The 57671-nt window shown below is 56.5% G+C and carries 49 protein-coding genes (1 of these 49 running past the window's edge); 36 read left to right on the forward strand and 13 right to left on the reverse strand.

Annotation, left to right across the window (positions count from 1 at the left end; genetic code table 11):
- Nucleotides 1-53: 53 nt before the first annotated feature.
- Nucleotides 54-206, reverse strand: coding sequence for a DUF3309 family protein (locus VC35_RS29130; protein WP_046042572.1), 153 nt, complete (start codon nucleotides 204-206; stop codon nucleotides 54-56).
- 284 nt (nucleotides 207-490) lie between these two features.
- Between VC35_RS29130 and VC35_RS22025 the strand changes: the two genes are divergently transcribed.
- The 3 genes from VC35_RS22025 to csrA all read left to right on the forward strand — a co-directional run bounded on the left by VC35_RS22025 (nucleotide 491) and on the right by csrA (nucleotide 2043).
- On the forward strand, nucleotides 491-1306 hold the full coding sequence (locus VC35_RS22025; RefSeq protein WP_046042573.1) for an SDR family oxidoreductase: 816 nt from the start codon (nucleotides 491-493) through the stop codon (nucleotides 1304-1306).
- A gap of 64 nt (nucleotides 1307-1370) precedes the next feature.
- On the forward strand, nucleotides 1371-1703 hold the full coding sequence (locus VC35_RS22030; RefSeq protein WP_008004345.1) for a YnfA family protein: 333 nt from the start codon (nucleotides 1371-1373) through the stop codon (nucleotides 1701-1703).
- Between the two features lie 154 nt (nucleotides 1704-1857).
- The gene (gene csrA / locus VC35_RS22035) at nucleotides 1858-2043 is read left to right on the forward strand and encodes a carbon storage regulator CsrA (protein ID WP_046042574.1); all 186 of its coding nucleotides are present in this window, start codon (nucleotides 1858-1860) and stop codon (nucleotides 2041-2043) included.
- A 5-nt stretch (nucleotides 2044-2048) separates the two neighbouring features.
- Here the strand turns inward: csrA and VC35_RS22040 are convergent, their stop codons facing one another.
- The 5 genes from VC35_RS22040 to mnmC all read right to left on the reverse strand — a co-directional run bounded on the left by VC35_RS22040 (nucleotide 2049) and on the right by mnmC (nucleotide 9510).
- Nucleotides 2049-2276 carry a YheU family protein gene (locus VC35_RS22040; RefSeq protein WP_008017754.1) on the reverse strand — a complete coding sequence of 76 codons (228 nt, stop codon included), beginning with the start codon at nucleotides 2274-2276 and terminating at the stop codon, nucleotides 2049-2051.
- 243 nt (nucleotides 2277-2519) lie between these two features.
- Nucleotides 2520-3710 carry an osmoprotectant NAGGN system M42 family peptidase gene (locus tag VC35_RS22045; protein WP_046042575.1) on the reverse strand — a complete coding sequence of 397 codons (1191 nt, stop codon included), beginning with the start codon at nucleotides 3708-3710 and terminating at the stop codon, nucleotides 2520-2522.
- 125 nt (nucleotides 3711-3835) lie between these two features.
- A complete protein-coding gene (gene ngg, locus VC35_RS22050; RefSeq protein ID WP_046042576.1) occupies nucleotides 3836-5584 on the reverse strand; it encodes an N-acetylglutaminylglutamine synthetase in 1749 nt (582 codons plus the stop codon).
- A 3-nt stretch (nucleotides 5585-5587) separates the two neighbouring features.
- Nucleotides 5588-7360 (reverse strand): N-acetylglutaminylglutamine amidotransferase, encoded by a 1773-nt coding sequence (locus VC35_RS22055; protein WP_046042577.1) that lies wholly within the window; start codon nucleotides 7358-7360, stop codon nucleotides 5588-5590.
- A 170-nt stretch (nucleotides 7361-7530) separates the two neighbouring features.
- The gene (gene mnmC, locus VC35_RS22060; protein ID WP_046042578.1) at nucleotides 7531-9510 is read right to left on the reverse strand and encodes a bifunctional tRNA (5-methylaminomethyl-2-thiouridine)(34)-methyltransferase MnmC2/FAD-dependent 5-carboxymethylaminomethyl-2-thiouridine(34) oxidoreductase MnmC1; all 1980 of its coding nucleotides are present in this window, start codon (nucleotides 9508-9510) and stop codon (nucleotides 7531-7533) included.
- Nucleotides 9511-9663: 153 nt separating this feature from the next.
- On the opposite strand from mnmC, the gene pap reads away from it, so the two are divergent.
- The 3 genes from pap to VC35_RS22075 all read left to right on the forward strand — a co-directional run bounded on the left by pap (nucleotide 9664) and on the right by VC35_RS22075 (nucleotide 13699).
- Nucleotides 9664-11187: a polyphosphate:AMP phosphotransferase gene (pap, locus tag VC35_RS22065; protein WP_046042579.1), complete on the forward strand. Its 1524-nt coding sequence runs from the start codon at nucleotides 9664-9666 to the stop codon at nucleotides 11185-11187.
- Between the two features lie 102 nt (nucleotides 11188-11289).
- Complete coding sequence (locus VC35_RS22070) at nucleotides 11290-12474, forward strand: thiolase family protein (RefSeq protein ID WP_046042580.1); 1185 nt, start codon at nucleotides 11290-11292, stop codon at nucleotides 12472-12474.
- 265 nt (nucleotides 12475-12739) lie between these two features.
- Nucleotides 12740-13699: a DMT family transporter gene (locus VC35_RS22075; RefSeq protein WP_046042582.1), complete on the forward strand. Its 960-nt coding sequence runs from the start codon at nucleotides 12740-12742 to the stop codon at nucleotides 13697-13699.
- A 115-nt stretch (nucleotides 13700-13814) separates the two neighbouring features.
- On the opposite strand, the gene VC35_RS22080 is transcribed toward VC35_RS22075, so the two are convergent.
- Complete coding sequence (locus tag VC35_RS22080) at nucleotides 13815-15209, reverse strand: class II fumarate hydratase (protein WP_046042583.1); 1395 nt, start codon at nucleotides 15207-15209, stop codon at nucleotides 13815-13817.
- A 191-nt stretch (nucleotides 15210-15400) separates the two neighbouring features.
- On the opposite strand from VC35_RS22080, the gene VC35_RS22085 reads away from it, so the two are divergent.
- The 7 genes from VC35_RS22085 to VC35_RS22115 all read left to right on the forward strand — a co-directional run bounded on the left by VC35_RS22085 (nucleotide 15401) and on the right by VC35_RS22115 (nucleotide 23289).
- Nucleotides 15401-15925, forward strand: a complete 525-nt coding sequence (locus VC35_RS22085) for a DUF2059 domain-containing protein (RefSeq protein ID WP_046042584.1) — start codon at nucleotides 15401-15403, stop codon at nucleotides 15923-15925.
- A gap of 12 nt (nucleotides 15926-15937) precedes the next feature.
- Nucleotides 15938-16249, forward strand: a complete 312-nt coding sequence (locus VC35_RS22090) for a BolA family protein (protein ID WP_046042585.1) — start codon at nucleotides 15938-15940, stop codon at nucleotides 16247-16249.
- A gap of 163 nt (nucleotides 16250-16412) precedes the next feature.
- Nucleotides 16413-17354 carry an oxygen-dependent tRNA uridine(34) hydroxylase TrhO gene (gene trhO, locus VC35_RS22095; protein ID WP_046042587.1) on the forward strand — a complete coding sequence of 314 codons (942 nt, stop codon included), beginning with the start codon at nucleotides 16413-16415 and terminating at the stop codon, nucleotides 17352-17354.
- A gap of 36 nt (nucleotides 17355-17390) precedes the next feature.
- Nucleotides 17391-17993 (forward strand): DsbA family protein, encoded by a 603-nt coding sequence (locus VC35_RS22100; protein ID WP_185754836.1) that lies wholly within the window; start codon nucleotides 17391-17393, stop codon nucleotides 17991-17993.
- Nucleotides 17986-19803: an ABC transporter ATP-binding protein gene (locus VC35_RS22105; RefSeq protein ID WP_046042590.1), complete on the forward strand. Its 1818-nt coding sequence runs from the start codon at nucleotides 17986-17988 to the stop codon at nucleotides 19801-19803. The genes VC35_RS22100 and VC35_RS22105 overlap by 8 nt, the downstream gene beginning before the upstream one ends.
- Nucleotides 19804-19991: 188 nt before the next feature.
- Nucleotides 19992-22451: an EAL domain-containing protein gene (locus tag VC35_RS22110; RefSeq protein WP_046042591.1), complete on the forward strand. Its 2460-nt coding sequence runs from the start codon at nucleotides 19992-19994 to the stop codon at nucleotides 22449-22451.
- Between the two features lie 76 nt (nucleotides 22452-22527).
- Complete coding sequence (locus VC35_RS22115; RefSeq protein WP_263290451.1) at nucleotides 22528-23289, forward strand: iron-containing redox enzyme family protein; 762 nt, start codon at nucleotides 22528-22530, stop codon at nucleotides 23287-23289.
- Between the two features lie 136 nt (nucleotides 23290-23425).
- On the opposite strand, the gene VC35_RS22120 is transcribed toward VC35_RS22115, so the two are convergent.
- The 5 genes from VC35_RS22120 to VC35_RS22140 form a co-directional block, all read right to left on the reverse strand.
- The gene (locus VC35_RS22120) at nucleotides 23426-24352 is read right to left on the reverse strand and encodes a GGDEF domain-containing protein (protein ID WP_046042594.1); all 927 of its coding nucleotides are present in this window, start codon (nucleotides 24350-24352) and stop codon (nucleotides 23426-23428) included.
- A 379-nt stretch (nucleotides 24353-24731) separates the two neighbouring features.
- Nucleotides 24732-25472: a YciK family oxidoreductase gene (locus tag VC35_RS22125; RefSeq protein WP_007999919.1), complete on the reverse strand. Its 741-nt coding sequence runs from the start codon at nucleotides 25470-25472 to the stop codon at nucleotides 24732-24734.
- A gap of 191 nt (nucleotides 25473-25663) precedes the next feature.
- Complete coding sequence (gene mupP / locus VC35_RS22130) at nucleotides 25664-26335, reverse strand: N-acetylmuramic acid 6-phosphate phosphatase MupP (protein ID WP_046042597.1); 672 nt, start codon at nucleotides 26333-26335, stop codon at nucleotides 25664-25666.
- A 4-nt stretch (nucleotides 26336-26339) separates the two neighbouring features.
- On the reverse strand, nucleotides 26340-27038 hold the full coding sequence (ubiG, locus tag VC35_RS22135; protein WP_046042598.1) for a bifunctional 2-polyprenyl-6-hydroxyphenol methylase/3-demethylubiquinol 3-O-methyltransferase UbiG: 699 nt from the start codon (nucleotides 27036-27038) through the stop codon (nucleotides 26340-26342).
- A 58-nt stretch (nucleotides 27039-27096) separates the two neighbouring features.
- Nucleotides 27097-28431: a TRZ/ATZ family hydrolase gene (locus VC35_RS22140; RefSeq protein WP_046042599.1), complete on the reverse strand. Its 1335-nt coding sequence runs from the start codon at nucleotides 28429-28431 to the stop codon at nucleotides 27097-27099.
- 108 nt (nucleotides 28432-28539) lie between these two features.
- Here VC35_RS22140 and mtnA point away from each other — a divergent pair, with 108 nt between their 5' ends.
- The 23 genes from mtnA to VC35_RS22245 all read left to right on the forward strand — a co-directional run bounded on the left by mtnA (nucleotide 28540) and on the right by VC35_RS22245 (nucleotide 56865).
- Nucleotides 28540-29616 (forward strand): S-methyl-5-thioribose-1-phosphate isomerase, encoded by a 1077-nt coding sequence (gene mtnA, locus VC35_RS22145; RefSeq protein ID WP_046042600.1) that lies wholly within the window; start codon nucleotides 28540-28542, stop codon nucleotides 29614-29616.
- A gap of 416 nt (nucleotides 29617-30032) precedes the next feature.
- Nucleotides 30033-32687 (forward strand): DNA gyrase subunit A, encoded by a 2655-nt coding sequence (gene gyrA, locus VC35_RS22150; protein ID WP_046042601.1) that lies wholly within the window; start codon nucleotides 30033-30035, stop codon nucleotides 32685-32687.
- 230 nt (nucleotides 32688-32917) lie between these two features.
- A complete protein-coding gene (gene serC / locus VC35_RS22155; protein WP_046042602.1) occupies nucleotides 32918-34003 on the forward strand; it encodes a 3-phosphoserine/phosphohydroxythreonine transaminase in 1086 nt (361 codons plus the stop codon).
- Complete coding sequence (pheA, locus tag VC35_RS22160) at nucleotides 34003-35097, forward strand: prephenate dehydratase (protein ID WP_007939916.1); 1095 nt, start codon at nucleotides 34003-34005, stop codon at nucleotides 35095-35097. The genes serC and pheA overlap by 1 nt, the downstream gene beginning before the upstream one ends.
- Before the next feature lie 13 nt (nucleotides 35098-35110).
- On the forward strand, nucleotides 35111-36223 hold the full coding sequence (hisC, locus tag VC35_RS22165; RefSeq protein ID WP_046042603.1) for a histidinol-phosphate transaminase: 1113 nt from the start codon (nucleotides 35111-35113) through the stop codon (nucleotides 36221-36223).
- A 28-nt stretch (nucleotides 36224-36251) separates the two neighbouring features.
- Nucleotides 36252-38459: a bifunctional prephenate dehydrogenase/3-phosphoshikimate 1-carboxyvinyltransferase gene (locus VC35_RS22170; RefSeq protein WP_046042604.1), complete on the forward strand. Its 2208-nt coding sequence runs from the start codon at nucleotides 36252-36254 to the stop codon at nucleotides 38457-38459.
- Complete coding sequence (gene cmk / locus VC35_RS22175) at nucleotides 38456-39145, forward strand: (d)CMP kinase (protein WP_007985391.1); 690 nt, start codon at nucleotides 38456-38458, stop codon at nucleotides 39143-39145. The genes VC35_RS22170 and cmk overlap by 4 nt, the downstream gene beginning before the upstream one ends.
- 120 nt (nucleotides 39146-39265) lie before the next feature.
- Entirely contained in the window at nucleotides 39266-40957 is a 1692-nt protein-coding gene (rpsA, locus tag VC35_RS22180) for a 30S ribosomal protein S1 (RefSeq protein ID WP_007973639.1), read from the forward strand.
- A 214-nt stretch (nucleotides 40958-41171) separates the two neighbouring features.
- Nucleotides 41172-41450: a hypothetical protein gene (locus tag VC35_RS22185; RefSeq protein ID WP_046042605.1), complete on the forward strand. Its 279-nt coding sequence runs from the start codon at nucleotides 41172-41174 to the stop codon at nucleotides 41448-41450.
- A gap of 149 nt (nucleotides 41451-41599) precedes the next feature.
- Nucleotides 41600-41896: an integration host factor subunit beta gene (gene ihfB / locus VC35_RS22190; RefSeq protein WP_046042607.1), complete on the forward strand. Its 297-nt coding sequence runs from the start codon at nucleotides 41600-41602 to the stop codon at nucleotides 41894-41896.
- A gap of 59 nt (nucleotides 41897-41955) precedes the next feature.
- Nucleotides 41956-42135, forward strand: a complete 180-nt coding sequence (locus VC35_RS29135; RefSeq protein WP_259674444.1) for a LapA family protein — start codon at nucleotides 41956-41958, stop codon at nucleotides 42133-42135.
- A 119-nt stretch (nucleotides 42136-42254) separates the two neighbouring features.
- Nucleotides 42255-43325, forward strand: coding sequence for an LPS O-antigen chain length determinant protein WzzB (locus tag VC35_RS22195; RefSeq protein ID WP_046042608.1), 1071 nt, complete (start codon nucleotides 42255-42257; stop codon nucleotides 43323-43325).
- 426 nt (nucleotides 43326-43751) lie between these two features.
- On the forward strand, nucleotides 43752-45011 hold the full coding sequence (locus VC35_RS22200) for an oligosaccharide flippase family protein (RefSeq protein ID WP_185754833.1): 1260 nt from the start codon (nucleotides 43752-43754) through the stop codon (nucleotides 45009-45011).
- Nucleotides 44998-46170 (forward strand): EpsG family protein, encoded by a 1173-nt coding sequence (locus VC35_RS22205; RefSeq protein WP_046042610.1) that lies wholly within the window; start codon nucleotides 44998-45000, stop codon nucleotides 46168-46170. Before VC35_RS22200 ends, VC35_RS22205 begins: the two co-directional genes overlap by 14 nt.
- Complete coding sequence (locus VC35_RS22210; RefSeq protein ID WP_185754834.1) at nucleotides 46170-47372, forward strand: glycosyltransferase family 4 protein; 1203 nt, start codon at nucleotides 46170-46172, stop codon at nucleotides 47370-47372. The genes VC35_RS22205 and VC35_RS22210 overlap by 1 nt, the downstream gene beginning before the upstream one ends.
- Nucleotides 47373-47385: 13 nt before the next feature.
- A complete protein-coding gene (locus tag VC35_RS22215; RefSeq protein WP_046042611.1) occupies nucleotides 47386-48423 on the forward strand; it encodes a polysaccharide biosynthesis protein in 1038 nt (345 codons plus the stop codon).
- 3 nt (nucleotides 48424-48426) lie between these two features.
- Nucleotides 48427-49545 (forward strand): UDP-2-acetamido-2,6-beta-L-arabino-hexul-4-ose reductase, encoded by a 1119-nt coding sequence (gene wbjC, locus VC35_RS22220; protein WP_046042612.1) that lies wholly within the window; start codon nucleotides 48427-48429, stop codon nucleotides 49543-49545.
- A 414-nt stretch (nucleotides 49546-49959) separates the two neighbouring features.
- On the forward strand, nucleotides 49960-51090 hold the full coding sequence (gene wecB / locus VC35_RS22225) for a non-hydrolyzing UDP-N-acetylglucosamine 2-epimerase (RefSeq protein WP_046042613.1): 1131 nt from the start codon (nucleotides 49960-49962) through the stop codon (nucleotides 51088-51090).
- A gap of 18 nt (nucleotides 51091-51108) precedes the next feature.
- Entirely contained in the window at nucleotides 51109-52311 is a 1203-nt protein-coding gene (locus VC35_RS22230) for a glycosyltransferase family 4 protein (RefSeq protein ID WP_046042614.1), read from the forward strand.
- Nucleotides 52308-53240 (forward strand): NAD-dependent epimerase/dehydratase family protein, encoded by a 933-nt coding sequence (locus VC35_RS29140; RefSeq protein WP_080925369.1) that lies wholly within the window; start codon nucleotides 52308-52310, stop codon nucleotides 53238-53240. The genes VC35_RS22230 and VC35_RS29140 overlap by 4 nt, the downstream gene beginning before the upstream one ends.
- Before the next feature lie 27 nt (nucleotides 53241-53267).
- Complete coding sequence (locus tag VC35_RS22235) at nucleotides 53268-54311, forward strand: MraY family glycosyltransferase (RefSeq protein WP_046042616.1); 1044 nt, start codon at nucleotides 53268-53270, stop codon at nucleotides 54309-54311.
- 111 nt (nucleotides 54312-54422) lie between these two features.
- Complete coding sequence (locus VC35_RS22240) at nucleotides 54423-56417, forward strand: polysaccharide biosynthesis protein (RefSeq protein ID WP_046042618.1); 1995 nt, start codon at nucleotides 54423-54425, stop codon at nucleotides 56415-56417.
- 112 nt (nucleotides 56418-56529) lie between these two features.
- Entirely contained in the window at nucleotides 56530-56865 is a 336-nt protein-coding gene (locus VC35_RS22245) for a ComEA family DNA-binding protein (protein WP_046042619.1), read from the forward strand.
- A 91-nt stretch (nucleotides 56866-56956) separates the two neighbouring features.
- On the opposite strand, the gene VC35_RS22250 is transcribed toward VC35_RS22245, so the two are convergent.
- On the reverse strand, nucleotides 56957-57671 hold the 3' portion of the coding sequence (locus tag VC35_RS22250) for a Wzz/FepE/Etk N-terminal domain-containing protein (protein WP_046042621.1). It continues 560 nt past the right edge of the window; 715 of the gene's 1275 nt are visible here — the last part of the coding sequence; the start codon falls outside the window, past its right edge; its stop codon occupies nucleotides 56957-56959.

Here is a 57671-nt window from a genome sequence, read left to right on the forward strand (position 1 = left end):
CTTAACTGATCGGCATTACCCTTCAAGGGCCTCTTTTTTTGCCTGGCAGATATTTAAATTCGGCCGAGCAAGAGCAGGATCAACAGCACCACCAATACGACGCCGATGATTCCGGACGGGCCGTAACCCCAACTTCTGGAGTGCGGGAAGACCGGTAAACCACCGACCAGTAACAGGATCAGAATGATGATCAGTATTGTGCCCATGTCTGTTTCCTTGTCGAAAATGCAGTGGATTGACCATGCCAATCAAGGTCAGTGGGACTGAAGTAAATTCGAGCTGCTTAAAAATCCGACTCTTGCGCTTGCAGGAAAATTCCAAGTTTTTTTGAAGTATTTCGGACGGGTTCTTATTTCTTTTGTAGTTGCCTTAATTGCGTCAGACGCTCCCGCAGTTTGCTCGGGCCATTCAGCAATCTGATGGAGCGTGGGTCGGGCAATTTCCTTCGCTACACTCGGTGCATCTTCCGAGAACAACAAGGCTGTTTGCTATGCAAAATCGCATGATGATCACTGGTGCAGGCTCTGGCCTGGGTCGCGAAATCGCGCTGCGCTGGGCGCGTGAAGGCTGGCAACTGGCCTTGTCGGACGTCAGCGAGCCCGGCTTGCAGGAAACCCTCAAGTTGGTCCGCGAAGCGGGCGGCGACGGTTTCATCCAGCGCTGCGACGTGCGCGATTACAGCCAGTTGACAGCGTTCGCCCAAGCCTGCGAAGTCAAACTCGGTGGCATCGATGTCATCGTCAACAACGCGGGTGTAGCGTCTGGCGGGTTCTTCAGTGAGTTGTCCCTGGAGGACTGGGACTGGCAGATTGCGATCAACCTGATGGGCGTAGTCAAGGGCTGCAAGGCGTTCCTGCCACTGCTGGAAAAAAGCAAAGGCAAGATCATCAACATCGCGTCCATGGCCGCGCTGATGCAAGGCCCGGCGATGAGCAACTACAACGTGGCCAAGGCGGGCGTGGTGGCGTTGTCCGAAAGCCTGCTGATCGAGTTGGCGCATCAGGAAGTCGGCGTGCATGTGGTGTGTCCGTCGTTCTTCCAGACCAACCTGCTGGACTCTTTTCGTGGCCCGACCCCGGCCATGAAAGCCCAGGTCGGCAAGTTGCTGGAAAGCTCGCCCATCAGCGCCGCCGACATCGCCGACTACATCTATCGGCAGGTCGCCGCCGGCGAGTTCATGATCCTGCCCCACGAGCAGGGGCGCATGGCCTGGGCGATCAAGCAGAAGAACCCGCAATTGCTCTACAACGAAATGACCGTCATGGCCGACAAAATGCGCGTCAAGGCCAGGCAATCCGCAAGCTGATCTTGCCCGCAGGCAACGCTGTGGTTAGGGTGGCCGCCATCGGCCATCCTCGCGAGACGCTTGCATGCTCAATTACCTGTGGTTTTTCCTCGCCGCGCTGTTCGAAATTGCCGGTTGCTTTGCCTTCTGGATGTGGCTGCGCCAGGGTAAAAGCATGTGGTGGGTGGTGCCGGCGCTCCTGAGCCTGACCCTGTTCGCCCTGCTGCTGACCCGGATCGAAGCCACCTACGCCGGCCGCGCCTACGCCGCTTACGGTGGCATCTACATCATTGCCTCAATCGGCTGGTTGGCCGTGGTCGAGCGGATTCGTCCGCTGGGTTCGGACTGGCTCGGTGTGGCGCTGTGTGTGATCGGCGCGAGCATCATTCTGTTCGGGCCGCGATTCTCCGCGTCCTGACAGATCGGCCCTACATTCAACCGGCCTGTCAGACCTTTCCGTAAGTGGTGTGCGCCAAGGGCTGTCAGTCCGGTCTGGTTTGCTGTCGGAGCATTGTAGGCGTACGGCGGGCCGGGCATCTTCAAGGGCCAGAAACCCCTGAAGGACACTCTTCATGCTCGTACTCACTCGCGTTGTGGGCGAAACCATTTCCATCGGTGACAACATTACCGTGCGCGTTCTCGCGATCAACGGAAACAACATTCGCTTTGGCGTCGAAGCGCCTCAGGACGTCAATGTGCACCGCTGCGAAATCTACGAACGCATCCAGAACAAACTGGCGAAGACCAAGGGACGCTGAAGACTTCAGTCAAACAGGTGCTTGGGTACGTCGTGCTTGAGCATCAGTTGGCATTGCTCGCTTTCCGGGTCGAAGACAATCAGTGCCTGGCCCTTGGTCAGCGCTTGGCGCACGCGCAGTACGCGGGTTTCCAGGGGGGTGTCGTCACCATTGTCCGTGCCGTCGCGGGTCACGAAATCCTCGATCAGGCGGGTGAGGGTGTCGACTTGAAGTTGGTCGTAGGGGATCAGCATAGGCACCTCGGTTGGATCAATGGCGCGATGCTACGGCGAATGCGAGATTGCCGCTAGTTTGGTCGTTTTATGTTGTCCGATCCGCCGCCATCGTCGGAACGCCGCCCGGAGCAAGCTCGCTCCCACAGGGTTCAGCGGCGGACCGGATATTAGTGTTCACCACCGATCAACTGTGGGAGCGAGCTTGCTCGCGATAGCGGTATACCTGGCGATAGCGGTATACCTGGCGATGAAGATCCTGGATCAGTTCTCCGACCGTTGCCCCACCAGGCTGTCCACCGACGGCACTCGCGTATCGCTTTCCATCTGTGTGTCATGTTCGAGCTGATGGCTGAAGCGGTCCAGTGAGCCCTTGGCCGGTTGTGCATCGCTGGCAAACACGGGCGGGCTGAGGATATACGCACCGAGCAGGCGGCTCAGGGCGGCGAGGCTGTCGATGTGGGTGCGCTCGTAACCGTGGGTGGCGTCGCAGCCGAAGGCGAGCAGGGCGGTGCGAATGTCGTGGCCGGCGGTCACCGCCGAATGGGCGTCGCTGAAGTAGTAGCGGAACAGGTCCCGGCGTGCCGGCAACTCGTTGTCGCTGGCCAGGCGCAAGAGGTGGCGCGACAGGTGATAGTCATAGGGGCCGCCGGAATCCTGCATCGCGATGCTCACCGCGTGCTCGTTGGAGTGTTGGCCAGGCGCGACCGGTGCGATGTCGATGCCGACGAATTCACTGACGTCCCAGGGCAAAGCCGCCGCCGCGCCGCTGCCAGTTTCCTCGGTGATGGTGAACAGCGGATGGCAGTCGATCATCAGCTCTTCGCCACTGTCGACAATGGCTTTGAGCGCGGCCAGCAGCGCGGCCACCCCGGCCTTGTCGTCGAGGTGACGGGCGCTGATGTGGCCGCTTTCGGTGAACTCCGGTAGCGGGTCGAAGGCGACGAAATCGCCGACGCTGATGCCCAGCGATTCGCAGTCGGCACGGGTGGCGCAGTAAGCGTCCAGGCGCAATTCGATGTGATCCCAACTGATCGGCATTTCATCCACGGCGGTATTGAACGCGTGCCCGGAAGCCATCAGCGGCAGGACGCTGCCGCGGATCACGCCATTGTCAGTAAACAGGCTGACCCGGCTGCCTTCGGCAAAACGGCTGGACCAGCAGCCGACGGGCGCGAGGCTCAGGCGGCCGTTGTCCTTTACCGCACGCACCGCCGCGCCGATGGTGTCCAGGTGGGCGGAAACGGCGCGGTCGGGGCTGTTCTTCTTGCCCTTGAGCGTGGCACGGATGGTGCCGCGACGGGTCAGCTCGAAGGGAATGCCCAGTTCTTCAAGACGTTCGGCGACGTAGCGCACGATGGTGTCGGTGAACCCGGTGGGGCTGGGAATGGCGAGCATTTCCAGCAGCACTTTTTGCAGGTAACCGAGGTCCGGTTCGGGGATTTTGCTGGTCATGGAAACTCCTGATTGGTTATCGCCTATACGGCCGCCTTCGCGAGCAGGCTCGCTCCTACAGGGGGAACGCGATCAAAGGTGGGAGCGAGCCTGCGCGCGATAGCATCAGTCCAGACAACACATGGCTAAGAGACCACCGGCTGACTGTATGGAAACAACAGATCCACAAACCGCTCCGCCGTTGGCTGCGGTTCATGGTTGGCCAGCCCGGCCCGTTCATTGGCTTCGATAAATGCATAGTCCGGCTGGTCAGCGGCGGACACCATCAGGTCGAGACCGACCATGGGAATGTCCAGGGCCCGCGCGGCCCGTACCGCTGCATCCACCAGCGTCGGGTGCAGGATCGCCGTGACATCCTCAAGCACGCCGCCGGTATGAAGATTCGCCGTGCGCCGTACGAACAGGTGCTCACCGGCCGGCAGAATGCTGTCGTAGCCGTATCCGGCTGCACGCAAGGTGCGCAGGGTTTCCTGGTCCTGCGGGATCTTGCTTTCGCCGCCCGTGGCCGCTTGTCGCCGGCGGCTCTGGGCTTCGATCAATGCACCGATGGAGTGCTGGCCGTCGCCGACCACTTCGGCCGGCCGGCGAATGGCGGCGGCGACCACTTCAAAGCCGATCACCACAATGCGCAGGTCCAGGCCTTCGTGGAAACTTTCCAGCAGTACGCGGCTGTCGAAGTGGCGAGCGGCTTCCATGGCTTGCTGCACTTCCTCGATGGTGCGCAAATCCACCGCCACCCCTTGGCCCTGTTCACCATCCAGTGGCTTGACCACCACGCGCTGGTGTTCATCGAGGAAGGCCAGGTTGTCATCGGCGTTACCCGCCAGTTGCTGCGCCGGCAGGTTCAATCCGGCAGCCTTGAGCACTTTGTGGGTCAGGCTTTTGTCCTGGCACAGGGTCATGCTGACGGCGCTGGTCAAGTCGCTCAGGGATTCGCGGCAGCGTACCCGGCGCCCGCCATGGCTGAGGGTGAACATCCCGGCGTCGGCGTCATCGACGTGCACATCGATGCCACGACGGTGTGCTTCCTCGACAATGATCCGAGCGTAGGGGTTGAACGCGGCTTCCGGGCCGGGCCCGAGAAACAGCGGCTGATTGATGCCGTTCTTGCGCTTGATGGCGAAGGTCGTCAGGTTGCGAAAACCGAGCTTGGCGTAGAGGCTTTTCGCCTGGCGGTTGTCGTGCAGCACCGACAGGTCGAGGCAGGCGAGCCCGCGACTCATGAAGTGTTCGATCAAATGCCGCACCAGCACTTCACCGACACCCGGCCGCGCACAATGCGGGTCGACCGCCAGGCACCACAGGCTGCTGCCGTTTTCCGGATCGTTGAAGGCCTTGTGGTGGTTGAGGCCCATGACGCTGCCGATGACCGCGCCGCTGTCCTCGTCTTCGGCCAGCCAGTACACCGGGCCGCCCAGATGACGCGGCGTCAGCAGGGTGGCATCGATCGGCAACATGCCGCGGGCCTGGTACAGCTGGTTGATTGCCTGCCAGTCGGCATCGCTTTGCGCGCGTCGAATGCGAAAACCGCGAAACACCCGGGTCGCCTGACGGTAGTCGCTGAACCACAGGCGCAAGGTATCGGACGGGTCGAGGAACAGTTGCGTCGGCTCCAGCCCCAGTACTTGCTGGGGCGCGGCGACGTACAGGGCTATGTCCCGCTCGCCGGGCTGCTCGTTGAGCAACTCCTCGGCGAGGCTCGCGGCATCGGCGAAGGTGTGGCCGATCAGCAAGCGGCCCCAGCCGCAATGCACGGCAATCGGTGCCGCGCCGAGCGCACTGCCGTCTTCGGCCAGGCGTGCCTGCAGGCGTTCGTAGGAGGGCGACTGGCCGCGCAACAGGCGTTGGCTGATGGCCGTGGCGTGAGGTTTCATCGGTCAGATTCCTTGTTCGCTGAGCCACAGGTTGAGGGCCGCCAATTGCCACAGCTTGGAGCCGCGCAACGGTGTCAGTTGCCCCTGTGGATCAGTCAGCAGACGGTCGAGCATCGCGGGGTTGAACAGGCCGCGATCCTGGCTGGGATCGAGCAGCAACTCGCGCACCCATTCCAGCGTATCGCCCTGCAAATGCTTGAGGCCCGGCACCGGGAAGTAACCTTTCTTGCGGTCGATCACTTCACTGGGAATCACTTGTCGCGCAGCTTCTTTCAAGACTTGCTTGCCACCGTCCGGGAGTTTGAAACGCCCCGGAATCCGTGCCGACAGCTCCACCAGGCGATAGTCGAGAAACGGCGTGCGCGCTTCCAGGCCCCAAGCCATGGTCATGTTGTCGACCCGTTTGACCGGGTCGTCCACCAGCATCACCGTGCTGTCCAGACGCAAGGCCTTGTCCACCGCCGCATCGGCACCGGGCTGGGCAAAATGGGCTTTGACGAAGTCACCGGCGGCGTCATTCGCGGTCAGCCATTTCGGTTGCACAGTGGCGGCGTAGTCGTCATAACTGCGGTCGAAAAACGCTTCGCGGTACGCGGCATACGGATCACTCGCGCCGTCCACTTGCGGATACCAGTGGTAACCGGCGAACAGTTCATCGGCGCCCTGGCCGCTCTGGACGACTTTGCAGTGTTTGGCCACTTCCCGGGACAACAGGTAGAAGGCGATGCAGTCATGGCTGACCATCGGTTCGCTCATGGCGCGGAACGCGGCGGGCAGTTGTTCGATGATTTCCTTTTCTTCGATACGCAGTTGGTGATGCTGCGTGCCGTAGTGCCGGGCGATCAGGTCCGAATACTGGAACTCGTCCCCACGCTCGCCACCGGCATCCTGAAAGCCGATGGAGAAGGTCGACAGATTGTCCACGCCGACTTCCCGCAACAAGCCCACCAGCAAACTCGAGTCGACACCCCCGGACAGCAGCACGCCGACATCGACCGCTGCACGCTGACGAATCGCTACCGCTTCGCGGGTGCTGTCGAGCACACGGTCTCGCCAGTCTTCGAGGCTCAGGTTCTGCTCATCGGCGTGAGGGCCATAGGGCAGGGTCCACCAGGTTTTCTGCTCGGTGCGGCCAGCGGCTTCGATGCGCATCCAGGTGGCCGGCGGCAGTTTTTCAATGCCCGCCAGCAAGGTGCGAGGTGCCGGGACCACGGAGTGGAAATTCAGATAGTGATTGAGCGCCACGGGATCGAGGATCGGGTTGATGTCGCCACCCTTGAGCAATGCCGGCAGCGCTGAGGCGAAGCGCAGGCGCTGGCCGGTGCGCGACAGGTACAGTGGTTTCACGCCGAGACGGTCGCGGGCGATGAACAGGCGTTGGGCATCGCGCTCCCAGATGGCAAAGGCAAACATGCCATTGAGTTTCGGCAGCAGTGCTTCGCCCCAGGCGTGATAGCCCTTGAGCAACACTTCGGTGTCGCCACCGGAATAGAAGGCGTAACCCAGGCTTTCAAGTTCCGCGCGCAGTTCCGGAAAGTTGTAGATTGCCCCGTTGAAGGCCAGGGACAAGCCCAATTGCGGGTCGATCATCGGCTGCGCCGAGCCGTCCGACAGGTCCATGATTTTCAGGCGTCGATGGCCCAGGGCAACCGGCCCCTGGCTATGAAATCCCCAGGCGTCGGGGCCGCGAGGGGCCAGGTGATGGGTGATTCGTTCAACGGCTGCAAGGTCTGCAGGTTGATGATCAAAACGTAACTCGCCAGCTAATCCGCACATAAATTCCTTACCGGTTTTTCCGTTGGGGAGGGTCGATCAATACCGCGCCGGAACAGCGGGTACTCAGAAACTGACCCACCTCGGTAAGGGGAGTTTTAGATCGATGAGTTATATGCGCGCCAGACCACGGCCGAAGCGCCCCGTGAGGGCGACTTCGGCTGGTGTTTCGACTACTTGCCTCGGATCAGGCGCCGCAGGGCAAACCGGTTGGGGTGACAGGCTTCGGCCACGCTTCTGGGCAATGGCAGGGGTTCGTTGTCCAGCCACGCCGCCAGCAGTTCTCCGGACAGCGGCGCGGTGATCAGGCCGCGCGAGCCGTGACCGCTGTTGATGTACAAACCGTCAAGCCATGGGCATTCGATGTCCGGCACCTGCCGGGCATCCTTGCCCAGCGCTGCATAGGCCTGGGTGAATGCCTGGGTGTCGGCCAGCGGGCCGACGATTGGCAAGTAGTCGGGGCTGGTGCAGCGAAACGCGGCGCGACCCTGGAGACTTTCAGGCGCCAGTTTATCGGCCTGTAAGCGCTCGACCAGATCGTGGGAAATCTCTTCGAGCATGGCCAGGTTGCCCAGGTGTTCTACTGTGGTCGGCGTCAGGTCATCGCTCTTGAAATCGAAACTGGCCCCCAGGGTGTGTTCGCCCAAACGGGCAGGGGCGACATAGCCTTCGGCACACACCACGGTGCTCAGGGCCTGGCTTTGCGGTGTTTGCGCCAGGCGGGTGATTTGTCCGCGAATGCGTTTGAGCGGCAACTCGGCGCTCTCGGGGAAACGCTGGATTTCAGCCGCACCGGCGAGCACCACCACGGGGGCGTCGGCAAGCAATCGCTCGCCGTCCCAGGCTTGCCACCGGCCCTCAACCTTGTGCAGCTCCAGCGCATCGTGATGGGTGAGCAATTGAATCTGTGGATGTGCAGCCTGCCACTGGCACAGCGCAGGTGGGTGGACCCAGCCGCCTTCGGGATAGAACAGTCCCCCCTGTGCCAGCCCGATACCGGCCACGGCCTGTGCCTCGGGTTGATCCAGCAGGTGCAGCAAGTCCGCTGGAAACGCCGCGGCCAATTGCGCCTGGCGTTCGGCTTCCTTGGCATTGAAGGCCAGTTGCAACACGCCGCAATCGTCCCAGTCACGGCCCCGTTGCAAGTGTTCGAGCAGTCGTCGGGTGTAGCCGAATCCGCTGACGATCATTTGCGACAGTGCCGTGCCGTGGGCGGATAACTTCAGGTAGAGCACACCCTGCGGGTTGCCCGAGGCTTCCTGGGCGATGTCGTCGTGGCGCTCCAGGACCGTCACTTGCCAGCCCCGCGCGGCAAGGCTGGCGGCGCTGGCACAACCGGCCAGGCCGGCACCGATCACCAGTGCCTGGCGCTCGCCGGTCAGCGGAGCCGGGCGGGCAAACCAGGGTTTGTCCAGGGCCGGGGCCGGCGTTTCCTGAGGCCAGCCGAGGAACTCGCCGCGCAGGATTTCCCATTTGTGGCCGATGCCTGGGGTGCGTTTCATCTTGAAGCCGGCGGCGTTGAGCAGGCGCCGCACCCAGCCGGTGCTGGTGAAGGTGCTGATGGATGCACCGGGAGCGGCCAGGCGTGCGAGCTCGGCAAACAGTTCGGCGGTCCACATGTCGGGGTTTTTCGCCGGAGCGAAACCGTCGAGGAACCAGGCGTCGATTCGGGCATCGAGTTGCGGCAGTTGCTCCAGTGCATCGCCGATCAGCAGCGTCAGGGTCACGCGACCGTGGTCCAGCGTCAGGCGCTGAAAACCCTGATGGATGGCTACGTATTGCTCAAGCAGTTGATCGGCAAACACCTTGAGTTCCGGCCACAGCGCCAGGGCCCGCTGCAAGTCGTCGGGACTTAACGGGTACTTCTCGACGCTGACAAAATGCAGCCGCGCACCGGCCGCGGCGTGTTGCTCGAACACCTGCCAGGCACACAGAAAATTCAGCCCGGTGCCGAACCCCGTTTCACCGATGACCAGCCGCCCGCCCTCGGGTAAGGCAGCAAAACGTTCCGCCAAACGGTTCTGTTCGATAAAGACATATCGGGTTTCGTCCAGCCCCGACTGGTCGGAGAAATACACATCGTCGAACACTCGCGAATAGGGGCGACCTTGGTCGTCCCAGTCGAGCTGGGCGTGGGGCAATACAGGTTTCATGGCAGGCTCGGCAACGGCAAGGCCGCCATTCTAGCCGATCGACGGCGTGGTGCTTGATCCGTGGCAAGGTATGCATTGGCCGAGACCGGGAGAATCTCTGCTGGCCTTCAGTTCAATCCGCTAGTCTTGCTCACATCTGGAAGGGAGCCACCCATGTTTGAATCCGCCGAAATCGATCACGCCATCGACAAAGAAACCTACGACGCCGAAATCCCGGCCCTGCGCGAAGCGTTGCTCGAAGCGCAATTCGAATTGCAGCAGCAACGCCGCTTCCCGGTGATCATTTTGATCAATGGCATTGAAGGTGCCGGCAAGGGTGAGACGATCAAGGTGCTCAACGAGTGGATGGACCCGCGCTTGATCGAGGTCCGCACGTTCGATCAGCAAACCGACGAGGAACTGGCGCGGCCGCCGGCATGGCGGTACTGGCGGATGCTCCCGGCCAAGGGGCGCATGGGGATTTTCTTCGGCAACTGGTACAGCCAGATGCTGCAGGGGCGGGTCCATGGCGAGTTCAAGGATCCGCGACTGGACCAGGCGATCAATGCCGCCGAGCGCCTGGAAAAGATGCTCTGCGATGAAGGCGCGCTGATCTTCAAGTTCTGGTTTCACCTCTCCAAGAAGCAAATGAAGGCACGCCTCAAGGCATTGGCCGACGACCCGCTGCACAGCTGGCGCATCAGCCCGCTGGACTGGCAGCAGTCGCAAACCTACGACAGGTTCGTGAAGTATGGCGAGCGGGTGCTGCGCCGCACCAGCCGCGACTATGCACCCTGGCATGTGATCGCCGGGGCGGATGCCCATTATCGCAGCCTGGCCGTGGGGCGGATTCTGCTGGCGGGCCTGCAGGGCGCATTGACGCGGCCGACGATCCATCCGGAAAAGGTCAGTGCCGCGCCAGTGTTCCCCAGTGTCGATCAAGTGAACCTGATCGACAGCCTGGACCTGACCCTGCACCTGGACAAGGATGATTACGAGGAACAGCTGATCACCGAGCAGGCGCGGTTTTCCGGGTTGATGCGTGACAAACGCATGCGCCGCCACGCCCTGGTGGCGGTGTTCGAAGGCAACGACGCGGCCGGCAAGGGCGGGGCGATCCGCCGAGTAGCGGCAGCGCTTGATCCACGCCAGTACAGCATCGTGCCGATTGCCGCGCCCACCGAGGAAGAACGGGCGCAGCCATATCTGTGGCGCTTCTGGCGGCACCTGCCGGCCCGGGGCAAGTTCACTGTGTTCGACCGCTCCTGGTATGGCCGGGTGTTGGTGGAGCGCATCGAAGGGTTTTGCAGCCCGGCAGACTGGCTGCGTGCCTACGGTGAAATCAACGATTTCGAAGAACAGCTCACCGACGCCGGTGTGATCGTGGTCAAATTCTGGCTGTCTATCGACAAACAGACGCAACTGGAGCGCTTCGAGGAGCGCGAGAAGATTCCCTTCAAGCGCTTCAAGATCACTGAAGACGACTGGCGCAACCGTGAAAAATGGGATGACTATCGCGGGGCGGTCGGCGACATGGTCGACCGTACCAGCACCGAGATTGCGCCATGGACCCTGGTGGAAGCCAACGACAAGCGCTGGGCACGGGTCAAAGTCTTGCGCACCATCAACCGGGCATTGGAGGAGGCTTTCGAAAAATCCGACCGGCAAGAAGACAAAAAGCGTAAGGACAAGGATTGAGGCGATGGTTACGCATATGCGAGGTGAATGATTGTCGCGGTCGGTGAAGCGCTGGACTTATGCTCGGTCCACTCTCAACCGATAACAACAATGAGGTATGTCATGCGTGAAGTGGTGATCGTCGACAGCGTGCGGACCGGCCTGGCCAAATCCTTTCGCGGTAAATTCAACATGACCCGCCCGGACGACATGGCGGCACACTGTGTCGATGCACTGTTGGCGCGCACCGGTATCGATCCGGCGAGCGTCGAGGACTGCATCGTTGGCGCCGGCTCCAACGAAGGCGCCCAGGGTTTCAATATCGGTCGCAACGTCGCGGTGCTCTCGCGCCTGGGTATCGGCACGGCCGGCATGACCCTCAACCGGTTCTGTTCCTCGGGCTTGCAGGCGATCGCCATTGCCGCCAACCAGATCGCTTCGGGTTGCAGCGACATCATCGTCGCCGGCGGCGTCGAGTCCATCAGCCTGACCATGAATAGCGTCAATAACGACAACCTGATCAACCCGCTGCTCAAGGAGCAGGTGCCGGGCATCTACTTCCCGATGGGCCAGACTGCTGAAGTCGTCGCGCGTCGGTACAGTGTCAGCCGTGAAGAGCAGGACCTGTACGCGCTGCAAAGCCAGCAGCGTACCGCAGAGGCTCAGGCCGGCGGGCTGTTCACCGATGAAATCGTGCCGATGGCGGTGAAGTATCGCGTCGAAGACAAGGCCACAGGTCAAGCACAGACCCTCGACGGCATCGTCGACCGCGATGACTGCAACCGCCCGGACACCACCCTGGAAAGTCTGGCCGGGTTGAAACCGGTGTTCGCCGAAGATGGCTCGGTCACGGCGGGCAACTCTTCGCAGCTGTCTGACGGCGCGTCCATGACCCTGGTGATGAGCCTGGAGAAAGCGCTGGAGCTGGGGCTCAAGCCGAAAGCGTTCTTCCGCGGCTTTACCGTGGCCGGTTGCGCGCCGGACGAAATGGGCATCGGCCCGGTGTTTTCGGTACCGAAACTGCTCAAGGCCAAAGGCTTGCGGATTGACGACATCGACCTGTGGGAGCTCAACGAAGCGTTCGCCTCGCAATGCCTGTACAGCCGCAACCGCCTGGAAATCGACAACGCCCGGTACAACGTCAACGGCGGTTCGATTTCCATCGGTCACCCGTTCGGCATGACCGGTTCGCGCCAGGTCGGGCATCTGGTTCGTGAATTGCAGCGACGCAACCTGCGTTACGGCATCGTCACCATGTGCGTGGGTGGCGGGATGGGGGCAACCGGGCTGTTTGAAGCGGTGCGGTAAGCCTCTATATTTCTCGTTGTCAGTCAAATAGCCATCGCGAGCAAGCTCGCTCCCACAGTGTTCAGCTGCGATCACAAATCTTGTGTACGCCACAAAACCTGTGGGAACGAGCTTGCTCGCGATGGGCGCAACTCGGTTGTAAAAAATCCCCCTCAAAGATTACGACCCGCACAGTTTCATTCGCGGCCAGTCCGAAACTGTCCCTGTGTACGCCACCGCTGCGGGCCTAGAATGACGACTCCTGTCAGTTGGCGTTGGGGTTCACATGCACATTTCATCGGGTCGCTGGGGTTACGGTCTGTTCCTGGCCTTGTTGACCGCGTTGTTGTGGGGAATCCTGCCGATCAAACTCAAGCAGGTATTGCTGGTGATGGACCCGGTAACGGTGACCTGGTTTCGCCTGCTGGTGTCCGGCGGTTGCCTGTTCATTTACCTGACGGCCACCAGGCGCCTGCCCAGCCGCAAGGTGCTCGGTCCTCGTGGTGGCTGGCTGGTGCTGATGGCGGTGCTCGGCTTGGTCGGTAACTATGTGTTGTATTTGATGGGCCTGAACCTGCTCAGCCCCGGCACGGCGCAACTGGTGGTGCAGATGGGCCCGATCATGCTGCTGATCGCCAGTCTGTTTGTGTTCAAGGAGCGTTTCAGCCTGGGACAGGGGATTGGCTTGCTGGTGCTGCTGATCGGCTTTGCGCTGTTTTTCAACCAGCGCTTGAGCGAGTTGCTCACGTCGCTGACCGACTACACCGCCGGCGTGCTGCTGGTGCTGCTGGCGTCCACGGTCTGGACCTTCTATGCCCTGGGGCAGAAGCAATTGCTGACGGTGTGGAATTCGCTGCAGGTGATGATGGTGATCTACCTGTTTTGCGCGGCGCTATTGACGCCGTGGGTGCATCCGCTCGAAGCGTTGCAATTGAACCCGTTGCAGGGTTGGTTGCTGCTGGCGTGCTGTCTCAACACCCTGATTGCCTATGGCGCGTTTGCCGAGGCCCTGGCCCATTGGGAAGCCTCCCGGGTCAGCGCGACGCTGGCCATCACGCCGTTGGTGACCTTTGCCGCGGTTGCCATGGCTGCGTGGCTGTGGCCCGAGTATGTGCACGCCGAAACGATCAATGGTCTGGGATATGGCGGTGCGGTGCTAGTGGTGCTGGGGTCGGCGTTGGTGGCGTTGGGGCCATCGTTGATTGCCGGGCTGAAGGCGCGGAAGGTGCGGATGGCCGCCAGTTAGACCGCGTTATCGTTCATCGCGGGCAAGCCCGCTCCCACAGGGATCTGATGTGCGACAAAGATCCAATGTGGGAGTGGGCTTGCTCGCGAAGACGGACTATCAGGCGCTACAGCACTCAGCCCTTGGCCCCAGCCTCCAGCATATTCTCCGGCCTCACCCACGCATCGAACTCTTCGTCAGTCAGATACCCGAGCTGCAACGCCGCCTCGCGCAAGGTAAGGCCTTCGCTGTAGGCCTTCTTGGCGATTTCCGCCGATTTGTCATAGCCGATGTGCGGGTTGAGCGCCGTCACCAGCATCAGGCCACGCTCCAGGTGTTCAGCCATTTTTTCCGCATCCGGTTCCAGACCGGCCACGCAGTGCTGCTGGAAGTTACTGCAGCCATCAGCCAGCAAACGGATCGATTGCAGCAGGTTATGGATGATCACCGGTTTGAACACGTTCAGCTGCAAGTGGCCTTGACTGGCGGCAAAGCCGATGGCGACGTCGTTACCCAATACCTGGCAGGCTAGCATCGACAGCGCTTCGCACTGGGTCGGATTGACCTTGCCCGGCATGATCGAACTGCCCGGTTCGTTGGCCGGCAGCCTGACTTCGGCGAAGCCGGCGCGCGGGCCGGAACCCAGCAGGCGCAGATCGTTGGCGATTTTCATCAGCGTCACGGCGAGAGTTTTCAGCGCGCCGGACAGCGTGGTCAGCGGCTCATGGCCGGCCAGTGCGGCGAACTTGTTCGGCGCGGTGATAAACGGCAAACCGGAGAGGGCGGCCAATTCTGCGGCGATGGCCTCACCGAAGCCGTGGGGTGAATTCAGCCCGGTGCCGACAGCCGTTCCGCCCTGGGCCAGCTCGCAGACCGCGGGCAGCGCGCTGCGGATCGCCCGCTCGGCGTAATCGAGTTGCGCGATGTAGGCCGAGATTTCCTGACCGAAGCTGATCGGTGTCGCATCCATCATGTGCGTACGGCCGGTCTTGACCAGTTTCATGTGGCGGGCGGCCAGTTCGGCCAGCCCGCCGGACAGTTCACTGATCGCCGGCAGCAAGTGCTGTTGCACCGCCTGGACGGCCGCAATGTGCATGGCGGTGGGGAAACAGTCGTTGGAACTCTGGGAGCGATTGACGTGATCGTTGGGGTGCACCGGAGACTTGCCGCCACGGGGGTTGCCGGCCAGCTCGTTGGCGCGCCCGGCGATCACTTCGTTGACGTTCATGTTGCTCTGGGTGCCGCTGCCGGTTTGCCAGACCACTAGCGGAAACTGGTCGTCGTGGTCGCCAGCCAGCACTTCATCGGCCGCCTGCTCGATCAGGCGCGCGATATCGGCGGGTACATCGCCGTTGCGATCATTGACCCGTGCCGCGGCTTTCTTGATCAGCGCCAGGGCATGCAACACGGCCAGCGGCATGCGTTCGTTGCCAATGGCGAAGTTGATCAGCGAGCGTTGTGTCTGAGCGCCCCAGTAGGCTTCATCCGGGACTTCAACCTGGCCGAGGCTGTCGGTTTCGATACGGCTCATCTTGCTCACTCCTGTAGGTCCGATTGCGCAGTTTAGGCCGTGATCGACGGCCGTGGTTCCATCAGTCTGAATTTGACCATTCAACCCCTCTAAATCAGGTGCGACAAGGCTTGGGGTTGAGCGGCACACTTTTTTAGGCGCAGAATGGACGCCCTTGGGGTCTTACCTCGCCAGTTAGAAAAGGAAACTCGATGACTCGTCTTCGTGCCATCTGTACCGCCGTTGCTTTGGTCTGCGCCAGCGGCCAGGTTTTTGCCGACACCGCTAGCCATAACGCCAGTGCCGAGGCTTTCCTGACCATGGCGCACGCTGACAAACTGGGCACCCCGGTGTACATGCAAGTACAGCAGATGTTTGCCCAGCGTTTCGAACAGACCAAAGCCCCTGAGTCGAAAAAGGCCGTGCTGGAAACCTACCAGGCCAAGGCCAACGCCGCTCTGGACCAGGCCATTGGCTGGAACAAGCTGAAGCCGGACATGGTCAAGCTCTACACCACCAACTTCACCGAATCCGAGCTCAAGGACCTGGTTGCGTTCTACCAGTCGCCACTGGGCAAGAAAGTCCTGGAAAAAATGCCTCAGCTGACCCAGCAATCGGCCCAGATGACCCAGGCCAAGCTGGAAAGCGCGGTGCCGGTGGTCAACAAGCTGCTGGCTGACATGACCGCCGAGCTGACGCCGAAAGACGCAGCCGCGCCAGCCAAGAAAAAGCCTTAAACGGAGTTCGGTATGACCATGCAACAACGCATCGAATCGACGCTGGGCCTGCTTCAGCCCGAGCATCTGCAAGTGCTGGATGAGAGCCATATGCACAGCCGTGGGCTGCAAACCCATTTCAAGGCCGTGGTGGTCAGCGCGCAGTTCGAAGGCCTGAGTCGGGTCAAGCGTCACCAAAGCGTCTACGGCACGCTCGGCGCGCTGATGGAAGAGTTCCATGCGTTGGCGCTGCATACCTACACGCCAGAGGAATGGGCACAGATCGACGCGGCTCCGGCCTCGCCGACCTGTGCTGGCGGAGAGAAGCAGCCAAAACAGCTATAAGCTACAAGCTGCAAGCTCAAGGCGCCGTGCTCCAAACTTGCGGCTTGAAGCTTGCCGCTTGAAGCTGTCTTTTTGTTAGAATGCCCAACGCGCCGATAACCCGGCGCGTTTTTTTTCGCATCCGGTTCACCCCTTACGAGGGTAGCCACCTGGAGATTTACCCATGACACAACAGATTGTCGTGGCGGCACTGTATAAGTTCGTCACCCTGGAAGATTACGTCGCCCTGCGCGAGCCCCTGCTGCAAGCGATGGTCGACAACGGCATCAAAGGCACCCTGCTGATTGCCGAAGAAGGCATCAACGGCACCGTGTCCGGCAGCCGCGAAGGCATCGACGGGCTGATGGCCTGGCTCAAGAACGACCCGCGCATGGACGACATCGACCATAAAGAGTCGTACTGCGACGATCAGCCGTTCTACCGCACCAAAGTCAAACTCAAGAAAGAAATCGTCACCCTTGGCGTGGAAGGCGTGGACCCGAACAAAAAGGTCGGCACCTATGTCGATCCGCAGGACTGGAACGCCCTGATCAGCGACCCGGAAGTGCTGTTGATCGACACCCGTAACGATTACGAAGTCTCGATCGGTACCTTCGAAGGCGCCATTGACCCGAAAACCACCAGTTTTCGCGAATTTCCCGATTACATCAAAGCCAACTTCGACCCGGCCGTGCACAAGAAGGTCGCGATGTTCTGCACCGGTGGCATCCGCTGCGAGAAGGCCTCGAGCTACATGCTCAGCGAGGGCTACGGTGAGGTTTTTCACCTCAAGGGCGGCATCCTGAAGTACCTCGAAGAGGTGCCGCAGGAAGAAACCAAGTGGCAGGGCGACTGCTTCGTGTTCGACAACCGCGTGACCGTTCGTCACGACCTGAGCGAAGGCGACTACGATCAATGTCATGCCTGCCGCACGCCGGTGAGCGTGGAAGACCGCGCGTCCGAGCATTACGTGGCCGGCATCAGTTGCCCGCATTGCTGGGATAAGCTGAGTGAGAAGACCCGTCGCAGCGCGATCGACCGGCAGAAGCAGATCGAACTGGCCAAGGCTCGTAACCAGCCTCACCCGATCGGCTTCAACTACAAGCAAGCATCCTCCGAGGCCTGAATCATGTCTGCGCGCCTGCTCTATGTGATGGACCCGATGTGTTCCTGGTGCTGGGGGTTTGCTCCGGTTGCAAACGCATTGGTAGAGCAGGCGGCGGCTGCCGGTGTGGACGTGCATCTGGTGGTGGGTGGTTTGCGCACCGGTAGCGGTGCCGCGCTGGAACCGACCACCCGGCGCTACATACTTGAACACTGGCAGGCGGTCACCGAGGCTACCGGCCAGCCGTTCAAGCGCGAAGGCGCGTTGCCTGACGGTTTTGTCTATGACACCGAACCTGCCTGCCGGGCGCTGGTGACTGCGCGCAACCTGGCGCCGGATTGTGCGTGGAAACTGCTCGGGCTGATTCAGCACGCCTTTTACGCTGAAGGTCGCGATGTCACGCGCGCCAGTGTCCTGGTGGAGCTGGCAGAGCAGGCCGGTCTGCCGCGAATTGAATTCGCCGCCGCGTTCGACCGTGCCGATACGCACGCCGCGACATCTGCCGATTTCACTTGGGTCCAGGACCTGGGCATCGCCGGTTTTCCTACGTTGCTGGCTGAGCGAAATGGACAGTTGGCGTTGTTGACCAATGGCTATCAGCCGTTGAGCGAGTTGTCCCCGCTGCTCGGCCGCTGGCTGGAGCGCGCTGCCTGTGCATGACCTGCCCGATGATGTTGCTACCGCTAAACGTGTCGACCGTCTGAGCTGGGCGGAAATCCGCCGCCTGGCCCTGCATCACAAGAAATCCCTGTGGATCGCCAACGGCGTGGCCGTGCTGGCGACCTTGTGCAGCGTGCCGATTCCCTTGCTCCTGCCGTTGCTGGTGGACGAGGTGTTGCTGGGGCATGGTGATGCCGCGCTGAAGATCATGAACCACGTGCTGCCCGACGGCTGGCAGAAAGCTGCTGGCTACATCGGCCTGATGCTGGTGGTGACCTTGACCCTGCGTTGCTCGGCGTTGCTGTTCAACGTGGTGCAGGCGAAATTGTTCGCCGGGTTGGCCAAGGACATCGTCTACCGCATTCGTATACGCCTGATCGAGCGTCTCAAGCGTATCTCCCTGGGCGAATACGAAAGCCTGGGCAGCGGCACGGTGACCACGCACCTTGTGACTGACCTGGACACGCTGGACAAATTCGTCGGCGAAACCCTCAGCCGTTTCCTCGTGGCCATGCTGACCCTGGTTGGCACGGCGGGCATTCTGATGTGGATGCACTGGAAGCTGGCATTGCTGATTCTGCTGTTCAACCCGCTGGTGATCTACGCCACGGTGCAGTTGGGCAAGCGGGTCAAGCACCTGAAGAAACTCGAGAACGACAGCACTTCGCGCTTTACCCAGGCACTGACCGAAACACTGGACGCCATCCAGGAAGTTCGCGCCGGCAACCGCCAGGGTTTTTTCCTCGGCCGCCTGGGGCATCGCGCCCGGGACGTGCGTGACTATGCGGTGAATTCGCAATGGAAAACCGATGCGTCGAACCGGGCCAGCGGTTTGCTGTTCCAGTTCGGCATCGATATTTTCCGCGCCGCGGCGATGCTCACGGTGCTGTTTTCCGACCTTTCAATCGGCCAGATGCTCGCGGTGTTCAGCTACCTGTGGTTCATGATCGGTCCGGTTGAACAGCTGCTGAACCTGCAATATGCCTACTACGCTGCCGGCGGTGCGCTGTCGCGGATCAACGAGCTGCTGTCCCGAGCCGATGAGCCCGAATACCCGGGCGGCGTCGACCCTTTCGTCGGTCGCGAGACGGTCGGGCTGGAAGTTCAAGGGCTGAGCTTCGGTTATGGCGATGAACTGGTCCTGAACCAGATGAACCTGTCCATTGCCCCCGGCGAAAAGGTCGCGATCGTCGGCGCCAGTGGCGGTGGCAAGAGCACACTGGTGCAACTGCTGCTGGGCTTGTACACGCCGCTGGCCGGAACCATTCGCTTCGGCGGTTCGACCCAGCAGGAGATCGGCCTGGAAACCGTGCGAGAAAATGTTGCCGTAGTCCTACAGCATCCGGCGCTGTTCAACGACACCATCCGGGCCAACCTGACCATGGGCCGCGAGCGCAGTGACGAGGCCTGCTGGCAGGCACTGGAAATCGCCCAGTTGCACGGCACGGTCCGGGGTTTGCCCAATGGCCTGGACAGCGTCGTCGGGCGCTCCGGGGTGCGCTTGTCCGGCGGGCAACGTCAACGCCTGGCCATCGCCCGGATGGTACTGGCCGAACCCAAGGTGGTGATCCTCGACGAAGCCACCTCCGCGCTGGACGCCGCCACCGAATACAACCTGCATCAGGCACTGGCGCGCTTCCTGAGCAACCGCACCACGTTGATCATCGCCCACCGACTTTCGGCGGTAAAACAGGCTGATCGTGTGCTGGTGTTCGACGGCGGGCAAGTTGCCGAGGATGGCGACCATCAGCAACTGATCGCCGACGGTGGGTTGTACGCCAAGCTTTATGGGCATTTGCAGCGGTTGTAGGGAGATGACACCGAGGTTGCAGGGCGCCACTTCAATACTATAAAAAACATCATCGCGACCGGATGTCGGTGGCCGCGATACTCCCTCCGGGCAAAGCTTGTCGCTTGCCGGGATCGGAATCGCAACCTAGTCTAGCTATAGCGATTTCGTCCGGAAGACGAACAAGCAGTGCTAATGCAAGGGACCTCATGAATCAAACGCGGACTCTCGGAACGCCACGGTTGTTGGGCATCGTCTGGCCATTTATCGCCGTTGTGGTGTTTCAAGCCTTGCTGGGCGGCGTTAGCCTTTATGTGCTGTCGGCGGTTCGCGGCTATGTTGCCGGCGAAAGCCTCTGGTCCAAGGGCCAGAAAGACGCCATCTATTACCTCAACCTCTACGCCGACAGCGGCGACGAAGCGATTTTTCGTAAATACCAGCAGGCCATTTCCGTGCCTCAGGGCGGGCATGAGTTGCGCGTGGCGCTGGATCATCAACCGCCGAATATCGAGGCGGCACGTGTGGCGATTCTCAAGGGCGGCAACCACCCGGACGACGTTTCCAGCCTGATTTGGCTGTACCTCAACTTTCGTCACTTCAGCTATCTCGAAAAAGCCATCAACCTCTGGACCGTGGGTGATGCCTATCTGGTCCAACTCGATGACGTTGCGCGGGACATGCATCAGCACATCGCTGCCGGCCCGGTCTCCGGTGTGGATGTACAGCGCTGGAAGGAGCAGATCTTCGCCATCAACGACGGCGTGACGCCAGCGGCAAAGGCGTTCAGCGATGCCTTGGGCGAAGGTTCGCGGGTGATTCTGCGCTTGTTGCTGGTGACGAATCTGGCCACCGCCCTGGGTTTGATTGCGTTGGCCTTGATGCGTACCCATAAACTGCTCAAGCAGCGCCATGCCTTTGCCGATGCGCTGCAGGTGGAGAAAGAACGGGCGCAGATCACCCTGCAATCAATTGGTGATGGAGTGATCACCACGGATGTTTCCGGTGCGATCGCCTACATGAATCCGGCGGCCGAGGCGTTGACCCACTGGAAGGCCGAGCAGGCGACGGGATTGCCGCTGGCGGCGCTGTTCAACCTGCTGGACGAAAATGCCCAGACCGATGGTTTCACCCTGATCGAGCATATTCTGAGCGGTCAGCTCAGTGGTGGCAGTGAGCACTCCAAACTGATTCAACGCCTGGACGGCAGCACGGTGTCGGTCACGCTGGTGGGCGCGCCAATCCGCAATGCCGGCAAAGTCAGCGGGACGGTACTGGTGCTGCATGACATGACCCAGGAGCGGCAATACATCGCCAATCTGTCGTGGCAGGCGACCCACGATGCCTTGACCGGGCTTGCCAACCGTCGCGAGTTCGAATATCGCCTGGAACAGGCGCTGCACAACCTGACCCGCTATGCAGGTCGCCATGCACTGATGTTCCTCGATCTGGACCAGTTCAAGCTGGTCAACGATACCTGCGGCCACGCGGCGGGCGATGAACTGTTGCGGCACATCTGCGCGCTGTTGCAATCCGGGCTGCGCGAAGGCGACACCCTGGCGCGCCTGGGTGGCGACGAGTTTGGCATCCTGCTGGAAAACTGCGCACCGGAAGCGGCGGAGAAAATTGCCGAGAGCCTGCGCCAGACTGTGCAGAATCTGCATTTTGTCTGGAAGGGCCGGCCTTTCGTGACCACTGTCAGTATCGGGCTGGTCCATGTCGCGCAGAATCCGACGACGCTCGAAGCCTCGCTGCGTGCTGCCGACATGGCGTGCTACATGGCCAAGGAAAAGGGCCGCAACCGGGTCCAGGTCTATCATCCGGATGACTCGGAATTGTCCCTGCGCTTCGGCGAAATGGCCTGGGTGCAGCGTTTGCACATGGCGCTGGAGGAAGACCGCTTCTGCCTGTACGCCCAGGAAATTGTCCCCTTGGGCCATGTCGAACAGGACAGCGGGCACATTGAAATTCTACTGCGATTGCATGATGAAGCCGGGCGGATGATCTTGCCTGACAGCTTCATTCCGGCCGCTGAACGCTATGGCCTGATGAGCTCGCTTGATCGTTGGGTGGTGCAGAACGTGTTCAAGATCATCGCCCAATGCCGGGCCGAGCAAGGCAACGGGCCGCTGGCCATGTGTGCGATAAATCTGTCAGGCACGACGATCGGGGATGAGGCGTTCCTGGACTTCTTGCGCGAACAGTTTGTGACGTATTCGATTCCGCCTGAAATGATTTGTTTTGAAATTACTGAAACCAGTGCTATTTCAAATCTTGGCAGCGCCATTCGATTCATTAATGAACTCAAAGGCTTAGGCTGCCATTTTTCCCTGGACGACTTTTGTGCCGGAATGTCCTCATTCGCGTACCTGAAACATTTGCCTGTAGACTTCCTGAAGATCGACGGGAGTTTCGTAAAGGATATGCTGGACGACCCGATTAACCGCGCCATGGTCGAAGTGATCAATCACATTGGCCATGTGATGGGTAAGCGCACGATTGCCGAGTTTGTCGAAACGCCCCAGATCGAGCAGGCATTGCTGGAGATCGGGGTAGATTACGCTCAAGGGTATGTGATTGAACGCCCGCAGTTGTTTACCTGCGATAGCTTGCTGAGTCGCCCTGCCAGGCCTCAGCCGCTGTTGTTCAAGGCGCCTGGCACGTTCCGTTGAAACTCCTGCCGGTCTGACAATCACAATCAAAAGGAGCTCGACAGTGATCGATACATTCAACCGAACCGGACCGCTCATGGAAGCTGCAAGTTACCCTGCCTGGGCCCAGCGCCTGATCCAGGATTGCAGCGAGAGCAAGCGCCGGGTTGTCGAACACGAACTGTACCAACGCATGCGAGACAACAAACTCAGTGCGAAGACCATGCGCCAGTACCTGATAGGTGGCTGGCCGGTGGTCGAACAGTTCGCGTTGTATATGGCACAAAACCTGACCAAGACTCGCTTTGCCCGTCATCCCGGCGAGGACATGGCCCGTCGCTGGCTGATGCGCAACATCCGCGTCGAACTGAACCACGCCGATTACTGGGTGCACTGGAGTCGCGCGCACGGTGTCAGCCTGGAAGAGCTGCAGGCGCAGCAGGTTCCCCCTGAGCTTCACGCCCTGAGCCATTGGTGCTGGCACACCAGTTCCGCCGACTCGCTGATCGTCGCGATTGCCGCCACCAACTACGCCATCGAAGGGGCGACCGGGGAATGGTCGGCGGTAGTGTGTTCCAATGGTATCTACGCCGCCTCGTTCCCCGAGGAAGATCGCAAGCGGACGATGAAGTGGTTGAAGATGCATGCCCAATACGACGATGCCCATCCATGGGAAGCCCTGGAGATCATCTGCACATTGGCGGGCACCAATCCGAGCAAATCCCTGCAGGTGGAACTGCGTCAGGCCGTTTGCAAGAGCTACGACTATATGTACCTGTTCCTCGAACGTTGCATGCAAATGGAGCACGCAGAACGGGCACCGGTCGTGCGTGAGCGGATGGCATTGGCCGAAGGCTGATACAGCTATCACGCAATAAAAACTGTGGGAGCGGGTTTGCTCGCGAAAGTGGTGTATCAGGCGGCATGGATGTCGCTGATATTCCGCATTCGCGAGCAAGCTCGCTCCCACATTGGTTTGTGACACGGCTGAAAAATCAGCCCGCCATCTCCAGCCGGTTACGACCTTCGCGCTTGGCCACATACAACGCACTGTCTGCCCGCCGCAACAGGCTTTCGGCGGACTCGCCGGGCAACAGGGTCGAACAGCCGAGGCTGACCGTCAGCAGGATCCTGTGACCATCGGCCAGGTACTCTTCAGACTGCGCTGCAAACCGCAGCCGCTCACCGACCAAGGCCGCGGCCTCGCGACAGGTATTCGACAGCAGGATCAGGAACTCCTCGCCACCATAGCGGAACACCATGTCCACGTTGCGCAGCTGGTTTTTGATCGAGGTGGCGACCGCCTTGAGCACGTCATCGCCAGTGCTGTGGCCATGGGTATCATTGACCAGCTTGAAATGATCGATGTCCAGCATCAGCACCGACAACGGTTGCAGATGGCGCCGGGACAGCTCGATTTCCCTTTGCAGCGTCTGGTCCATGGCGATGCGGTTACCGGCGCCCGTCAGCGGGTCGCGCAGTGCGCTTTGGGTGGCGGTACGGTAAAGCAGCGCATTGCGCATCGGGAAAAGCAGCGCGGCCAGCAGTGATTCGAGGTGGCCCTGTTCTTGTTCGCTGAAACGCTGATTGCGACGGAAGATCAGCTCACCCAGATGTTCGCCTTCGTGGCTGAGGCTGTAACTGATGGAGTGGTGGCCGCGCTGGCCGAACTCCAGGCGCAGGTCACTGCTCTTGTGCTGGTAGCACAAGGCGTCCAACGGCACCAGCCGCTGAATCTCGCGATAGAACGTCCCAAGAATGCGCTGAGGCTCCAGACTGGTTTGCAGCTGCAGGCTCAGTTGCTGGCGCAATTGCGCAAGACTGACAGGTCTTTCCAGAAGGGGCGGCTGCTGACCAAAGCCCAGGCGCTGCAATTTGGCGCTATCGAAGTCAATTGCGTTGGTCTGGGAAGGTGGTTTCATAAGGCGTGCGCCCCTAAGCAGTAAGGCTGTCTTACAAGCAGGGTGAGAGCGGCTTAGGGCTGCGCGTCGTACTGGTCCGTCAGTCCCGTAGGACATTTCGTACAAGTTTAATCCGCTTTGTAGAAGATGAGTAATCTCTGCACTCAAGCTCCACCCCCCTGTCTGCTTTCACGTTACGTGTCTGAGCAAACTTAGAGCGAAAGTCGTGCCATTCGGTTCATCCGAATAAAAGCTGTGTTAAATCAACTGGTTGTTGTTTGTCTGCTACCTGTATGGCGCAGTGTGTGACGTTTATTTGACAAGTGCCTGGTTCGAATCCGAGAGCCTTCGAGTGCCGCGACAGGAAGCTGGCGCGGCACCAGAAAGCGACGTACGGTCGTTACTGGGCGTTGAACGCCTGGCCATTGATACCAGTGCTGTCCGGGCCCATCAGGTAGAGGTAGACCGGCATGATCTCCTCGGGCGTCGGGTTGTTCAGTGGGTTTTCACCCGGGTAAGCCTGGGCGCGCATGCTGGTGCGGGTGGCGCCCGGGTTGATGCTGTTGGAACGTACCGGGGCCACGGTATCGACTTCGTCAGCCAGGGTTTGCATCAGGCCTTCAGTGGCGAACTTGGAGACGCCGTAAGCGCCCCAGTACGCACGTCCCTTGCGGCCGACGCTGCTGGAAGTGAACACCACCGAGGCATCCTGCGACAGCTTGAGCAGCGGCAGCAGTGTGCTGGTAAGCATGAACATGGCATTGACGTTGACTTGCATGACCCGCATGAAGTTCTCGCCGGAAAGCTGCTCGATCGGCGTGCGCGGGCCGATGATCGAAGCATTGTGCAGCAGGCCGTCGAGATGCCCGAATTCGCTTTCGATCATGGCTGCCAGTTCATCGTATTGATGGGGCAGGGCGGTTTCGAGGTTGAACGGGATCACCGCCGGTTGTGGATGGCCGGCGGCTTCGATTTCGTCGTAGACCTGGGTCAGGTTGGCTTCGGTCTTGCCCAGCAGCAGCACGGTTGCGCCGTGGGCTGCGTAGGTTTTTGCCGCTGCGGCGCCGATGCCGCGTCCTGCGCCGGTGACCAGAATGACCCGATCCTTGAGCAGTTCGGGGCGGGCGGAATAATCAAACATAAAAAACCTCTTCAAAGACCTGCATCGAACCTGTGGCGAGGGAGCTTGCTCCCGCTCGGCTGCGAAGCAGTCGTAATCTTTTAATAACGGTTCCCGAGAAGGCGCATGCATAGGCAGAGGGGTCGCTTCGCGACCCAGCGGGAGCAAGCTCCCTCGCCACAAAAGCAGGTGCCCACGTCAAGCTATCTGGCTCAGCAGCTGCAAAGTGCGCTATCAAGCACCTTACGCAACTCCAGCGGATGATCGACCACCACATCCGCACCCCAATGCCGCGGATTATCATCCGGGTGGATATAGCCGAAGGTCACGGCGGCAGTCTTGGTGCCGGCATCGCGGCCCGACTCGATGTCGCGCAGGTCATCGCCGACGAACAGCACGCTGGCCGGGTCCAGGTCGAGCATCTTGCAGGCCAGGATCAACGGTTCCGGGTCCGGTTTGCTGTTCTTCACATGATCCGGGCAGATCAGCAGCGCCGAGCGTTCAGCCAGCCCCAGCTGTTGCATGATCGGCTCGGCGAAGCGCAGCGGCTTGTTGGTGACCACGCCCCAGATCAGGTTGGCCTTCTCGATGTCCGCCAGCAGTTCGCCCATGCCGTCGAACAGCTTGCTGTGGACTGCACAACCGACGAGGTAGCGCTCCAGAAACTCCAAGCGCAGTTCCTCGAACCCCGGCGATTCCGGGTCCATGGCGAAGGTCACCGCGACCATCGCCTTGGCGCCGCCGGAAATCTCGTCGCGAATGTGCTTGTCGTTAATCGGTGGCAAGCCACGGTCGGCACGCATCGCCTGACAGATGGCAATGAAGTCCGGCGCGGTGTCGAGCAGGGTGCCGTCCATGTCGAAAAGAACTGCTCTGATTGGCATCGGCTTACTCCTCGCGCAGGGTCTGGATCATGTAGTTGACGTCCACGTCGGCCGCCAGCTTGTAGTGCTTGGTCAGCGGGTTGTAGGTCAGGCCGATGATGTCCTTGACGGTCAGGCCAGCCATGCGGCTCCAGGCGCCGAGTTCGGAAGGGCGGATGAATTTCTTGAAGTCGTGGGTGCCGCGCGGCAGCAGCTTCATGATGTATTCGGCGCCGACGATGGCGAACAGGTACGCCTTCGGGTTGCGGTTGATGGTCGAGAAGAACACCTGGCCGCCGGGCTTGACCATGCGGAAGCAGGCACGGATGACCGACGAAGGGTCCGGCACGTGCTCAAGCATTTCCAGGCAGGTGACCACGTCGAACTGCTCGGGCATTTCCTCGGCCAGGGCTTCGGCGGTGATCTGCCGGTACTCGACGCTCACGCCCGACTCCAGCTGATGCAACTGGGCAACCGCCAACGGCGCTTCGCCCATGTCGATACCCATCACGGTCGCACCGCGTTGGGCCATGGCTTCGCTGAGGATGCCGCCGCCGCAACCGACGTCGAGGACTTTCTTGCCGGCCAGATTGACCCGCTCGTCAATCCAGTTGACCCGCAGCGGGTTGATGTCGTGCAGCGGTTTGAATTCGCTTTCACGGTCCCACCAGCGATGGGCCAGGGCCTCGAATTTGGCGATTTCGGCGTAGTCGACGTTGCTCATGGTTTAAGTCCTCTAAAACTTGAAAAATCCTGTTGCCCCGGATTGTGCTCCAGGGTGCTTACGATTCGGTGCGGCCGCTGATGCGCTGGCCCCAGGCCTTCGCGACAGTGACAAGCTGTTGTTCATCCAGGCGTGTCAGGCGACGGTCGTCGAGCAACTGCTTGCCGGCAACCCAAAGGTGTTTCACGCAGTCCCGGCCGGTGGCGTATATAAGCTGCGAAACCGGGTCGTAGACCGGCTGCTGGGCCAGGCCGGAGAGATCGAAAGCCACCATGTCCGCGGCCTTGCCGATTTCCAGCGAGCCGGTTTCGGCCTCGATACCCAGTGCCCGGGCACCGTTGAGGGTGGCCATGCGCAAGGCGCGATGGGCATCCAGCGCGGTGGCCGAGCCGGCAACAGCCTTGGCCAGCAGAGCCGCGGTGCGGGTTTCGCCGAGCAGGTCCAGGTCATTGTTGCTGGCCGCGCCATCGGTGCCGACCGCGACATTGACCCCGGCCTCCCACAAACGCTCGACCGGGCAGAACCCGCTGGCCAGCTTCAGGTTCGACTCCGGGCAATGAATCACATTGCTGTTGCTTTCTACCAGCAGCGCCAGGTCTTCTTCGCTGATCTGGGTCATGTGAACCGCCTGGAAGCGCGGCCCCAGCAAGCCCAGGCGCGCCAGCCGGGCCAGCGGTCGTTCACCGCGCTGCTCGACCGATTGCTGCACTTCAAACGCCGTTTCATGCACGTGCATGTGGATCGAGGCGTCCAGTTCCTCGGCGATCACCCGGATTTTTTCCAGGTTTTCGTCACCTACGGTGTAGGGCGCATGGGGGCCGAAGGTGATTTTGATGCGCTCGTGGTGCTTGAGATCGCCAAACAGTTCAACGCCCTGACGAATGGCTTCGTCCGCCGTAGCGGCGCCCGGAATGGGGAAGTCGAGGATCGGAATCGCGATCTGCGCACGAATGCCGCTGTTGTGCACGCGCTCGCTGGCAACCTTCGGGAAGAAGTACATGTCAGAGAAACAGGTGATGCCGCCTTTGATTTGCTCGGCGATGGCCAGATCCGTGCCGTCGCGCACGAAGTCCTCGTCGACCCACTTGGCTTCGGCGGGCCAGATGTGGTTTTCCAGCCAGGTCATCAATGGCAGGTCATCGGCCAGGCCACGGAACAGCGTCATCGCCGCGTGCCCGTGGGCATTGATCAGGCCGGGGCTGAGCAACATGTCGGGCAATTCGCGGGTTTCGGTTGCGTTAAGCTTCAGCGCGGCGGAACGTGGGCCGATAAACACGATGCGTCCATCACGGATGCCCACGCCATGTTCCTTGAGCACAACACCAGCAGGTTCGACGGGTACCAGCCAGGTCGGCAGCAATAACAGGTCGAGCGCAGCGGCAGTGTTCGGCATCGAGGGTCGGTTCCAGTGCTTTTGTATAGGATGGCGAAGTATACCCGAGCGTCTTCGCGGGGGGATCGCTATAATCGGCGGCTTTTGTTCATGAGTGCGGGGTGAGGGATGCGCGATCGACTGTTGGCTGCGGAAAAGGTGAAGGCCATCGATTGGCGTGATGGCGCTCTCCATCTGCTGGATCAGCGCATTTTGCCGTTCGAGGAAACCTGGATCGCCTACACCAGCGCTGCTGGCGTGGCCGAGGCCATTCGCTCGATGGTGGTGCGCGGTGCTCCGGCGATTGGTATCAGTGCGGCTTATGGCATCGTACTGGCTGCCCGTGCCCGTATTGCCGAAGGTGGTGACTGGTACGCGGCGCTGGAAGAGGATTTCATGCTGTTGGCCGATTCTCGTCCTACCGCGGTCAACCTGTTCTGGGCGCTGGGTCGCATGCACGACCGGCTTGATCGCCTGAAAGACAATGCCGATCCGCTGGCGGTGCTGGAGGCCGAGGCTATCGCCATTCATGAAAGTGATCGCGAAGCCAACCTGACCATGGCCCAGCTGGGTGTGGACCTGATCCGCAAGCATCAGGGCAACGCCCAGGCGATCCTGACCCACTGCAACACCGGCGCGCTGGCCACGGGCGGCTTTGGCACGGCGTTGGGGGTGATTCGTGCAGCATTCATCGAGGGTATGGTCGAGCAGGTCTATGTCGACGAAACCCGCCCATGGCTACAGGGCTCGCGGCTGACCGCGTGGGAACTGGCCAATGAAGGCATTCCAGTAACCCTCAATGTCGATTCTGCCGCGGCGCATATCATGAAGACCAAAGGCCCTACCTGGGTCATCGTCGGCGCTGACCGGATTACCGCCAACGGCGACGTGGCGAACAAGATCGGCACCTACCAACTGGCGGTCAACGCCATGCACCATGGCGTGCGCTTCATGGTGGTGGCGCCGAGTTCGACCATCGACATGAATCTGGCAAGTGGCGATGAGATCCCGATTGAAGAGCGTGATGGTCGCGAGTTGCTGGAGGTCGGCGGCAAGCGCGTCGGGGCTGATGTTCATGCCTTTAACCCGGTGTTCGACGTGACGCCGGCGGATCTGATCGATGCGATCGTCACCGAAAAAGGCATTGTAGAACGCCCGGATACGGCGAAAATGGCGCAGTTGATGTGCCGTAAACGTCTGCATTGATAATCTTTGGTGTCTGGTAAGCCGCCATCGCGAGCAAGCTCGCTCCCACAGGTTTTGTGACCGCCGCAGGACACTGTGGGAGCGGGCTTGCCCGCGAAGAGGCCCTTAAAGCCAACAAATCAGCCCGAATCAGCCACAAATTCTCCATTCAACACAGCTCTAAGCCTCTCTCGTCCCCTTCAAGCCTGTCACCGGTCAACTAACTACTCTCCATGCGCATCTGGGGGATAGGTGCGTGGCGGCTCTTGTGATAACATCCGGCGGTTTCCAGGGTTGCCCCAAGTGGCGACCCGTACTGCACAGATCCATGGCATAACTCGTTGATTTGTTGTAAGCCAATGCATGGCACTGAGCCTGCAGCGGCGAGCTTCGTTGGTCCTGACGAAGTTTCACCAGAAAAAGGAATCAGGCTTCTCATGGGCGAACTGGCCAAAGAAATCCTCCCGGTCAATATCGAAGACGAGCTGAAGCAGTCCTACCTCGACTACGCGATGAGCGTAATTGTCGGGCGGGCACTGCCGGATGCGCGCGATGGCTTGAAGCCCGTGCACCGGCGCGTGCTGTTCGCGATGAGCGAGCTGGGCAACGACTTCAACAAGCCGTACAAGAAATCTGCCCGTGTTGTCGGTGACGTGATCGGTAAGTATCACCCGCACGGTGATACCGCGGTGTACGACACCATCGTTCGGATGGCGCAGCCATTCTCCCTGCGCTACCTGCTGGTAGACGGCCAGGGCAACTTCGGTTCGGTGGACGGCGACAACGCTGCGGCCATGCGATACACCGAAGTGCGCATGACCAAGCTGGCGCACGAGCTGTTGGCTGACCTGCATAAAGAAACCGTGGACTGGGTGCCGAACTACGACGGCACCGAAATGATCCCGGCGGTCATGCCGACCCGTATTCCCAACCTGCTGGTCAACGGCTCCAGCGGTATCGCCGTGGGCATGGCGACCAACATTCCGCCGCACAACCTCGGTGAAGTCATCGACGGTTGCCTGGCGCTCATCGACAATCCAGAGCTGACTGTCGACGAGCTGATGCAATACATCCCCGGTCCGGACTTCCCGACCGCCGCGATCATCAACGGTCGCGCCGGCATCATCGAAGCCTACCGCACCGGTCGCGGTCGCATTTACATGCGCGCCCGCTCGATGATCGAAGACATCGACAAGGTCGGTGGCCGCCAGCAGATCGTCATCACCGAACTCCCTTACCAGTTGAACAAGGCGCGTCTGATCGAGAAGATCGCCGAACTGGTAAAAGAGAAGAAGCTCGAAGGCATCACCGAACTGCGCGACGAGTCCGACAAGGACGGTATGCGCGTCGTGATCGAATTGCGTCGCGGCGAAGTGCCTGAGGTCATCCTCAACAACCTCTACGCCCAGACCCAGCTGCAAGCGGTGTTCGGTATCAATATCGTTGCGCTGATCGACGGCCGTCCACGGATCCTGAACCTCAAGGACCTGCTGGAAGCCTTCGTTCGTCACCGTCGCGAAGTCGTTACCCGCCGTACCGTGTTCGAGCTGCGTAAAGCCCGCGAACGTGGTCACATTCTGGAAGGTCAAGCGGTTGCCCTGTCGAACATCGACCCGGTCATCGCCCTTATCAAGGCCTCGCCAACGCCGTCGGAAGCCAAGGAAGCGCTGATCAGTACTGCCTGGGAATCCTCTGCCGTGGTGGCCATGGTCGAACGTGCCGGTGCCGACTCTTGCCGTCCAGAAACCCTGGACCCGCAATACGGCCTACGCGACGGCAAATACTTCCTGTCGCCAGAACAGGCGCAAGCCATTCTGGAACTGCGTCTGCACCGTCTGACCGGTCTGGAACACGAAAAACTGCTGGCCGAGTATCAAGAGATCCTCAACCAGATCGGCGAACTGATCCGCATCCTCAGCAGCGCCACGCGTCTGATGGAAGTGATCCGCGAAGAGCTGGAAGTGATCCGCGCCGAGTACGGCGATGTGCGTCGCACCGAGATCCTCGATGCCCGTCTCGACTTGACCCTGGGTGACATGATCCCGGAAGAAGAGCGCGTCGTGACCATCTCCCACGGTGGCTACGCCAAGACCCAGCCATTGGCTGCGTATCAGGCTCAGCGTCGTGGCGGTAAAGGCAAGTCGGCGACCGGCGTCAAGGATGAGGACTACATTGCTCACCTGCTGGTTGCCAACAGCCACACCACGCTGCTGCTGTTCTCCAGCAAGGGCAAAGTGTACTGGCTGAAAACCTACGAAATTCCGGAAGCGTCCCGCGCTGCCCGTGGTCGTCCGCTGGTCAACCTGCTGCCGCTGGACAGTGATGAATACATCACCACCATGCTGCCGGTCGAGGAATACACCGAAGGTCACTTCATCTTCATGGCGACTGCTAAAGGCACCGTGAAGAAGACCCCGCTGGAATCCTTCAGTCGTCAACGCAGCGTCGGTCTGATCGCGCTGGAGCTGGACGAAGGTGACGTACTGATCTCTGCCGCCATTACCGATGGCGAGCGCGAAGTCATGCTGTTCTCCGACGGCGGCAAGGTTACCCGTTTCAAGGAAACCGACGTTCGCGCCATGGGCCGTACCGCTCGCGGTGTCCGCGGCATGCGTCTGCCGGAAGGTCAGAAGCTGATTTCCATGCTGATCCCGGAAGAAGGCAGCCAGATCCTCACCGCTTCGGCGCGTGGCTACGGCAAGCGCACGGCGATCACCGAGTTCCCTGAGTACAAGCGTGGCGGCCAGGGCGTTATCGCCATGGTCAGCAACGAGCGTAACGGCCGTCTGGTCGGTGCAGTCCAGGTACTCGATGGCGAGGAAATCATGCTGATTTCCGACCAGGGCACCCTGGTGCGTACCCGTGTCGACGAAGTGTCCAGCCTGGGTCGTAACACTCAGGGCGTGACCCTGATCAAGCTGGCCAACGACGAAACACTGGTCGGGCTGGAGCGGGTTCAGGAGCCGTCGGAAGTCGAGGGTGAAGAGCTGGAAGGTGAAGAGGGTGAAGGGTTTGTCGGGGAAGTCGTGATCGACGACGTTGCCGAAGACCAACAACTCGACGCCGCCGCTGACGAAGAACCACAGGAATAAGCGGGTAAGCAGGGGGCGGATGAAAATTCGCCCCCTTGTTGTTTGTCCCTTTGAATAATTATGTCCCTTCTGTAGGAGCGAGCTCGCTCGCGATGGACGTTAACGATAACGCGGGAAGCCTGGCATCCCGCGGCGTCCTCAGGTTTTTCGCGAGCAAGCTCGCTCCTACAGGGTGTCGATTGATGTTGCGATTTATTGCGTGATACCACCAAATCAGAGCGAGATTGGATGTGAGCAAGAGAGCCTATAACTTCTGTGCCGGTCCTGCGGCGCTTCCCGAAGCTGTCCTGCAGCGCGCCCAGGGTGAACTCCTCGACTGGCACGGCAAGGGTCTGTCGGTCATGGAAATGAGCCATCGCAGTGATGAGTTCGTGTCCATCGCCACCAAGGCCGAGCAGGATCTGCGTGATCTGCTGAATATCCCCTCGAACTATAAAGTGCTGTTTCTGCAAGGTGGCGCCAGCCAGCAATTCGCTCAGATTCCTCTGAACCTGTTGCCGGAAAACGGCTCGGCCGACTATATCGATACCGGTATCTGGTCGCAGAAAGCCATCGAAGAAGCTTCGCGCTACGGCCATGTCAATGTTGCCGGCACCGCCAAGCCTTACGACTATTTCGCCATTCCCGGCCAGAACGAATGGAAGTTGTCGAAAGACGCGGCCTACGTTCACTACGCGCCGAACGAAACCATCGGCGGCCTGGAATTCCAATGGATTCCCGAGACCGGTGATATCCCGCTGGTCGCCGACATGTCCTCGGACATCCTGTCGCGCCCGGTGGATGTTTCGCGCTTCGGCATGATCTACGCCGGCGCCCAGAAAAACATCGGCCCGAGTGGTATCGTGGTCAACATCGTTCGCGAAGACCTGCTGGGTCATGCGCGCTCCATTTGCCCGACCATGCTCAACTACAAGGTCGCGGCCGATAACGGTTCGATGTACAACACCCCGCCGACCCTGGCCTGGTACTTGTCCGGCCTGGTATTCGAGTGGCTCAAAGAGCAGGGCGGCGTCGAGGCCATCGGCAAGCTCAACGAAGTCAAGCAGCGCACGCTGTATGGCTTCATCGATGCCAGCGGCCTGTACAGCAACCCGATCAACAAGTCGGACCGCTCGTGGATGAACGTGCCGTTCCGCCTGGCTGATGATCGTCTGGACAAGCCGTTCCTGGCCGGTGCCGACGAGCGTGGCCTGTTGAACCTCAAGGGGCACCGTTCCGTGGGTGGCATGCGCGCCTCCATCTATAACGCCGTCGACATCAACGCCGTCAATGCGCTGGTTTCGTACATGGCAGAGTTCGAGAAGGAACACGGCTAATGTCTGAGCAAGAACTCAAGGCACTGCGCCTGCGCATTGATGCCCTGGACGAAAAGGTCCTGGAACTGATCAGTGAGCGTGCGCGCTGCGCCCAGGAAGTCGCGCGAGTAAAGATGGCCTCGCTGGCCGAAGGCGAAGTGCCGGTGTTCTATCGTCCTGAGCGCGAAGCTCAGGTGCTCAAGCGTGTCATGGAGCGCAACCAGGGGCCGCTGGGCAACGAAGAGATGGCGCGGTTGTTCCGCGAAATCATGTCGTCGTGCCTGGCGCTCGAGCAGCCGCTGAAAGTGGCTTACCTCGGCCCTGAAGGTACGTTCACCCAGGCGGCGGCCATGAAGCACTTCGGCCACGCGGTGATCAGCAAGCCGATGGCGGCGATCGACGAAGTGTTCCGTGAAGTGGCGGCGGGGGCGGTGAATTTTGGCGTGGTGCCGGTGGAGAACTCTACCGAAGGCGCGGTCAACCACACCCTCGACAGCTTCCTTGAACACGACATGGTGATCTGCGGCGAAGTCGAGCTGCGTATCCACCATCACCTGTTGGTCGGTGAAAACACCAAGACCGACAGCATCAGCCGCATCTACTCCCACGCCCAGTCCCTGGCCCAGTGCCGCAAGTGGCTGGACGCCCATTACCCGAATGTCGAGCGCGTGGCGGTGTCCAGCAACGCCGAAGCGGCCAAGCGGGTCAAGGGTGAGTGGAACTCGGCGGCGATTGCCGGCGACATGGCGGCCGGCCTGTACGGCTTGACACGTCTGGCCGAAAAAATCGAGGACCGCCCGGATAACTCCACGCGTTTCCTCATGATCGGCAACCAGGAAGTGCCGCCGACCGGCGACGACAAGACCTCGATCATCGTTTCGATGAGCAACAAGCCGGGTGCGCTTCACGAGTTGCTGGTGCCGTTCCACGACAATGGCATCGACCTGACGCGAATCGAGACTCGTCCGTCGCGCAGCGGTAAATGGACCTACGTGTTCTTCATCGACTTCGTCGGCCACCACCGCGACCCGCTGGTCAAGGGTGTGCTGGAAAAGATCAGTCAGGAAGCAGTGGCACTCAAGGTGCTGGGTTCCTACCCGAAAGCAGTTCTCTAAGGGGCGGTAGCAAATGAGTGGCAATTTCCTCGCTCTGGCACAGCCGGGCGTGCAACAACTTTCGCCTTACGTTCCGGGCAAGCCCGTGGACGAACTGGCACGTGAGCTGGACCTCGATCCAGCCAGCATCATCAAGTTGGCGAGCAACGAAAACCCGCTGGGCGCCGGCCCCAAGGCGCTGGCGGCGATCCGCGATGCGCTGGCCGAGCTGACCCGTTATCCGGACGGCAACGGTTTTGCCCTCAAGAGCCTGTTGGCCGAGCAGTGCCGCGTCGAACTCAACCAGGTTACGCTGGGCAACGGTTCCAACGATATCCTGGAGCTGGTTGCGCGTGCCTACCTGGCGCCGGGCCTGAATGCCGTGTTCAGCGAGCATGCGTTCGCGGTCTACCCGATTGCCACCCAGGCTGTCGGCGCGCTGGCCAAGGTGGTTCCGGCCAAGGATTGGGGGCATGACCTGCCTGCCATGCTGGCGGCGATCGATGCCAACACCCGCGTGGTGTTCATCGCCAACCCGAACAACCCGACCGGGACCTGGTTCGACGCCGAGGCGCTGGATGAATTCCTGCAGGATGTGCCGGAGCATGTGCTGGTCGTACTGGACGAGGCTTACATCGAATACGCCGAAGGCAGCGATCTGCCGGATGGCCTGGACTTCCTGGCGGCTTATCCGAACCTGCTGGTTTCCCGCACCTTCTCCAAGGCCTATGGCCTGGCGGCGCTGCGCGTGGGTTATGGCTTGTCCACGGCGGTGGTCGCAGACGTGCTGAACCGTGTACGCCAGCCGTTCAACGTCAACAGCCTGGCCTTGGCTGCGGCCTGTGCGGCGTTGAAGGACGAAGAGTATCTGGCGCAAAGCCGTCAGTTGAACGAGTCCGGCATGCAGCAACTGGAAACCGGTTTCCGTGAGCTGGGGCTGAGCTGGATCCCGTCCAAGGGCAATTTCATTTGCGTCGATCTCGGTCAAGTCGCGGCCCCGGTGTTCCAGGGCTTGCTTCGTGAAGGCGTGATCGTGCGTCCGGTGGCCAACTACGGTATGCCGAACCACCTGCGCATCACCATTGGCCTGCCGGCAGAGAACAGCCGCTTCCTGGAAGCGCTGACCAAGGTTCTGGCTCGTGGTTGATGTCACTGCGCTGCAATCTGCTGAGCCTATGATCGGTCGCCTGGTGGTGGTCGGTCTCGGTTTGATCGGCGGTTCGTTTGCCAAGGGTTTGCGTGAAAGCGGTCTGTGCCGCGAAGTGGTCGGAGTCGATCTCGATCCACAATCGTGCAAACTCGCGGTTGAGTTGGGTGTGGTGGATCGCTGCGAGGAGGACCTGGGCGTTGCTTGTCAGGGCGCCGACGTCATCCAGCTGGCGGTGCCGATCCTGGCCATGGAAAAAGTGCTCGCGCGTCTGGCGGGCATGGATCTGGGGCAGGCGATCCTGACCGATGTCGGCAGTGCCAAGGGCAATGTGGTGCGTGCGGCCACCGAAGCATTTGGCAAGATGCCGTCATGCTTCGTGCCGGGGCACCCGATTGCCGGTTCAGAGCAGAGCGGGGTGGAAGCCTCCAATGCCGAGCTGTTCCGTCGCCACAAAGTGATCCTGACGCCGCTGGATCAGACCGATCCGGCAGCCTTGGCGGTAGTCGACCGCTTGTGGCGCGAGTTGGGTGCCGATGTCGAGCACATGCAGGTCGAGCGTCACGACGAAGTGCTGGCCGCGACCAGCCATCTGCCGCACTTGCTGGCGTTCGGCCTGGTCGATTCGTTGGCCAAGCGCAATGAAAATCTTGAGATCTTCCGTTACGCTGCGGGCGGTTTCCGCGATTTCACAAGAATCGCCGGAAGCGACCCGGTCATGTGGCACGACATCTTCCTCGCCAACCGCGAAGCTGTCCTGCGCACACTCGATACATTTCGCAGCGATCTCGACGCATTGCGCGACGCGGTCGATGCAGGGGATGGGCACCAATTGTTGGGCGTTTTCACTCGCGCCCGGGTTGCCCGCGAGCATTTCAGTAAAATCCTGGCCCGCAGGGCCTATGTGGACGCTATGAATTCCAACGATCTGATTTTCCTGGCTCAACCTGGTGGCCGCCTGTCCGGTCGGATTCGCGTACCGGGTGACAAATCGATTTCCCACCGTTCGATCATGCTTGGCTCCCTGGCCGAAGGTGTCACCGAAGTCGAAGGTTTCCTGGAGGGCGAAGATGCCCTGGCGACCTTGCAGGCGTTCCGTGACATGGGCGTGGTCATCGAAGGTCCGCACCACGGTCGCGTGACCATTCACGGCGTCGGCCTGCATGGCCTGAAGCCGGCACCGGGCCCGATCTACCTGGGCAACTCCGGTACTTCGATGCGTCTGCTGTCCGGCCTGCTGGCTGCGCAGAACTTCGACAGCACCCTGACCGGCGACGCTTCGCTGTCCAAACGCCCGATGAATCGCGTGGCCAACCCGCTGCGTGAAATGGGCGCGGTAATCGAAACCGCCGCTGAAGGTCGCCCTCCGATGACCATTCGTGGTGGCAACAAGCTCAAGGGCCTGACCTACACCATGCCGATGGCCAGTGCCCAGGTTAAGTCCTGCCTGCTGCTTGCCGGCCTCTATGCCGAAGGCAGGACCACGGTTACCGAGCCTGCTCCGACCCGCGACCATACCGAGCGCATGCTCCGTGGCTTCGGCTACCCGGTAACGGTCAATGGTGCGACCGCATCGGTCGAGTCCGGCAATAAACTGACCGCGACCCACATCGAGGTACCGGGCGATATTTCGTCTTCGGCGTTCTTTCTGGTGGCGGCATCGATCGCCGAAGGTTCGGAGCTGGTGCTGGAGCACGTCGGCATCAACCCGACCCGTACCGGTGTGATCGACATCCTGCGCCTGATGGGCGCCGACATCACTCTGGAAAACCAGCGTGAAGTGGGTGGCGAACCGGTGGCTGACTTGCGCGTACGTGCAGCTAAACTCAAAGGTATCGAGATTCCCGAGGCGCTGGTCCCGCTGGCGATCGACGAGTTCCCGGTGTTGTTCGTCGCCGCGGCCTGTGCCGAAGGGCGCACCGTGTTGCGTGGCGCCGAAGAGCTGCGGGTCAAGGAGTCGGATCGCATCCAGGTCATGGCGGATGGTTTGCTGGCGCTGGGCGTCAAGTGCGAGCCAACCCCGGATGGCATCATCATCGACGGCGGCCAGATCGGCGGCGGTGAAGTGCACGGTCATGGTGATCACCGTATTGCCATGGCGTTCAGCGTTGCTTCGCTGCGCGCCAGTGCGCCGATCCGCATTCATGATTGCGCCAACGTCGCGACGTCGTTCCCGAATTTCCTGGCGCTGTGCGCACAGGTCGGTATTCGCGTGGCACAAGAGGCACAGTCGTGATCAACATTGCACCGGTCATCACTATTGATGGGCCAAGTGGTTCGGGCAAGGGTACGGTAGCCGGGATTCTGGCCAAGCGCCTGGGCTGGAACCTGCTGGATTCCGGTGCGTTGTACCGATTGCTGGCCTTCGCCGCGCATAACCACGGTGTCGACCTGACCAATGAAGAGCTGCTGAAGAAACTCGCCGCTCATCTGGATGTGCAGTTCATCGCGGCGACGGACGGTCAGTTGCAACGCATCATTCTGGAAGGTGATGAAGTCAGCGATGTCATTCGCACCGAAAGCGTCGGTTCCGGCGCTTCCCAGGTGGCTGCGCTGCCCGCTGTACGCGAGGCGCTGCTGCAGCGCCAGCGAGCCTTTCAGGAGGCGCCGGGCCTTGTGGCGGATGGTCGCGACATGGGCACAGTGGTTTTTCCTGACGCGCCGCTGAAGATTTTTCTGACCGCCAGTGCCGAGGAACGGGCGCGCCGTCGATATTTGCAGTTGAAGGGCAAGGTCGAGGGTGTTAGTCTGTCGAGTCTGCTAGATGAGATACGTGCGCGCGATGAGCGTGACACCCAGCGAGCGGTAGCCCCGCTCAAACCGGCGGCTGACGCCATACAGCTGGATTCCACGGAATTATCCATCGACCAGGTGCTGGAACGCATCATGAGCGAGATCGCCATTCGCGATATCGCCGGGTGACCAAGAAGGCCGCAGGGGACCAGTCATAGTCCTGCGGTGGCTTCTTTTAAATGAAACTAACCCACACCGTCTGGGGTGTGGAGATGGGCGTATTCTTCGCCCTCATCAACAGGAATTAAAATGAGCGAAAGCTTTGCGGAACTCTTTGAAGAAAGCCTAAAAACCCTGAACCTTCAGGCAGGCTCCATCATCACCGGTGTTATCGTTGATATCGATTACCAGGCTCGCTGGGTAACCGTTCACGCTGGCCTGAAGTCTGAAGCACTCATCCCGCTTGAGCAGTTCTACAACGACGCTGGCGAACTGAACATCAACGTCGGTGACGAAGTTCACGTTGCTCTGGACTCGGTTGAAGACGGCTTTGGTGAAACCAAGCTGTCCCGTGAAAAAGCCAAGCGCGCTGAATGCTGGATTGTTCTGGAAGCAGCCTTCGCAGCCGAAGAAGTGGTCAAGGGCGTTATCAACGGTAAGGTTAAAGGCGGCTTCACTGTCGACGTTAACGGCATCCGTGCGTTCCTGCCAGGTTCTCTGGTTGACGTCCGTCCAGTGCGCGACACCACGCACCTGGAAGGCAAAGAGCTGGAATTCAAGGTCATCAAGCTGGACCAGAAGCGCAACAACGTTGTCGTTTCCCGTCGCAGCGTCCTGGAAGCCGAGAACTCCGCCGAGCGCGAAGCTCTGCTGGAATCCCTGCAGGAAGGCCAACAAGTCAAAGGTATCGTCAAGAACCTCACCGATTACGGCGCATTCGTCGATCTGGGTGGCGTCGATGGCCTGCTGCACATTACCGACATGGCTTGGAAGCGTATCAAGCATCCTTCCGAAATCGTCAACGTTGGCGACGAGATCGATGTCAAGGTTCTGAAGTACGATCGCGAGCGCAATCGTGTTTCCCTGGGCCTGAAGCAGCTGGGCGAAGATCCATGGGTTGCTATCAAGGCTCGTTACCCAGAAAGCACTCGCGTTACCGCGCGTGTAACCAACCTGACCGACTACGGCTGCTTCGCTGAGCTGGAAGAAGGCGTTGAAGGTCTGGTACACGTTTCCGAAATGGACTGGACCAACAAGAACATCCACCCTTCGAAAGTCGTACAAGTCGGCGACGAAGTGGAAGTTATGGTTCTGGACATCGACGAAGAGCGTCGTCGTATCTCCCTGGGCATCAAGCAGTGCAAATCTAACCCATGGGAAGATTTCTCTGGCCAGTTCAACAAGGGCGATAAAATCTCCGGCACCATCAAGTCGATCACCGATTTCGGTATCTTCATTGGTCTGGACGGCGGTATCGACGGTCTGGTTCACCTGTCCGACATCTCCTGGAACGAAGTGGGCGAAGAAGCCGTTCGCCGCTTCAAGAAGGGCGACGAGCTGGACACCGTTATCCTGTCGGTTGACCCAGAGCGCGAGCGCATCTCCCTGGGTATCAAGCAACTGGAAAGCGATCCGTTCTCCGAGTACGTTCAAGAGAACGACAAAGGCGCCATCGTTAAAGGCATCGTGAAGGAAGTTGACGCTAAAGGCGCCATCATCACTCTGGCCGACGATATCGAAGCGACTCTGAAAGCCTCCGAAATCAGCCGTGACCGCGTTGAAGACGCGCGCAACGTTCTGAAAGAAGGCGAAGAAGTAGAAGCCAAGATCATCAGCGTTGACCGCAAGAGCCGTGTAATTCAGCTCTCGATCAAGTCGAAAGACGTTGAAGACGAGAAAGAAGCAATCCAGAGCCTGCGCGACAAGCCAGTAGCTACTGATGCTCCTGTGGCCACCACCCTGGGTGACCTGCTGCGTGCACAAATGGAAAAGCAGAACTAAGTTCTGATTTTCTGTAAAAAAGGGCGACTTCGGTCGCCCTTTTTTGTGCCTGTAATTTAGTGAATGAATTTTGGCCAGCTTGATTTGCTCGGACCGTGAACCAAAAATGCCCAAAAAATGTCTGATTGTTTAGTCAGATCAAACGGTTATTTGCAGCTAGTCTTTAGTCTGAGACTGATGATCGCCTGGTAGGCTTTCTGGCAAAAGGACGTGAATGAACAAGCTCATTGTCGCAGTAGTAGTGCTGGTGCTAGCGGGTTGTACCACTAACGCCAAAACTCACGTAGTGCGTGGGGTTGGCGGCATTGAGGTCGATTGTTCGGGGCTCGGTTCGAAATGGGACATGTGTTACAAGCGCGCGACCAAGGAATGCAAGGGGGCGGGCTACCAGGTTGTTGCAAGGTCTGATGATCTCAAGGAAGAGGAGGAGGGGCTGTTTGGGTTCAACCCGGCAGGTTTCCTGACGCGCACTATGTTGGTGATTTGCCGATAACAGGGTGATCGCCCAGAGTCTACCCGTTCCAGGAATCAAGCATTTTGAGGCGCTGGGATAGATGGTAAAACTCAGACTGTTCAAAATCGTGCAGGCGTGCTAAAACCTTTGAAGCGCTGACCTAGCTGCTTGAAAAAGAAGGGAAAAATATGACGAAGTCGGAGTTGATCGAACGAATTGTCACCCATCAAGGGCTGCTCTCATCCAAGGATGTGGAGCTGGCCATCAAGACCATGCTTGAGCAAATGTCCCAATGTCTGGCTACCGGAGATCGTATCGAGATCCGGGGGTTTGGCAGCTTCTCTCTGCACTATCGCGCGCCGCGAGTAGGCCGCAACCCAAAAACCGGTCAGTCCGTTAGCCTCGATGGCAAATTCGTTCCACACTTCAAGCCTGGTAAGGAGTTGAGGGATCGGGTGAATGAAGACGAGGAGGAACAACAGTGAGTGGAAGGGCTCGTAGCGCTGCTCCAATTCGTTACGTCGGGTTGATCCTGATGATCTTGATGGTTGTATTGATAGTGGCGTTCGTACTGGAAAACCAAGAATTAGTTAGTGTGCAATTTCTAGGTTGGTTGATGCCTAAGCTTCCAGTGTCGCTGTATATGTTGCTGTCGTTGCTAATTGGTTTGGCGGTGGGACCGTTATTCAGTTGGTATGCTAGCCTTAGAAAAAGCCGAGGTTAGAAGTCTATTCGCTTCAAGTTGAGATGAAAAAGGCTGTAGTATTTTAGTCGGTTCAAAAATTGGCGGGCTGTATTATTTCGTAGGTAAGACTTTTCTAATGTTTAAGGATGTTGGTCGTCATGCTCCAGGTCTCGAACACCCCAATAAGCAGTGATGAGATAGATATTCTTGTCTTGATCAAAGCGCTTTGGGTGCGGAAGTGGATAGTTGTCAGTGTAACCGTACTTGTGACTATTGTCTCGGCGGTATACGCCTTTGCAGCTGAGCCATTGTACGAGGCCAGAATATACGTATTGCCTCCTGCTCAAAGCAATATTGCAGATTTTAACTATGGTCGAACATTGAATTCCGACTTGCCACTCTTCTCTGTTAAAGATGTTTACGATGTATTCGTTCGTAATCTCTTTAGTGAATCCTTACGGCGATCTTTTTTCGAGGAGGTTTATCTGCCGTCATTGACTGAAAATGCACGCCAGGGTTCGCGTGACCGTCTATATCAAAAATTCTCAAAGCAGTTGGTCATCTCTTCGGAGGGAAAGGAAAGCCCTGACCGTTATTCTGTTACTGTGCAGAGCGGCAATCCTTCGGAAGCCGGTGAATGGGTGCGCACTTATGTAAAAAATGCCGGTGTTACAGCAAAAAGCGAATTGATCAAAAACGTGGTTAGAGAAGCTCAGGTTAGAGCGCGTAACTTGGAGCAACAGATTAATGGTCTCCGCGAAAGTACTCGGCGAGAGCGAGAGGATAAAATAAAGGTTCTAAGTGAGGCTTTGGTGATTGCCAGAGCCATTGGTTTGAACAAGCCGGTCATTATCAGTGGGAAAACTCCCGGGGAGTTATCTCTGGGTGTGGATAGTCAAGCTTTATATATGCGTGGAAGTGATGCGCTCCAGGCCGAAATTGAAGGTTTGGAAAACCGTGAGTCTGACGATCCGTTCATTCAGAATCTGCGAGTTTTGCAAGTTAAGTACTCATTTCTTAAAAATTTGACCGTCGATTCCTCCGGTGTTTCGGTATATCGGCAGGACGGAGCGGTTGATGATCCTGATAGTCCGATCAAGCCGAATAAATTATCAATTCTGATACAGGGGGCGTGCTTCGGGCTCTTCCTGGGGTTGGTTTTGGCGCTGTTCGGGTATGTCGCACCTTTGTTGCGCGCCAAAATTCTGATTCCCTCCTCACATCCCTGAGGTGGGTAAATTACCGTATTGGGTGCACGGGCGTCTGGGGCGTTCGTTTGGATGCTTGTGTAGCGTTCGGGAAGATAGCGCTCGCCACGCTGAATAATCGGTTTCAGATGCGTGAAAATCCCTCCCTTTTTTGCTTGGTCGGAGGGGGGGCGGTGGATGATGCTAGTGGTGCGGCAAGCGTTCACGGTTCGATGGCTGTATCAAGCCATAAAGCGCATGCCGATACGTAGAAATGTGTCTACCTATCAAAATCTGGTAACGCTATTGTGTCATCTAGGAGATAATGGCGGGCGGGGCAAATAGAAGACTTTTGCCGGATGGCGGAAAAGTGTATACACTTTATAATTCTGTTAAAAGTTGTTGTGTTTGTTGTTGGTATATGGTAGGCGGGCTGGTTATGGTTGTTGGATAGGGATGCGGAAAAGAATGATTAGGCCAATTATCAACATTGGTTGTCAGGCAGTTTTTAAACTAGTGTTCGCTGTCGCATCTCTGAAAGTAGTGGCGTTTTATGTTGGGCCGAGCGGTATGGCCGTAGTTGGGCAAATACAAGCCTTTCTTCAGATTTTAAGTGCTGGTGCATCCTCGGTAACAACTTCCGGTGTGGTGAAACTGATAGCTGAAGATAAATATCCAAAAGAGCGAATCCTGCAATCGTCATTGATGCTGCTACTGGCTTTTAGTTTTTCTTTTGTTTTGGTTTTGCTTTTTTCGAGCACCCTTATTTCCGATTTTTTCTTGCAGGGTGGGTGGGTGGAGGTGTTATTGCTTCTGCCTCTAGGTGCTTTTTTTATAGGTTTGAATAATTTATTTATTTCTTACTTTAATGGTGGTCAAAAGTACAGTGAGTATTTGTGGTATTCCGTCATAACGGCATTTTTTACAGCTTTATTGACGTGTTCTTTTTCCATTATTTTTGGCAAGCCAGGAGCTGTTTATTCAATAGCACTGGCACCTGCTATTGCGGGTGTGTGTGTGTTGCTTCTGCCGGCGAGATTTCGACTTCCAAGACTGAGTCTGGTTAGACTGGATGTTGAAGTCATAAAGATATTGTTGTCTTACTCGCTTATGGCCTTGGGGTCGGTAATTATAGTCTACGGCGTGCAGATCGTCCTGCGAGACTATATATCTACTAATGGGTCAATGGCTGAGGCAGGCACGTGGTATGCAGTGACCCGTCTATCCGATATATACATGGGTATATGCAGTGTCCTCTTTTCTACGTTGTTGTTACCTAAGTACAGTTCACAAGAAGGCAGGGCCTTGGCGAGTTTTGTATGTCGTATCGGGGTAATGGCACTCGGTTTCGTTGTTGTGATGGTGGTCTCGGTAAACGTATTGGCGAGCTTCGCTATTTGGTTAATTTATGGTGATGCTTTTGCGGCCGCCGCTGGGATCATGAAAGTTTATGTGATTGGCGATGCTCTCAAGTGTCTGAGCTGGGTGTTTCTTTATGTGATGATCGCTAAGCAGCATGTTCGATTCTATCTCGTCTATGAAATGCTTAGTGCACTAATGTATCTCCTTTTCTGCATCTTGTGTTATCGGGTTTATGGCTTCAATAATATGGCTTATGGGTATCCACTGCAGGGGGCTGTTTCTCTGACTATGGTGTTGATATGGTTTTTGGTGGTTCGATATAACTCAATGCCTTTAGAACAGAACAATAAGTATGACGCAATATAATTTTGTATATGTTGTGGTTTGGTTGCTGGCCATTCTTTCATTGAAAAAAAATAATCACCCGTCGGCATGGTTGTTTTTTTTACAGGTGACGTTGCTTGCCTTGTTCGTAGGTTTGAAGTTTCAAACCGGATATGATTGGCCAATCTATGAGGCGCATTACACAGCAGTACAAAACGGGGAAGACTTTTATCTTGATTTTGAATTTGGGTATGAGTGGCTTGTCCAGCTTTCAGCAAGTATGGGGTTGGCGTTCGAGCAGTTTTCTGCGGTAATAAGTATATTGGAAATTGCTTTTATAGCTTTTGCAGTGAGACGCTTTTTTCCTAGGTATTGCCTGGTTGTCATGGCGATAATGTACTCGGTTCCAGATTTTTATTTGATACCTGCGTTTTCTCTGCTTAGGCAAGGCCTTGCAGTTAGTATATTTTTGATAGGTGTGTATAAGTTATTTTCAAATAAAAAAATCTCGGGCTTCGTCTTCTTTGCGATGGCTTGCTCGTTGCACTATTCGGTAGTTGGCGGAGTTTTGCTGCTTGCATTGCTCTATATTTTTCCTTTAAGTCGAAGGACATTTTCATTGATTTTTGCTGCTTCGGTAGCGCTGTATGTATCTTCCTTTGATATCATTCGAGGTGTTGTTGAGGTTTTGATCGTTTACGTCAATCCAAAATACATGGTTTATTTGGATCGTGATGTTTTTAACGCAAGCTTTGCATATCGGGCTGCATTTGCAGTTGTTTCACTAGTGTTTTTCTTATGTATATACGGGGCTTGGGTAAGGCGTGAGTCTTCTAGTGTTGAGGTTCTTGGTGATAGGTGGGGGTTGCAAACCTATCGGTTGGCCTTGTTGGCGCTGCTCATTCCTTTGATTATATTTGGCTTCCCAACTCTATCTACCCGGTATCAGTTTTTTTTCGCCATTTTCCTTGTGGGGTGTACACTCGGTGCTTTACAGTATGTGACATACGCATGTCGTATTATTGTTGTCTTTGTGATTGCGATAATTGCATACTTGCCATTCTATAGATTTATATCAAGTCCGCTTTCTATTGTTTATATACCCTATCAAAGTCAGCTCTTTTATGATAATAAAAATTCGACTGGGCAAGATCGAACTAATGATTTGCTCAACCAATTAGACGTGCTGTGGTCCAAATAATGAAATCAAGTAAAGATATCGTTCTGCTTACTACCAAATATGCGGATGACAAAAAAGATGCTTGGTTGACTAATGAGTTGGCTTACTCATTGAATGAGGACGGGCATAATGTCTCTGTGGTTGTTTTCTCGTGGCTTAAGAATGAACCTGTGTCATTCACTAAGGTGATTGATGGTATTAAGGTTATCAGGGTCAAGCTTCCGGCTATATTTTATAACACAGGGGTCATCGGTACTTCCCTGAAGATATTCTTGTTTCCTTTCCTCGCTCGCCATGAAGTGCGAAAGCAAGTGAGTAAGTGCGACCTGTTAATTGCCAATACGCCTTGTGTGACCATTTTGGGGATGTCTCGCTATTTTAGAAAAAAATTTGACTCCCAGTCTTTTCTGGTGCTCTGGGATTTCTTTCCATATTATTTGAAAGACCTCGGTGCTATCAGAAATAAGCTGTTTTTTGGTTTTTTCCGTTATCTTGAAGAAATAATGTACAAAAGCTTTGATCGCATCGGATGTATGACTGACGGTAATGCCAGGTTCTTGTTTGATAATTTTCCGGCGGTGGATAAGCAGCGTGTGGAAATTTTACCTCTTTGGGCGAAGATCAAGCAGGTTGATCCGATAGACAAGTCTGAAATAAGGTTGAAGTACGATTTGCCATCTACAGGGTTTATTGCTGTTTATGGTGGCGCAATGTCTATTGTCCAGGAATTGGACAATATTCTCGATTTGGCTGAGCTTTACACTGGTGATGATGTGACCTTCCTTTTCATTGGTAAGGGGACTGAGAAGGAAAGGTTGGAGGAATCGGTATTTACTCGTGGTTTAAAGAACGTAAAGTTTATCAACTACGTACCTCGTGATGAGTATCAGTATGTAGTTCAAGCCTGCGATGTGGGTCTGATTTCTCTGTCCGGGAAGTTAACTGTGCCGAGCTTTCCCTCTAAATCATTAGATTATTTTAAAGTTTCTCTTCCGGTGCTTGCATCTTTGGATTCAGTTACGGATTTTGGAGATATCCTTGAAAACAAAATATGTGCTGGTTTAGCCGTAGTGGCGGGGGATGTAACTAATCTAAAAAACAAATTGGATTTGTTGATTAAGGACGCTGAACTCTGTAAGGCCCTAGGGGCCAATGGTCGGCACTATTACGAAAAGTACTTGAGCGTCGAGAACGCAAGAAGTATTATCATGTCATCACTATAAGTGGGGTCTTCTCATGGCTATTTCTTTCAGTAACTCAACGCTTTTGATCACCGGTGGCACCGGCTCGTTTGGTAATGCTGTGCTGAAACGGTTTCTCGATACTGATATCAAAGAAATTCGTGTGTTCAGCCGAGACGAGAAAAAACAAGATGACATGCGTAAAAAATACGCAAACACCAAGCTGAAGTTCTATATTGGCGACGTCAGAGATTTCCAGAGTGTACTCAATGCTACTCGTGGAGTAGATTATATTTTTCACGCCGCTGCCTTGAAGCAGGTTCCTTCGTGTGAATTCCATCCAATGGAAGCTGTGAAAACAAACGTACTTGGTACTGATAACGTACTGGAAGCGGCGATACAAAATAACGTTAAGCGCGTAGTCTGCCTGAGTACTGATAAAGCTGTTTATCCAATCAATGCAATGGGTATATCCAAAGCAATGATGGAAAAAGTAATGGTTGCCAAATCCCGTAACGATAACAATACGGTTATCTGCGGTACCCGTTACGGTAACGTGATGGCGTCCCGTGGTTCCGTTATTCCTTTGTTTGTTGATCAGATCCGTTCGGGCATACCGCTAAGCTTGACTGATCCAAACATGACGCGATTCATGATGACTTTGGCAGATGCGGTCGATCTGGTTTTGTATGCTTTTGAGCATGGCACAAATGGTGACATGTTTGTCCAGAAGGCTCCCGCAGCGACTGTGGAAGTTTTGGCAAAAGCATTGATCAATATGCTTAATGTGCCAGATCATCCCGTTCAGGTTATTGGTACCCGTCATGGTGAAAAGCTTTTTGAAGCGCTGCTTAGTCGTGAAGAAATGTCCTGCGCTGAAGATCGTGGTGACTACTTCCGCGTACCACCAGATCTGCGGGATCTGAATTACTCCAAGTTTGTGGAGCAGGGTGAGACCAAAATCTCTCGCACTGAAGACTACAACTCGCATAATACCGAGCGCCTTGATGTAGAAGGTATGCAGAAACTGCTCCTCAAGTTGAACTTTATGCGCGCTATCCAGCGTGGTCAGCACGCTACACCTGAGGAATAAGCAATGAAGGTTCTGATTACAGGTGCCAATGGTTTTGTCGGCCAGAATCTTATTTCGCATCTGAGCGAGAAGTCCGATATCGAAGTGGTGCGCTTTACCCGCGAGGATTCCCTGGACGTCTTGCCGAGTCTGGTTGCGCGGGTTGACTTTATTTTCCATCTGGCCGGTGTCAATCGTCCGTTGAATCCGCAGGAGTTTCATATCGGCAATACCGATTTGACTCGTGCACTCTGTGATGCTATCCGACTCAGTGGTCGGAAAGTTCCAGTGCTGTACACGTCATCGAGTCAAGCGGAGTTGGATAACCCATACGGCAGCAGTAAACTCGGCGCCGAACAAGTATTACTTGATCTGAACTCGGAAAATGGTTCGGCAGTGCACTTGTTTCGTTTGCCTAACGTATTTGGTAAGTGGGCTCGTCCTAACTATAATTCAGCGGTTGCGACTTTTTGTAATAATATCGCTCGCGGTCTACCAATCAATGTCAATGATCCGCATGCGCGAATTAATCTGGTTTATATAGATGACGTAGTTGCATGTTTCATTGCTGTAATGGAAGGGAAAAACTCAGGCTCGCCGTTTGTTAGTGTGGAGCCACAATACAATATTACGGTGGGTGAGCTTTCCGAGCAATTGGCGGCTTTCCGTGATAGTCGCAAGACGATGATTACCGAGTCGGTCGGAACGGGGCTTGTAAGGGCGCTTTATTCCACTTATTTGAGTTATCTGCCGCCTGAGCGTTTTACTTACGAAGTTCCCAAACACGGCGATCCGCGCGGGGTTTTTGTGGAAATGCTTAAAACCAAGGAGGCTGGGCAGTTTTCTTACTTTACTGCGCATCCAGGGATAACACGCGGCGGGCATTACCACCACTCAAAGACCGAAAAGTTCCTTGTCATCAAAGGCACGGCATGTTTCCGTTTCCGTCACATTGTTTCGGGTGAGTTTTACGAATTGTTCACTTCCGGAGAAAAGCCGGAAATTGTCGAAACAGTTCCGGGCTGGAGTCACGACATTACCAATACTGGCAGTGAAGAAATGATCGTTATGCTTTGGGCTAACGAGATTTTTGATCGTGAAGCACCTGATACGTTTACCTTTCCTGTTGGTACTGAAGCTTAATTATCGTGCGCGCCGCTTTATTCCTTAGATAAGGAGTGGGCGGCGCTGTGCTTTTGTGGGGCTTGCGATCCCTTGAAGTGGTAGTCTTGTAAATCCGATTTTTTGACAGTTTGTCACCCCCGTCACAGGCTCAAAAACAGACCGGAAAGTCTGTTGGTATTAGCTTTTTCGTTGGCGTTTTCTTCGAATTGGGCACCACGGAGTGACCGGATGTGGCCGCCGAGATCGAACGCGGTGGAGGTAAGGTGTGATCGGCGGCGGCCTTACCCGGGGTGTTGAGGCCAAGTGGCGCAGCGTCCACTCGTCCATTGATGGCCCTCATTGGGCTTCATGCATGCTAATGGATAGCTTTAGTGGCAGTTGAAGATTAGAATTGTTAATCGTTTTTATCACTTAAAAATGTGACGTTTAAAAATGAAAAAATTGAAAATCGTTACCGTAGTGGGTACTCGCCCGGAAATCATTCGTCTGTCGCGCGTCATGGCCGCCCTGGACAGGGACTGTGACCATGTTTTAGTGCACACGGGGCAGAATTATGACTATGAACTGAACGAGATTTTCTTTCAGGATCTCGGTATCCGTAAACCCGACCACTTTCTGAACGCTGCTGGCGCAACAGGCGCAGAGACCATCGGTAACGTCATTATTTCCGTTGATCGTGTGCTGGCTGAGGTTCAGCCTGAGGCTCTTCTCGTCCTCGGCGACACGAATAGCTGCATGGCGGTCATTCCCGCCAAACGTCGTAAAATTCCGGCTTTCCATATGGAAGCTGGTAACCGTTGCTTCGACATGCGTGTGCCTGAAGAAATCAACCGACGTATTGTAGATCACACCGCTGATATCAATTTAACTTACAGCACCATTGCGCGCGACTATCTGCTAAGTGAAGGCTTGCCACCGGACAGGGTTATCAAAACTGGTAGCCCGATGTTTGAGGTGCTTAATTATTATCGTGAAGGTATCGATTCTTCGGACGTGCTGGAGCGGCTTGGGCTTGAGCAGGGCAAATTTTTTGTAGTAAGCGCACACCGTGAAGAAAATATTGATTCTGATACTAACTTCGGAAAGCTTGTTGAAGTACTCAACACAGTCGCAGCGCACTATGACTATCCGGTAATTGTCTCCACCCACCCGCGGACACAGAAGCGTGTCGATGCCATGGGGGTGAAGTTTCACGAGAATGTTCGTCTGCTAAAACCGCTCGGTTTCAAGGACTACAACAAGCTGCAACTTGAGTCCAAAGCGGTACTTTCCGATAGTGGTACGATCAATGAAGAGTCCTCTATTCTCAACTTCCCAGCGTTGAATATCCGTGAGGCGCACGAGCGTCCAGAGGGTATGGAAGAAGCCGCTGTGATGATGGTTGGCCTTGAGTCCGAGCGAGTGATGCAGGCCTTGCAGGTGCTGGACGGTCAAAGCCGAGGTGAGGTTCGCAGTCTGCGCCTGGTGGAAGACTACAGCATGCCGAACGTTTCGGAAAAAGTGGTCAGGATCATTCACAGCTACCGCGACTATGTTATGCGTGTCGTTTGGAAAAAGTACTGATCAGGACGAAAAGTATTAATGGCGAAGGTTTTTGTTGTTTCAGAGTATGTGGGTGCAGAACAAAATTCGACCGGTTTTTTTTGGTCGAAAATCGTTAGTAAGATTGGGGTAGAACTTGGGCGGGTAACAGTAATTTATCCAAGCGCAAGTAAGTCCTCATGCTTATTTGAGAGTCACGATGTTAAAGAAGTGGCATTCACAGCGCTGAAATTTAACAAAAACAAGCTGATTTCCAGATTCTTCGGACAGTTTTATCAGGTGGCCGGATTCTGTTGGCATATTCTCCGGGATGTAAAAAAAAATGATGTTGTGCTGACTGGGACTAATCCGGCATTACTATTGATGGTTATTCCCCTCTTGAAGCTGATCAAACGTTTTAAGTGGGGGGTTCTGGTTCATGATGTATTTCCGGAGAACTTAGTTCCTGCCGGCATAATGAAGTCCACCAGTCGTGTCTATCCGATAATCAACCGTTTATTCTCCAGTATTTATAATTCTGCAGAGTTGCTGATTGTTATCGGACGCGACATGCAGGAGTTAGTCAGCCTGAAGGTCACGAATACGGCTAAGGTCGTATTCGTGCCAAACTGGGCAGATGAGAAAGAGGTTTTTCCTTTACCTCGTCACACTGCGCCATTTTTAAATGAATTGGGGTGGCAGGAAAAAGTTGTATTCCAGTTTTTTGGCAATATTGGGCGTGTACAGGGAATTGAGAATATTCTCGACGCTATTTCTCTTGTCGAAGATGATCGGGCTGCGTTCATATTTATTGGAGATGGCGCGCTCGTCGCCAAGGTCAAGGAGTTCGTAAAAAGTAACCCTACAAAAAATGTTGCCTATGCGGGCACTGTTCCATTGAGGGACAAAAATCAGGGGCTTGCTGCTTGTGATGTAGCGTTAATTACCTTGGAGAAAGGAATGCTTGGACTGGGAGTTCCCAGCAAAGCATATTTTTCTCTTGCTGCAGATAAACCTCTTTTAGCAGTAATGGATGACAATGCCGAGATATCGCGAGTTATTCGCGAAAAAGGAGTCGGATGGCAGTGCAAACCGTCTGATCCGCGTGCTTTGGCCGACGTAATAGCAACAATATGCAATTCTGATCTTGAAGCGCTAAACGGCTGCTCGCTCGCTGTTTTTCGCGAGAATTATGCTGAGCATCTCGCATTGGATAAGTTCTATGGACATGTTGCTAATCTCATTGGACCGAACAAGGTATGAAAGTTTTAATTACTGGCGCCAATGGGTTTGTCGGGCGAGGTTTGGTTAGCGTTCTTCAGTCTGAATGCCATCAACTCGTTTGTTGCTCGCGAGTCGCTGTGTCCGACCATGAATTTGTTATTTCCTCTCCCTTAAGCGCCGATGCAGATTGGAGCCAGCTCTTAACGGGGGTTGATGTCGTAGTCCACTTGGCTGGCAAGGCTCACAATCTAGGTGAGCCAAGAGAAGTAGCTTTGCAGGGGTTCAAACAGGCGAATGTCGATGGCACGGTTCGTCTCGCAGAGCAGGCAATTTCGTCTAATGTCAAAAGGTTCATTTTTATCAGTTCCATAGGTGTGAACGGATCGTCAACGGAAGGTGCGTTTGACGAATCTTCTCCGGCGGCACCTCACGCGGATTACGCTGAATCAAAATGGGCTGCTGAACGGAAACTCGAGGAGTTAAATCGGAGGTCTTCCATGGAACTGGTTATTATAAGACCTCCTTTGGTATATGCGGCGCAAGCCCCCGGCAACTTTAAACGATTGCTTAAAATAGTTTCATTAGGGCTCCCTTTACCTTTTGCAACTATCAATAACCGACGTAGCATGATTGCGTTGGAAAACCTGGTTGACTTTATCCGTGTCTGTGTGACGCATCCAAAAGCTGCCAATAACTTGTTTCTTGTTTCTGATGGTGTGGATCTGTCCACCGCTGAGATAGTCAGGTTTCTGGCCAGTGGTATGAATAGAAAAGCTCGGCTTATTGCAGTTCCCCGGTTTCTCTTGTTGGCTGGGAGTACGGTATTGAGACGGCGCGCTATTTATACACAGCTTTGTTGTTCTTTGGTAATTGACTCTTCGAAAGCACAATCAACTTTGGGTTGGGTCCCTGTCGTCTCTCCTCAGCAAGCGTTGACAGAGTCCGGTCGGGGTTTCAAAGCGCTCTAACATTTTTTTGTGTGTGGTGTTTCTATAATGATAAATGCACATTTTTCAACCGAGTATTATTGGCTCGCCTTTCCTGCGGTAATTCTTTTGTCGCTCGGTTTGACCGGGGCACTGCGTATTTACGCGTTGAAGAACAGTCTCATTGATGTGCCAAATGGCCGGAGTTCTCACTCGATCCCCACACCTCGCGGTGGAGGGGTTGCCATTGTCGTTTGTTTTCTGTTGGTCATGCCGTTACTCGCTACGACAGGACTTGTAACCTGGTCAAATGCAATGGCATTGATTGGTGCTGGAGCCTGGGTTGCTGTGATTGGATTTCTTGACGATCACGGTCATATTGCGGCTCGCTGGCGTCTATTGGCTCATTTCGCTGGCGCGATCTGGGCATTGTTTTGGCTTGGTGGTCTGGCTCCGGTCGACGCTTTCGGCCTAACGATCGACCTCGGTTGGTTAGGTCATGTTGTTGCCGCTTTCTATCTGGTCTGGATGCTTAATCTTTACAACTTCATGGATGGAATTGATGGAATCGCCGGGGTTGAGGCCGTAACCGCGTGTATCGGTGCTTGTCTGATTTATTGGGTTACCGGTTTTGATGCTCTGGTTTGGGCACCTTTACTGCTCGCCGCTGCGGTACTGGGGTTTCTTTGCTGGAATTTTCCACCTGCGCGAATTTTCATGGGTGATGCGGGTAGTGGGTTTCTGGGCATCATACTGGGCATTTTTTCCCTTCAGGCATCCTCTAGCGCACCACAACTATTGTGGGTCTGGTTGATTCTACTTGGCGTATTCATTGTCGATGCCACATTCACCTTGTTGCGGCGTTTAATGCGGGGCGATAAAGTTTATGAGGCGCATCGCAGTCATGCCTATCAGTTCGCCTCTAGAAGTGTCGGTCGTCATCTACCGGTAACGGTTGGTGTCTTGATGATCAACCTGTTTTGGCTGCTTCCGATAGCTCTGTGTGTTGGGGTAGGGACCTTAAATGGCCTTCTCGGCCTGCTGATAGCATACGTTCCCTTGGTTTTACTCGCCGTCAGGTACCATGCGGGCGAGCTGGAACAAGTGAATTGAGGTGAATTTCGCCCGGTTGGTAAGGTTACAAAAAAGCTGTCATGTTAAATAATTGATCTCTGATTTTAAGTATCCAGCGCTTGAAGCTTTCAGGAGTGCGAAAGGGGTTTTATGGATAATCTTCGGGCATATTTGTTAAGGCTTCCACGTAGTCGCAAACGTATCTTGCAAGTCATCACTGACTGCTCGCTCGTCTGGGTAGCGTTGTGGATGTCATTCATCGTTCGCTTGGGTATTGACGAGATGATCAATCCGTTTACCCAGCATTTTTGGTTGTTCCTGGCTGCCCCGGTCATCGCGATTCCTCTTTTCATCCGCTTCGGAATGTACCGGGCGGTGATGCGTTACTTCGGTAACGATGCCCTGATTGCGATTATCAAGGCTGTCAGCCTTTCTGCCCTGATTCTCGGGGTGGTGGTGTTCTGGTACAGCAATCATCAGAACGTTGTCCCGCGGTCAATTATTTTTAACTACTGGTGGCTTAGCCTGATCATGGTGGGAGGGCTTCGTCTCGCTATGCGCCAGTATTTTCTGGGTGACTGGTTTGCAGCAGCACAACATGTGCCGTTTACCAATCGTGACGATGGGCTGCCACGCGTAGCTATTTATGGAGCCGGCGCGGCTGGGAACCAACTGGTTGCAGCACTTCGGATGGGGCGCGCGATGCGCCCGGTTGCATTCATTGATGATGATAAAAGCATCGCTGATCGCGTGATCTCTGGCTTGCAGGTGTATAAGCCCAAGCATATTCAACGCATGATTGATGTTACCGGGGCGCAGGAAATTCTACTTGCGGTTCCATCAGTGAATCGTGCTCGCCGCCGTGAGATTCTTGGCTTTCTGGAGCGATTCCCACTGCACGTACGAAGTATACCGGGGTTCATGGACCTCGCCAGCGGGCGAGTCAAGGTCGACGATATACAAGAGGTTGATATCGCGGACCTGCTCGGTCGGGATGCTGTGCCAGCACAGGGTGATTTACTGGAGCATTGCATCAAGGATCGATCGGTTCTCGTCACGGGCGCCGGCGGCTCTATCGGCTCCGAGCTTTGTCGTCAGATCCTGGTCCTGCAACCGACGACGCTTTTGTTGTTCGAACACAGTGAGTTCAATCTTTACAGTATTCTCTCGGAGTTGGAGCAGCGTATATCGCGAGAGTCGCTGTCTGTACGTCTGTTACCAATACTTGGTTCGGTGCGTAATCAGGACAAACTTCTAGATGTAATGAAAACCTGGCATGTCGATACGGTGTATCACGCTGCCGCTTATAAACATGTCCCGATGGTTGAGCACAATATTGCCGAAGGGGTGTGGAACAATGTAGTTGGTACGTTGAATACCGCACAAGCCGCTCTTCAGGCCGGAGTTTCGAATTTCGTACTGATCTCTACGGATAAGGCCGTGCGTCCTACGAACGTCATGGGCAGTACGAAGCGGTTGGCGGAGTTGACGCTGCAGGCATTGAGCCGCGAGGTGGCGCCGGTGATGTTTGGCGATAAGACCAATGTCTCTCGAGTCAATAAAACCAGGTTTACCATGGTGCGATTCGGCAACGTACTAGGGTCTTCCGGCTCGGTAATTCCGCTGTTTCACAAACAGATCATGTCCGGCGGTCCTTTAACGGTTACTCATCCGAAAATAACCCGTTACTTTATGACCATCCCGGAAGCGGCCCAGCTTGTGATTCAAGCTGGCTCGATGGGGCAGGGGGGGGATGTTTTTGTTCTGGATATGGGTGAACCGGTAAAAATTGTCGAGCTTGCGGAGAAAATGATTCATCTCTCCGGCTTGAGCGTACGTTCGGAAAAAAATCAACATGGCGATATCTCCATTCAGTTCACCGGTCTGAGACCTGGTGAGAAGCTTTATGAAGAATTGCTTATTGGGGATAACGTTGCGGCTACGCCGCACCCGATGATCATGACAGCCAACGAAGACTATCTCAGTTGGGATGTCCTTAAAGTCAGGCTGAGTGAGTTACTGTCGGCTGTTGAGCGCGATGATTACACTCAAGTGCGTCAAATCTTACGTGAAACGGTGAGTGGCTATACCCCCGACGGGGAGATCGTCGACTGGATTTTCCAGCAGCGCCGCCTCGAACCCTGATTGTTTCATATCCTGTAACGTACACATTTTTGACAGTTCCATGAGATCGCCTAAGTTTGGAGAGCAGCTTTGGAAAAGCTGCTTTCTCAGACGATGGCATGGAGCTTCACTTATGCGTACAAGCAGTTTCTACTCCCTGGTTTTCGCCCTTCTTGCAAGCGCCTCTCTTGCGGCAATCGCCGCGCCTGTCAACCCACCCGAGTTGAAGAATGCTCCTCTGGTGCAGGATGTAGCCGCCAAGGCACAGTCCGGAAAAGTCGATCTCAATAGTGCTGATGCACCTACGTTGCAACGTGAGTTGGCTGGGGTGGGCGAGGCAAAAGCCAAGGCGATTGTTGCTTATCGTGAAAGTAATGGTGCGTTTGCTTCAGTTGACGAATTACTGGAAGTGAAGGGTATCGGGAAAGCGATTCTGGATAGGAATCGCGAGAAGATCGAGGTGAACTAATAGTGTGATTGAATGACAAAGGCCGATCATTGATCGGCCTTTTTATTTGTGCGAGAGATTAGTCCCGAAAGTTTCTACTGCGGTGTGTTTGTTAATCGGGCTTTTTCGGTAGCAAGGTTGCCCGAGCGAAAGCAAGCAGGGTGCCGAGCAGTAATCCGAATATCAGCCCTGCGCCGACGATCAATGCTTTTTTCGGTTTGATAGGAAATGGTGGAGGCGAAGCAGTTCTGTCGATATTAACCAAGTTGAACTGGTCAGACTCGATATGTATGTTTTTCAAGTGCGCCAATTCTTCGCGGATTTTACTCAAGCCGTTCAAGAAAAGCTCTTCGTTATTGCGTTGCCGCAGCAAAGCGACCTCGCGGTTGTTGGCAAGGAGGGTGAGTTCTTTTTGAATCTCATCAATACGAGGCTCGGTAAAATCATCAGAGTTTCGCGAGACCAATGTCGCACGCTCTGCTTCTAGCGCCGACTGACCCATAAAATATAGAGGGATTTGTTGGTTGCTTACTTCTGTTCGAATCATGTTGCCCTGCCGTGTTTGCCCGGAGTCTCCAAGGGCAGATGGCGTAGTAGGGGCAACAATACCCAGCTTCTTGGCAATTGTTATTGCCTCATCCAGTTGTTTGATGCGATTTTGTCGGCGAGTTTGAAGCTGCTGACGCAAAGCCTTGAGTTCGTCTTGAAGCATCTCTTTTCTTAGCTGATCCTTTTCAAGGAGCTCGGCAATCTTTGAGTCCTTATCGGCTTCGTATGCTGCTTTCCTCGAGAGCAACTTTCTTTCGGTTTGTGCAATTCGGTTGTCA

The sequence above is a fragment of the Pseudomonas fluorescens genome (assembly GCF_000967965.1).
Classification (GTDB): domain Bacteria; phylum Pseudomonadota; class Gammaproteobacteria; order Pseudomonadales; family Pseudomonadaceae; genus Aquipseudomonas; species Aquipseudomonas grandcourensis.

Excerpts from the sequence above, each read along its gene's own strand:
- VC35_RS29130 (WP_046042572.1), bottom strand. The coding sequence starts at position 206 with ATGGGCACAATACTGATCATCATTCTGATCCTGTTACTGGTCGGTGGT.
- VC35_RS22025 (WP_046042573.1), top strand. The coding sequence starts at position 491 with ATGCAAAATCGCATGATGATCACTGGTGCAGGCTCTGGCCTGGGTCGC.
- VC35_RS22030 (WP_008004345.1), top strand. The coding sequence starts at position 1,371 with ATGCTCAATTACCTGTGGTTTTTCCTCGCCGCGCTGTTCGAAATTGCC.
- csrA (WP_046042574.1), top strand. The coding sequence starts at position 1,858 with ATGCTCGTACTCACTCGCGTTGTGGGCGAAACCATTTCCATCGGTGAC.
- VC35_RS22040 (WP_008017754.1), bottom strand. The coding sequence starts at position 2,276 with ATGCTGATCCCCTACGACCAACTTCAAGTCGACACCCTCACCCGCCTG.
- VC35_RS22045 (WP_046042575.1), bottom strand. The coding sequence starts at position 3,710 with ATGACCAGCAAAATCCCCGAACCGGACCTCGGTTACCTGCAAAAAGTG.
- ngg (WP_046042576.1), bottom strand. The coding sequence starts at position 5,584 with ATGAAACCTCACGCCACGGCCATCAGCCAACGCCTGTTGCGCGGCCAG.
- VC35_RS22055 (WP_046042577.1), bottom strand. The coding sequence starts at position 7,360 with ATGTGCGGATTAGCTGGCGAGTTACGTTTTGATCATCAACCTGCAGAC.
- mnmC (WP_046042578.1), bottom strand. The coding sequence starts at position 9,510 with ATGAAACCTGTATTGCCCCACGCCCAGCTCGACTGGGACGACCAAGGT.
- pap (WP_046042579.1), top strand. The coding sequence starts at position 9,664 with ATGTTTGAATCCGCCGAAATCGATCACGCCATCGACAAAGAAACCTAC.
- VC35_RS22070 (WP_046042580.1), top strand. The coding sequence starts at position 11,290 with ATGCGTGAAGTGGTGATCGTCGACAGCGTGCGGACCGGCCTGGCCAAA.
- VC35_RS22075 (WP_046042582.1), top strand. The coding sequence starts at position 12,740 with ATGCACATTTCATCGGGTCGCTGGGGTTACGGTCTGTTCCTGGCCTTG.
- VC35_RS22080 (WP_046042583.1), bottom strand. The coding sequence starts at position 15,209 with ATGAGCCGTATCGAAACCGACAGCCTCGGCCAGGTTGAAGTCCCGGAT.
- VC35_RS22085 (WP_046042584.1), top strand. The coding sequence starts at position 15,401 with ATGACTCGTCTTCGTGCCATCTGTACCGCCGTTGCTTTGGTCTGCGCC.
- VC35_RS22090 (WP_046042585.1), top strand. The coding sequence starts at position 15,938 with ATGACCATGCAACAACGCATCGAATCGACGCTGGGCCTGCTTCAGCCC.
- trhO (WP_046042587.1), top strand. The coding sequence starts at position 16,413 with ATGACACAACAGATTGTCGTGGCGGCACTGTATAAGTTCGTCACCCTG.
- VC35_RS22100 (WP_185754836.1), top strand. The coding sequence starts at position 17,391 with ATGTGTTCCTGGTGCTGGGGGTTTGCTCCGGTTGCAAACGCATTGGTA.
- VC35_RS22110 (WP_046042591.1), top strand. The coding sequence starts at position 19,992 with ATGAATCAAACGCGGACTCTCGGAACGCCACGGTTGTTGGGCATCGTC.
- VC35_RS22115 (WP_263290451.1), top strand. The coding sequence starts at position 22,528 with ATGGAAGCTGCAAGTTACCCTGCCTGGGCCCAGCGCCTGATCCAGGAT.
- VC35_RS22120 (WP_046042594.1), bottom strand. The coding sequence starts at position 24,352 with ATGAAACCACCTTCCCAGACCAACGCAATTGACTTCGATAGCGCCAAA.
- VC35_RS22125 (WP_007999919.1), bottom strand. The coding sequence starts at position 25,472 with ATGTTTGATTATTCCGCCCGCCCCGAACTGCTCAAGGATCGGGTCATT.
- mupP (WP_046042597.1), bottom strand. The coding sequence starts at position 26,335 with ATGCCAATCAGAGCAGTTCTTTTCGACATGGACGGCACCCTGCTCGAC.
- ubiG (WP_046042598.1), bottom strand. The coding sequence starts at position 27,038 with ATGAGCAACGTCGACTACGCCGAAATCGCCAAATTCGAGGCCCTGGCC.
- VC35_RS22140 (WP_046042599.1), bottom strand. The coding sequence starts at position 28,431 with ATGCCGAACACTGCCGCTGCGCTCGACCTGTTATTGCTGCCGACCTGG.
- mtnA (WP_046042600.1), top strand. The coding sequence starts at position 28,540 with ATGCGCGATCGACTGTTGGCTGCGGAAAAGGTGAAGGCCATCGATTGG.
- gyrA (WP_046042601.1), top strand. The coding sequence starts at position 30,033 with ATGGGCGAACTGGCCAAAGAAATCCTCCCGGTCAATATCGAAGACGAG.
- pheA (WP_007939916.1), top strand. The coding sequence starts at position 34,003 with ATGTCTGAGCAAGAACTCAAGGCACTGCGCCTGCGCATTGATGCCCTG.
- hisC (WP_046042603.1), top strand. The coding sequence starts at position 35,111 with ATGAGTGGCAATTTCCTCGCTCTGGCACAGCCGGGCGTGCAACAACTT.
- VC35_RS22170 (WP_046042604.1), top strand. The coding sequence starts at position 36,252 with ATGATCGGTCGCCTGGTGGTGGTCGGTCTCGGTTTGATCGGCGGTTCG.
- rpsA (WP_007973639.1), top strand. The coding sequence starts at position 39,266 with ATGAGCGAAAGCTTTGCGGAACTCTTTGAAGAAAGCCTAAAAACCCTG.
- VC35_RS22185 (WP_046042605.1), top strand. The coding sequence starts at position 41,172 with ATGAACAAGCTCATTGTCGCAGTAGTAGTGCTGGTGCTAGCGGGTTGT.
- ihfB (WP_046042607.1), top strand. The coding sequence starts at position 41,600 with ATGACGAAGTCGGAGTTGATCGAACGAATTGTCACCCATCAAGGGCTG.
- VC35_RS29135 (WP_259674444.1), top strand. The coding sequence starts at position 41,956 with ATGGTTGTATTGATAGTGGCGTTCGTACTGGAAAACCAAGAATTAGTT.
- VC35_RS22195 (WP_046042608.1), top strand. The coding sequence starts at position 42,255 with ATGCTCCAGGTCTCGAACACCCCAATAAGCAGTGATGAGATAGATATT.
- VC35_RS22200 (WP_185754833.1), top strand. The coding sequence starts at position 43,752 with ATGATTAGGCCAATTATCAACATTGGTTGTCAGGCAGTTTTTAAACTA.
- VC35_RS22205 (WP_046042610.1), top strand. The coding sequence starts at position 44,998 with ATGACGCAATATAATTTTGTATATGTTGTGGTTTGGTTGCTGGCCATT.
- VC35_RS22210 (WP_185754834.1), top strand. The coding sequence starts at position 46,170 with ATGAAATCAAGTAAAGATATCGTTCTGCTTACTACCAAATATGCGGAT.
- VC35_RS22215 (WP_046042611.1), top strand. The coding sequence starts at position 47,386 with ATGGCTATTTCTTTCAGTAACTCAACGCTTTTGATCACCGGTGGCACC.
- wbjC (WP_046042612.1), top strand. The coding sequence starts at position 48,427 with ATGAAGGTTCTGATTACAGGTGCCAATGGTTTTGTCGGCCAGAATCTT.
- wecB (WP_046042613.1), top strand. The coding sequence starts at position 49,960 with ATGAAAAAATTGAAAATCGTTACCGTAGTGGGTACTCGCCCGGAAATC.
- VC35_RS22230 (WP_046042614.1), top strand. The coding sequence starts at position 51,109 with ATGGCGAAGGTTTTTGTTGTTTCAGAGTATGTGGGTGCAGAACAAAAT.
- VC35_RS29140 (WP_080925369.1), top strand. The coding sequence starts at position 52,308 with ATGAAAGTTTTAATTACTGGCGCCAATGGGTTTGTCGGGCGAGGTTTG.
- VC35_RS22235 (WP_046042616.1), top strand. The coding sequence starts at position 53,268 with ATGATAAATGCACATTTTTCAACCGAGTATTATTGGCTCGCCTTTCCT.
- VC35_RS22240 (WP_046042618.1), top strand. The coding sequence starts at position 54,423 with ATGGATAATCTTCGGGCATATTTGTTAAGGCTTCCACGTAGTCGCAAA.
- VC35_RS22245 (WP_046042619.1), top strand. The coding sequence starts at position 56,530 with ATGCGTACAAGCAGTTTCTACTCCCTGGTTTTCGCCCTTCTTGCAAGC.